Origin of the sequence: Glycomyces sp. YM15 (assembly GCF_016918015.1) — a bacterium.
GTDB lineage: Bacteria > Actinomycetota > Actinomycetes > Mycobacteriales > Micromonosporaceae > Glycomyces.
Genome location: NZ_JAERMK010000029.1, coordinates 1 through 48,537, shown reverse-complemented (window position 1 = coordinate 48,537; position 48,537 = coordinate 1). Strand labels below are relative to the sequence as shown.

Below are 48,537 nucleotides of genomic sequence, written 5' to 3'. Positions count from 1 at the left end.
GGCAATGGCATGTGGGCGCTGGAAGGGCACCTCTCGAATGCGACCGGGCGGATGCTCGACAAGTACCTGCAGACCGCCTGCCCGCCACCCCGCCAAGACGAGGGCGACCCTGAGGACGGCGGTCTGCTGCCCCCGCAGGCGAACCGGCATGCCGAGGCTCTCCATCAGCTCCTGGCCGGGTACGGGTCCTCCCCGCAGGCCGCGACCCGGCACGGGCACACCGCGACCCTGGATCTGACCGTCGACATCGAGACGTTGCAGGGCAAGGACACCGGCCGCCTCCCCCTCCTGGAAGGCCGGCCGATCTCCCTCGCCCGGGCCCGGCTGCTGGCCTGCGAAGGCCTCATCATCCCCTCAGTGTTCAACTACGCCAAGGGTGAAGCGGTCGAGCTGGGTCGGGCCCTGCGCCTGCCCAACGCCGCCCTGCGGCGCAAACTCGAGCTCGAGCAGCCAGGGGGTTGCGCTTGGCACGGTTGTGACCGGCCCATCGCCTGGACTGAGGCGCACCACATCACCCACTGGGCCGACGGCGGCCCCACGGTCGCGGAGAATCTGATCCTGCTGTGCCGGTTCCATCACGGCCGCATCCACACCCCTGGGTGGAGCGTGGAGAAGACCGGGCCCGGTCAGGCGATCATCACCCACCACGACGGCCACGCAGCAGCGGCCGGGACCGGTCAGAGCGGCCCCGCCGGCGCCTCGGCCGGGTGCGGGTGCGCGGACTGGCGTACCGATGCCGACATGGACGCCGAGCATGCAGGCTCGGACTGGGATGTGTTCCCCACCGGGCTCTACCGGACCGAATGGTCCGAGACGTTGAAGCCCGACCTCGACGGCATCGCCGAGGCCATCGACCGGGACCGGGCGATCAAAGCCATGCGAGCGGCGAAAGCGCGATGCCGAGCGACGTTCGGCATACGCGAAATACGCGAAGCCTCAAGCGCCGAAGCGGCAGCCGAGGCGCCCCCACCACCGGCATCGACAGCGACAGTTGCAAGGTCGGCGACCGACGACTACGGCGACCCGCCGTTCTTAGGCTGCCCCAGCAGGCGACTGCTGGGGGAAGCGCCGCACACACCACGCAGCGCCACCCGAACCCCAAGCGAGGGTTCGGGCCCTCGGCATGCCCAGACCAGGAAACCCACCCCAGCACACCCCACCATCGCCGCTCGCCCGAACCCCAAGCCCGACCGAGCCGGGAAGCCGGAGACGACCCGGCCCCTCCTCCACCTCTTTGTCGCCGCCCGTCTGAACCTCGGCCCGATCGAACCGGGGAGCCGGAGACGAGCCCAAACCCCGCACCCACCCAGTTGTCGCTGCCCGTCTGAACCTCGGCCGATCAGGGCCAGGGGGTCGGAAACGGACCCGAATCCCACCCCCACCCTGTAGTCGCTGCCCGTCTGGAGTCGCACCTGATCGCATCGGGAGGCCGCAATCCGGCCCGCCCCCGCTCCCACCTTGTCGCCGTTCCGCCCGGGCACTCGAGGGCAGACCACCCGGCGTCCGCAATCCCGACCAGAACAGGGGCGCTACAGCTGAGGCCGTTTCGGAGGCCGCCTCGGCAACACAACGCAAAACGGGCCGCACCCGAAGGCGCGACCCGTGCAAAACCTTGCGGCTCAAGCGGATTCGGCGCCGAAGTCCGTCGCCAGCAGCGCCTCGACCGCCGGGTCGTACAGTGCCGCACCGGACTCCGACACGCTCGCCACGCCGATGAACCCGTTCACGCCGTCCACGTCGACGACCAGCAGCGCCGTGTCCTCGTAGAGGTCCGTCGTGTCCGGCGACGCCGTCCACGAGTTGCGCCACTCCGCGAGCACGCCCGGGCGTCCGTCCACTTCGACCGGCGTGTAGGTGATCTCGCTCTGCTGGTAGTCCTCGACGGTCGAGAAGCCGTCGCCCAGCCACACCTCGGAGGCGCTGAGCGCGCTGGCGTTCAGGTCGGCCGGGTCGAACTCGGCGGCGGCCCCGGAGAAGAGGCCGACGGCGATGATCGAGACCCAGGTCTCGGTGTGGTTGACCTGGTAGATCTCGGCGTCCGCGAGCGGATCGCTGGAGACTCCGGGTCCGACGGCGTACTGCCATTCGGGGCCGGGGAGGGGCGTGACCGAGTCGAGCGAGGGCACCGCGAGGTGCGTCCCGGAGGGCACGGGCGGTGCTTCGGGCTCCTCGCCGCCCTCGTCCTCGCCTTCGCCGCCGCCAGGCGTGTTCTCGACGGTCGCGTCGTCGTCCCCGGCGGTCAGGGTGCCTTCGTCGTCGTTGCCGAGCAGGAAGTAGCCGCCGACCGCGCCGAGGACCATGAGCACGACGACGCCGATGACGAGCAGCGCGGTGCTCCCGCCGCCCTTGGTGTTGGGCTGCACCGGCGGCGGGCCGTACTGGCCGTAGGGGGACTGGTAGCCGGCGGCCGGGTCGTACTGTGGGTATTGGCCCGCGGGCTGGCTCGGGTACGGCGGCTGGCCGGGAAGGTGCTGGGTCGCGTAGGGCTCGCCGCCCACCTGCCCGGGGGCGTAGCCTCCCGCGGGCGGCTGCGCGCCGGGCTGGGACGGCCCGTACTGGCCGCCGGGCTGCCCGGCGGGGTCTTGCGGGGGGTACGTCATGGACCGATCGTATCCGGCACCTGCAGCGGCTGTCCCCCTCAGGTTTGCTCAGAAAACGCTAAACCGGGACGGGTGCCGCGCCCGCCCCGGTTTCAGGGATCCGAAACTAATCCCCAGTATTCCCGCCCTGTCAAGAGCGGTTTCGTTAGCGAATCATTACCATTCCTCAGCTGGTGAACACCGCCACGGTGCGGCCCGGGACGGTGAACGTCCCTGTCGCGTCGTCGAAGGCGGCACCGGCCATGGCCGGGTCGGCGGAGTCCTGGAGCACCGGGTGGAGCATCTGACCCGAACCGGCCGCCTCGGCCACGGTCTGCGTGACCGCGTCCGGGCTCGCGTTGAACACCACGGTCACCGACTCGAACGTGTCATCGAGTCCGTGGAGGTCGATGCGCATGGTGATGACACCGGGCGTTTCCGCCGATGTCCCCGACGGCGCGTTTCCCGACAGTGGGAACGAGACCCGCTCGGCCACGGCCTCGGCGTCCCCGAGGTTGAACGCGCAGGTCGATGACGAGATCTGCAGCAGCTCAAGGTATCGCTGGTTCGCCAGCTCGATGTCCTCGCAGCCGGGTTGCTCGACCGCGGCGATGGCGTCCTCGGCGTAGGGCCACTTGGCCTCCGAGGTCCACTGCGGCGGCAGTCCGGCTCCGAAGCCGTTGCTGGTGGTGCCGAAGCCTTCGGTGCCTTCGCAGTTCCAGCGGATGGCGTTGAACCAGTCGCCGGAGTCGTACGAGTCGCGGTCGAGGGACTTCGACCTGAGCATTTCCGAACCGGCCGTGGAGAACCCGGTGCCCTGGCTGAGCACTGCGGTCGCCATCGAGAGGACCTGCATCCGCGCGCGCTCGGTGCCGCTGACGTCGGCGAGTTTGTAGGCGAGCGCGTCGAACAGGATCTCGTTGTCGTGGGCGTCGACATAGTTCACGGCCTCGCCCGGCTGGGCGGTGTACCCGGCCGCGGTGCCGTTGTAGTCCAGCTCGGCACCGGTGGTGGCGGTGCCGTCCGAAGCGGTGAACTCGTAGTCGGCGAGGTTGCCGACGAGCCCGAGTTTCGTGAGGTCCTGGGCGTGCAGCAGGGCCGCCAGTTCCGCGTCCGTCGCTTCGCCGTCGTTGTCGTCGGTCCATGCGCCGGAGCCGAAGCCCTGCGTGGTCGGGTCCCCGTCGAACGGGCCGCCGCCGCGCACGGCGTCGCGCATCCGGTCGTTGAACGTCCCGATCCCGGTGCCCGCCATGTTGACCTGGGTGGCCTGCTCGAACAGGGCGTCGTTCGCGACCTCGCCGAAGTTCCAGCCCTCGCCGTACAGGAGGAGGTCCTCGTCGAGGGCCGCCTGCACCGCGAGGAGGTTCGACTTCGGGTGGTGGCCCATGAGGTCGAAGCGGAAGCCGTCCACGTGGTAGGCGTCCTGCCACAGCACCGCGGACTCGACGATGAACTTGTCGAACATCGGCCGCTCGGTGGCGGTGTTCGCGCAGCAGGTCGAGTTGTAGACCTCGCCGTCCGCGTCGAGCCGGTGGTAGTAGCCGGGCACGATCCGGTCGAGCACGGACGTGTCGGCGGTGCCCGAAGCGGCCGTGTGGTTGTAGACCACGTCGTTGACGACCCGCAGGCCCATTTCGTGCATGGCCTGCACCATCTGCCGGTACTCCAGGATGCGCTGCGCCCCGTCGGCTTCGGTGGCGTACGAGCCTTCAGGCGTGTTGAAGTGCAGCGGGTCGTAGCCCCAGTTGTAGGCGTCGTCGGCGCGCACGGCGCCGACGCAGGCCTGCTGCTCGGTCGAATTCGCCGCCATCAGGTCGAGGTCGCAGCCCACTGCGGCCTGGTTCGTCTCGGGGATCGAGGCGATGTCGAACGTGGGCAGCAGGTGCACGTGGGTGAGCCCGGCCTCGGCCAGCTCCGCCAAGTGCCGCACCGAGGTCGAGTCCTCTTGAGTGAATGCCGCGTAGGTGCCGCGCAGTGCCTCGTCCATCGACTCGTCGGCGATGGAGAAGTCCCTGACGTGCAGTTCCCACACCTGTGCCGCGGCCGGATCGACCTCGGCGGGCGCGTCCTCGCCGTCCCAGCCCTCCGGTTCGAGGTCGGCGGCGTCGAGGTCGACGATCTGGCTGTGGGTCGAGTCCGCCGCGAGCGACAGCGAGTACGGGTCGGTGACCGAGTACGACTCGACCGCCTGCGTCGCGGGGTGCCACACGTCGAGCGCGAACCGGTAGTACTTGCGGTCCCAGTCCTTGGCGCCCTTGACGGTCCAGATGCCGGTGCGCTCCGAGAAGTCCATCTCGTGCACGCTCGGCTCGGTGTCCTCGGGCGAGTCGAACAGCTCGAGCCGCACCGACTGCGCGGTGGGCGCCCAGAGCGCGATGCTCGGCTTCTTGCCCTTCCAGGTCACGCCCAGGTCGGCGTTCAGCGCCTCGCCGTAGACCGCGTCGATCACTCCGGCGGTCTGCACTCCCGTTGCGTACCAAGCTATCCCGGTGTGGTCGCGTTCGACGGCGACGAGCTGCCCGCGCAGGGCCTCTCGGATCGCGTCGCCGTCCGCGTTCACCTTGAACGCCCGGTAGTCCCAGTACTGCGGCCATGCCCGGCGCTGCGCCTCGGTGAGGCCGCCCGCGGCGGTCAGCCCGATCGTGTCGAAGTTCCCTTGGAGCGTCCCGTCCTGGACGGTGATCGACCCGTCGGCACTCGCCAAGAGCTCGAACACCTTCCCGTCGGTCGCGTCCACGTCGAGGGCGATGGTCTCGTGGTCGAGCCAGATCGCCTGCTCCGCAGCGAGGTCGAGCTCCGGCGAGCGACCGGTGGAGGCACCGGCCGGGTACACGTAGCCCGGGGTCGCGGCGGTGATCCACACTTCCTGCCCGTACTCGGCGAAGTCGAGGCGTTGGTCCTGGGGGAGGTCCTTCTCGTCGCCGCGGTGGATGATGTAGGAGAGCGCCTCCGCCCCTTCGGCGAGGTCCACTTCGTACACTGCGCCGTAGGCGTCGGTGCGCGCGGGCTGGAGCCCGGCGTTCCAGTCGGTCGGGTCGGCCGCGCCCTCCCAGGTGTGCAGTGCCCAGCCGTCGTAGTCGCCGTCGGGGCGCTGGTAGTGGATCACGGCCTTGCCGTCGGCGGCCGCCTGCGAGGCATGGGCCCCGGTCGACGTCACCCAGGTCTCGCCGAGCGAGGAGGGCTTGAGGGTGATGTCGGAGCCGTACAGCTTCGTGTCGCCGGAGTGGACGATGAGGCCCATGTCGGCGTCGAAGTCGTCCACGGGCACGTGCCAGTACCGACCCCAGGCGTCGGTCCCGTCGGCGGGGCGAGGCGCCTCCCATTGGGTCGCAGTGCCTTCGGCGAGCGCGTCGCCCCACAGGTGCAGGCCCCAGTCCGGCCCGGGTGTCGGCGAAGCTTGCGAGCCGTCGAGGTGCTCAGCGGGGGCGTGGACGGTGACGTACCCGTTGGCCTCGGCCAGCGAGTAGGCGACGTCCCCCGACCCGGCGCTCAACCAGATCTCGGGCGCGGCGCTCGGATCGAAGGTCCGGTCCGAGGCGTAGTCCTTGTTCCCGGCCGCGTCGATCACCAGGTAGCCCACCGAACTCGCGTTCTCGGCGAGCCGGAGCGAGGCGAACGACCCGTACGAGTCCTCGCCCGCGAAGGCGTTCGACTCGGGCCAATCGGTCTGCGAGGACTCGGCGATGTCGCCCCACGCGTACAGGCCCCATTTCGCGGCGTCCCCGTCGTAGTGCACGGTGGCCCAGTCGAGGGACGAGCCGGCCTGGTCGGGCGTGGCCACGGTCGTCACCGCGAGCGCGGCGGCCGTGCGGCCCTCGCGGTCGAGGACCACGGCCTTGAACTCGACGGACGTGCCGCCCGCGAGACCGGCGAGGTCGTAGGCGATGCGGTGGTCGGGGCCGGGCGAGGTGCCGACGTACGTCCAGTCGCCGCCGTCCACGGAGGCCGCGAACGCCACGCGCGCCAGCGGATCGCCGTCGACGTCGGCCGAGACGTAGGCGGTGGTCGCGGACTCCTCGTTCACGGTGAGGCTCAAAGCGGGCGCATCGGAGGTCCCGATCGCGTTGTCGGCCTTGAAGACCACGGCCGAGAGCGGCGGCACGGTGATCGAGGCGGCCCCGTCGGCGGCTTCGATCGCGCCGTTCCCGTACACGGAAGTGAACGTGTCGGCGTACGTCTCCACCGAGACCGTCTGCGCCTCGGTCGAGTTCGAAACGGCGACAAGGTATTCGACGCCCTCCGAAGACCCGATGCGCGAGAACGCGAAGACGCCGTCCTCGGACGCGCGGGTCACCTGGATCCCGTTCGCGAGGGCCGGGTGCTGTTCGCGCAGCTGCGAGAGCTCGGCGATGGCCTGGTAGATCGGGTGGGAGGTGTCGTAGTTGTCGGCGGCGTGGGTGGCGTCGGTGCCGATCAGCTCGTCGTCCAGGTAGTCGCCGACCTGGGAGGCGAACATGGTCTGGCGCGCGTAGTCGTCGCCGCCCGAGCCGGTGAAGCCCTGCTCGTCGCCGTAGTAGACCACCGGCTGGCCGCGGGTGAGGAACATGAGCTGCTGAGCGAGGATCGCCCTGGCGGTCCACGTCGAATCGTCGGTCGTCTCCGCGATGGTGCGGCCGACGCGGCCGATGTCGTGGTTCGAGACGAACGTGGGCATCGCGAGCGCGTCGGTCCCGTCAGCGGTGAACAGCGGGTCGGAGGCGTAGAGGTTCGCGAGGCCGTCGGCGCCGGCCGAGCCGGTCGCGAAGCCGCCCGCCGCGCCGTGGAAGCCGAAGTCGAGCACGGCGTCGAGGTCGCCCTGGCGCACATAGGCGCTCGTCACGTTCGGGTCGCCGGAGTAGACCTCGCCGAACGCGAAGAAGTCGATGCCCTTCGCGTCGGAGGCCTCGCGGATTCCTGCAAGAAATTGCGGCCAGAATTCCAGGTTCACGTGCTTCACGGTGTCTATGCGGAAACCGTCGACGCCGGACTCGGCGATCCAGTCCGCGTAGACGTCGATCCAGCCGTCCACGACCTCCGGACGCTCGGTCCACAGGTCGTCGAGCCCGGAGAAGTCGCCGTAGGTCGAGGATTCGCCGGTGTAGGTCGAGTCGCCGCGGTTGTGGTACATGGTCGGGTCGTTGAGCCACGCGGGGGACTTCAGGTCGGTCTCGTCGTCCTCGAGCACCGGCGTGTAAGCCGACGAATCGGCGTTGACCTCGGGGAACTCATCGGAGGATGCGTAGTTCGCGTCCTCGAACGGCCGCCCCTCGACGTCCGTGTAGGGCGAATCCGCTTTCTCCACATAGGCATTGGAGCCCTCGGCGTACTCCACCGCGTCGGCGGTGTGGTTCACGACGATGTCGAGGTAGATCTCGATGCCGCGGTCGTGCGCGGCGTCGATGAGGCTCTGGAGCTGCGCGTCGTCCCCGAGGTGCGGGTCGACGGCGGTGAAGTCGGTGCCCCAGTAGCCGTGGTAGCCCGCGCCGGTCCAGTGCTCGGTGACCTGCACCGGCTGGTTGACGACGACCGGGGTCAGCCAGATCGCGGTGGTGCCGAGGCCTTCGATGTAGTCGAGCCGCTGCTCGACCCCGGCGAGGTCCCCGCCCTGGTAGAACATGCGCTGCGTCGGGTCGTAGCCGGTGGTGAGCGAATCGCCTTCCAGCCCACCGGTGTTGTTCGAGACGTCGCCGTCGGCGAAGCGGTCGGTCATGACGAAGTAGAACTGCTCGGCGTCTTCGGCAGGGGCCTGGGCGAGTGCCGCCAGTTGGGAGTCCGACGGCTCGTCGCTCCAGGAGCCGTCGTCGCCTGGGGGCTGGTCAGGGGTGGTGCAGGCGGTCAGTACCAGGGCGGAGCCCAGCACTCCCGCCGCGATGCGGGCGGTACGCGGCATTGCGCTTCTTCCTCCGGGGTTGAACAGGGGGACGGGGCGCGCGCCGCGGCGTGACGAGTGCACGACGAGACGCACACCCCGTGTGCGCAAGAACATACCACCTATGAAATTTTCTTACAACGTCTCGGTAATTCGTTGCGAGGCGTCGCCTCAGTGGCGCTCGTCCTCCAGGATGCGCGTCGCGACCGGCCCGGTGTGCTCGAAGTAGATGCTGCCGGCGGGCAGCGGGAACGAAGCGGTGCCGAACGGTGAGGAGGCGCCGATGTGGCCGGAGGTGAATTCACCGACCTCCAGGTGTCCGGGCTTGACGGTGCGGCTGCGGGTCTTGACCGCCTTGTCGGACGGGCGGCCGGCGATGTTCGAGTCACTCATGCGCTGGATTTTAGCGGTCCCCTCACGCCCCGGGCACCGGATCATGCGTGCCTGGCGTCACCCCCGGGCGGCAGCGCAGCACCCTCCCGAGCGCGAGCCGCCCGCCCACCCACAAGCCGTACCGCGACACCGCCCGGTACCCGAAGCCCGAGCAGCTCGGCACGAACCGACACGCCACCTGCACGCGCGGCGAAAGCCACCGCCGATAGGCCGCGATGAGCCGCAGCCCGAACCGTCGGGGACCGGGCCGGTGCCCCTCCCGTGCGGCCGACAGCCGCTCCGGCGAGAGCCGCCCCAGCCCGAAGAGCGCCAAGGCAAGTGAATGGAACGGGCCGGGATCGGTCGCACCGCCGCAGGCCGCCGCGCAGGGGTTGCACGGACCGCCGGGCCCGCAGGACGCGCCCAGGGGCGCACCGCACCCGGCCGAGCACCCCGGTTGGTAAGCGCTGGCGCAGCCCGAAACCTCCACAGGACCGTTCTACACGGCGAACAGCTCCGGCCCTCACCGGACGAGGAGGAGTGTGTCGCGGAGGAGGGGGAGGCAGGCCGCCGCGAGCTGGTGTCGATTAGGGATGGTTAGCCGGTCTGCGACCGAAAAGAACGGACACCACACGTTATGAGGCGAACACCCCTGTATCAGGGAATTGCCAGTGATGGTTCAGGGCGTGCTCAGGCTCATGCCCCACGGTGGGGGCCTCGGGGAATGAGGGGTTCCCGAGGGGTTATGGACCCGGTGAGGCGGATCTTCGGACTCATCCTCCACTGACGATCGCCGCTGGCCCGTCTCACCGGGGCACTCTCATCCCAAGACCGAGGCCGCCGAGTCCGCCGCGCCTCCGCTCAGCGGTACCGCTCGGGGTTCGGCAGCAGCTCGTTCATCGCGCCCGACCGGAATCCCCGCTCGTCCAGCCGCACCTCGGCGAAGCCCTCGACCACTGCGAGCACTTCCGGCCGTTCGGCCACCCTTGCCACGAGCTCGGCGTCGATCTCGACCTTCGCGGTGTCGCCGCCCATGTCCCGCACCCGCAGGTTCCGCACCGGGATCGCGGCCTCGTCGAGCGCGCGCCGCAGCGCGTGCTCCGCGCCGGCGACGCGCTCGAGCCCGTCCGCGGTCACCTCGACCCCGTAGGCGATGCGGCTGGCGAGGCAGGCCGCGGCCGGCTTGTCCCAAGTGGGCAGACCCCACGACTGCGAGGCGGCGCGGATCTCGGACTTGGTGAGCCCGGCGTCGGCCAAAGGCGTGAGCGCCCCCGCGTTCGCAGCGGCGCGGATCCCGGGCCGGAACCCGGCGCGGACGTCGTCAGCGTTGGTGCCGGTGGCGACCGCGGCGATGCCGCGCGCCGCGGCGAGGGGTCCGACGACGCTCATCAGCTCGGTCTTGCAGAAGAAGCAGCGGTCCCCGGCGTTGGCGCGGTAGCCCTCGCGCGAGAGCTCGTCGGTGGACGGGGCGTGGTGGGCGATCCCGAGCCCGGCCGCGAACTCGCGGGCGCGTTCGAGTTCGACGCGCGGCAGCGAAGGCGAGACGGCGGTGGCGGCCTCGACGCGTTCCGGGCCGAGCGCCCGGACGGCGGCCGCGAGCAGGAACGCCGAATCGGCGCCGCCGGAGAACGCGACCATGAGCGACGGCAGCGAGGAGAGCCGGTCGAGGAGCGCGTCGACCCGGTCGCCGGGTGCGTCTTCGGGAGCGGTGGACGCGACGACGTGCGCGGCGCCGGTCGTGGGGGGAGTCGCCTGAGCCTGGGAGGTCACCTCACAGAGCCTAGCCCGCGGCTCGGGACGACGGCCTTACTCGAGGTCGCCCGCCACGGCTCTGAGCATCTCGGCGATCTTCGCGCCGGTCTTGCGGTCGGGGCGCCGACCGCGCGCGAGCGGCGGCATGACCTGCTGCTCGAGTACGCCGATCATGTCCTGCAGGAGGCTGTTGAGCTCTTCGGGCGAACGCTTCGGCGACTCGGCGGCCGGGGCCGCGCCGGCCTGCGGGGCGGCCACGACGTGGAGGCCCATCGCCTGGACCCCGCGGCGCGTGTCGATGATGCTGTACTCGACCTTGGTGCCCTTGGCGAGTTCCTCGACGCCTTCGGGCAGCGCGTCGCGGTGCACGAACACGTCCTTGCCGCCGTCATCGCGGGAGACGAATCCGAATCCCTTCTCGGCGTCGAACCATTTCACTCGACCACTGGGCACCGCTGAACCTCGAACTTCTCGTCTGCAGGAACTGATGAGTCAGTCAAGCCTAGCGTGGCATGAACCGACCGGAATGGAACGCTCGGGTCACGGGGCCGCTACGCCGATGTCCTTACGGGATCGCCATCGTGAGCTTCGGGACCAGCCCCAGCTCGGCCGCGCCGCCCAGCAGCCGCTCGACCGCCATGCGGCCTTCGGCGCCCAGGTCCCGCGAGAACTCGTTCACGTACAGGTCGATGTGCATGCGGCACACGTCGTCCGACATCTCCTGCGCGTGCTCGGCGACGTACGCGCGGCTCGCCTCGGGGTGCGCCCACGCGTAGTCCAGTGACGCCCGGATCGCGGCGGTGACCGCGTCGGTGTCGAGGTGGGACTTCGCGACGACCGCGCCGAGCGGGATCGGGCAGCCGGTGCTCTCCTCCCACCATTCGCCGAGGTCGACAATGGACCGGAGCCCGTACTCGCCGTAGGTGAACCGGGCCTCGTGGATCACGAGCCCGGCGTCGAAGCGGCCGTCGCGCACCGCGGGCATGATCTGGTCGAACGGCACGACCTCCCACGTCACCTCCGGTGAACCGAGATCGCGCAGCCACAGGTTGAACAGCATGAACGCGGTGCTGCGGTCCGAGGGCACCGCCACACGCTTCCCGGCGAGGTCCCCGACAGTGCCCCCTCCGGCAGTGGACCCGTCGGCGGTGAGCACGAGCGGACCGCACCCGCGGCCGAGCGCGCCGCCCGCGGGCAGCAGCCGCCACTCGTCGCCGAGGTACGGCAGGGCCGCGTACGAGACCTTGGCGACGTCGAACTCGCCTCGCGCGCAGGCGGTGTTGGTGACGTCGATGTCCGCGAACGTCAGACGGGTCGCCGGGGCGCCGTCGATGAGGCCCGAGGTCCACGCGTGATAGATGAAGGTGTCGTTCGGGCAGGGCGAGTGCGCCAGATGCAGTGCGCCCGCCGGATCGAGCTCGAACGGGATCCCGAGTGCCGCCATGTCTACAGCTCCCTGATGCCGGTGGTCAGCGTCTTCAGGGCGGCGTTCCAGTCCCAGTTCTCGACGTCGCGGTCGCCGATGTAGTTCGAGACGGCGCGGATCTCGGCGAACGGCAGCCCCGCCTGCTGCGCGGCCGTGGCGACGCCGAAGCCCTCCATCGCCTCCCCGATCGCGTCGGGGTAGCGGTGGGCGAGGTTCGCGGCGAGCCCGTCGGAGCCGGTGATCGAGGCGAGCGTGAGGATCTCGCCGCGCACGCCCTCGACCGCGACCGTCAGCACGGTGTTGCAGCCGATCCGGTTGGTGCCGAACCCGATCTCGTCGATCGGCTGGAACCGCCAGGGAAGCGCGACGCCGAGCTCGGCGGCGACCGAGTCGGTGGCGATGAGGAGGTCGCCGATCCGGGCCTTGCCGGGGAACGCGCCGCAGATGCCGGCGTTCACGACGACGTCGTAGGCACGGCCCATGTGGCTGTTCTCGGCGATGGTCCGGGCGGTGGCGGCCGCCGCGGCGGCCGGTCCGACGCCGCAGACGAGGACGTCCAGCTCGTGGCGGAGTGAGCGCCCGGCCTCGACGGCCTGGGCTTCCTCGGGGACCGCGCACACGACGAGTATTCGCATGGGCTCAAAGCTACCGGGCGCTCGGCGGCGGCGGATGCCGCCGCAGCCGTGGCGAACGCCTCGCGGCGCACCGCCGTTCCGCCTCCGCCCCTCCGATCGCGGAATGTGGTGTATTCCGCTTCCCACCGGACGCACCGTCCGCCAGGTGGAGCCGCGAGCTGACCTATGCTTGAAAGCGTGCCTGACACCTCTACCGCCGCCGCCAAGACCCGCAGCCGCAAACCGCGCCTGGACCGGGTCCTCGCCGACGCCCTCGACCTGGCCCGCGAGGCCGCCGAAGAGGCCGGCGACGGAGTCGGTGAGCACCTCGGCGTGGAAGCCGAGACCGAACGGGTCGTCACCCACTACTTCGATTGCACGCTGCCGGGCTACCGCGGCTGGCGCTGGGCCGTCGTGCTCACGCGCGCGCCCCGCGCCCGCGTCGCCACCGTCTCCGAGTCCGCGCTCCTGCCCGGCCCGGAAGCGCTCCGCTCCCCGGCGTGGGTCCCGTGGGCCGAGCGGCTCCAGGGCGGCGAGGTCGGTACCGGCGAAGTCCTCCCGACCGAGGACGACGACGACCGGCTCATGCCCGCCTACCAGCTCTCCGACGACGAGGCCGTCGAGGACATCGCCCAAGAGCTCGGACTCGGCCGCGAGCGCGTGATGAACCGCGAAGGCCGCGCCGAGGCCGCGCAGCGCTGGTACGACGGCGACCGCGGCCCGACCGCGCCGATCGCCGAGGCCGCCCCGGCGGCCGCCCGGTGCGGGACCTGCGGATTCTTCCTGCCGCTGGCCGGTTCGATGCGCCTGGCCTTCGGCGCCTGCGCGAACCTGTACTCCTCCGAGGACGCCCGCGTCGTCTCGGCCGACCACGGCTGCGGCGCGCACTCCCAGATCAGCGAGTTCGTCGACACGACCCCGCAGGGCGTCGAGAAGTCCGAGGTCATCTACGACGACGAGGGCTCCGAGATCCTCTGACGGCGCGGTCGGAACGACGGCGCGCTTCAACCGCTGTCATGGTTTCCTCGCTGCGCCTCAGCTTGGGCGCCGCTGCGCTGGCTTCGGCTGTTGAGTCCCTCTGCCGCCGGCGCCGGTTCCCGTTGCACCGCTCCGCGGCTCGCTTCGGCTCCGCTTGCTGCGCCGCTCGTCCTCTAGTTTCGGTTCCGCTTCGCTCCACTGAAGTGCTTCCTGTCGGCCAGCGCCATGCCGGCGGTGCCGAGGATGCCGATGACCACGCCGGTGAGGGCACAGGCGGCCCACCACTCGCGGCCCGCGTCGGCCAGCTCCTCGCGGAAGATCTGCGTCAGCACCAGGGCGACCGCCCACAGTAGAGTGCCGATCGCGGCGATCGGGGCCATCCGCATCTTCACCGCTTCAGGGGCGGGCAGCTCCGGGGCGCGCTTGACGCGCTGGTACGCCTCGCGCGGGGAGGCCGACGAGCCGGGCGAGGCCGGTGGCTGGGAAGTTCCGTCGGTGGACACGCTGCCAATGTACGCTGCGTCAGTGCCTGCGACAATCGGTCACGATGACATGAAACGGCGTCGCGTCGAAGCGAGCGGGCCGGGGCGCCGCGGGATTCCTTGGAGGTAAGGCGATCCGTTATCGGCACCCCGCCGGTTGTGGTCCGCCGGTAGGGTTGGGCGTACGCTCGGATGAGCTGGCGATGCGGCGCTGACAGACGACACGCGAGGGGTGGAAAGGCATGAGGCCGGTACGGTTCGTAGCCCTCTCAGAGGACGGTCATGCGCTGGTGCTCGCCGACGAACTCGGGAGGCTGCTCGCGCTGCCGATCGACGAGCGTGTCGCGGCCGTGGTCGACGTCCCCGAGGGCGGCAGCGCGCTCCGGGCCAAAGTAGAGGGTGCGCCCAGTCGGCCCGAGGCCTCGCGCCGCCCTGTGCCGCAGCGCCCCGCCGCAGTCAGTCTTTCCCCTCGCGACATCCAGACCCGCATCCGAGCCGGTGAGAGCGCCGAGGACATCGCCGCGTCCGCGCAGGTCGCGGTCGATCGGGTCCTGCGCTACGCCGGGCCGGTGCTGCAGGAGCGCGCGATGCTCGCCCAGGCCGCCCGCCGTTCGCGGCTGGCGACCTCGGAACGCGGCGAACGCATGTCCAATGTGGTCGACGTGAAGCTCGGGACGCACGGGGTGGACCCCGAGGCGGTCTCGTGGGACGCGTGGCGCACCGAGGACGGCTCGTGGCTCGTGCAGGCTTCGTGGTCGTCGGGCAAGACGACCGCGAGGGCGCGCTGGAAGCTCGACCGGGTCCGCCAGACCGTGACGCCGGACGACGAGATGGCGCAGTTCCTCTCGACGCCGCTGCCGCAGCAGATGCCCGGCCATCAGGAGTCGGTCTCGGAGCTCGGGGTGCGCCCGGGTGATCCGGTGCGGCCTTCGCGCGACCCGATGCACGGGCTGCGCGAGCGCGAGGACGACGGTTCGCACTCGGACCCGCTGCGGCGCGACCGCCTGCGGGAGGTGCTGGAGCGTCCCCTCGACGACATGGCGGGTCGCGGGAAGCGGACTTCGCAGCTGGGTCTGCCGGGCACGTCTTCGCAGGAGCAGCGCGAGACGCCGGAGGTGCCTTCGCTCGCGGTGCTGCGTCCGGGCAAGCGCTCGGTCGCCGAGGACGACATGAACACGCCGCCGCTCGCCGCGGCCGGCTCGAAGCCCCGCAACCAGCTCCCGGGCTGGGACGACGTCCTGTTCGGCTCGGCTGACAAGAAGTAGAGCGGCTCCGCCGACAAGCAGTAGTGCGGCCCGGCCGACAAGCAGTAGAGCGGCTCCGCCGGCAGGCTTCCGAGCGGCTTCCCCGACAAGCGGCAAAACGCGAAGAAGGCCCGTGATCTGTTCGATCGCGGGCCTTTGTCGTACCCGTATGAGACCGTGTCCTTTTCACTGGTAGTGGTGAAGGTGGGAACGGGCGGGTACCCGGGGCCACCCGCATGGCGCGGCAGGACTTCGGGCCCGGCGCGCCTTCTTGCGCGCCGCAGAGCGGCCCGCCGGATTGCGAGAAGTCGATCACGGTTACTGGCTAGCCGACCGGTAAGTAGATATCCTTGCATGCAATGTCTCCGGTCATCCTCAGTCAGCTGCATCGCACCTTCCGTGCGCTGTCCTACCCCGGCTTCCGCATCTACGCCGCCGGGCAGCTGCTGGGCACCCTCGGGTTCTGGCTCCAGACCACCGCCATCAGCTGGCTCGTGCTCGAGCTCTCCGGCAACTCCGGCACCGCCCTCGGCTGGACCCTCGCCCTCCAGTTCGGCCCCTACCTCCTCTTCGGCCTCCAAGGCGGCAAGATCGCCGACAGCTTCGACAAGCGCCGCGTCCTGCTGCTCTGCTCGCTCGCATCGGCGACGGTCACCGCCGGACTCGCCGGCGTCGTGCTCACCGGGCACATCGAACTGTGGATGGTCTACGTCGGCATGGCCGCCTTCGGCTCGGTCGCCGTCATCGAAGGCCCCGCCCGCCAGGCCTTCTACTCCGAACTCGTCGACCGCGAGGCCCTCCCGAACGCCGTCGGCCTCGGCAGCGCCATCTTCAACATGAGCCGCATCGCCGGCCCCGCGCTCGCCGGAGTGCTCATCGCGCTCACCTCCACCGGCACCGTCATCGTCATGTGCGCGTGCATCTTCCTCGGCCCCGCCCTGGCCTGCGCGGTCCTCCTGCGCCGCAGCGTCTCCAACCCGGTCCGTCGCGACGCCGCCGCCGGCGGCATCCGCGACGCCCTGCGCTACACCGCCGCCCGGCCCGACATCATCGCCGTCCTCATCGTCTCCCTGCTCGTCTCGGGCTTCACGTTCAACTTCGCGCTCACCCTCTCGATGCTCGCCCGCACCGAGTTCGAGACCGGCGCCGACTCCTACGGCCTGCTGCTCACCGCGCTCGCGGTCGGCGCGCTCGCCGGGTCGCTCGCCTCCGGACGCCGCTCGACCCGCCCGAGCCTGAACACGATGCTCGCCTCCTCGGCCCTGCTCGGCGTCGGGACCCTGCTCGTGGGATTCGCACCCTCACTGTGGTCGGCGATGGGCCTGCTGGCGCCCACCGGTTTCGCGATGGTCTACTACGCGCAGGCCGCCAACCAACGCGTCCAGATGGGCGTCCGCGCCGACTTCCGCGGCCGCGTCCTGAGTCTGTACATGCTGGTCTTCCTGGGCTCGACCGCCGTGTTCGCGCCCATCGTCGGCGTCTTCATGGAGGTCTACGGGGCCCGCGCGGGCCTGTGGCTCGGGGGTGTCGTCGGAATCGCGACGCCCGCCGCGCTGGCCCTCGCCAAGCGGGTACAGGTCAAGCGCCGTGCGGCCCTGGGCGAGACCGCCGAACCGCCGGTCGCCGCGCTCGCGGGCGAGGCCGCATCGGTGTGAGACGGGCCGTGCCGATCGGGTCATCCGACAATTCATTCACTGTTATCCGGCGATTCCCACTCCCTGAACGAGGCGCATCGCCGCATTTCCGCGAGTTGTCCGAGTGCTCCCGCCCTACCCGGAACCTCCTGCGCCTCCACTGCCTCAGCCGTGCACAGGAGTGTTACTTCGACGAAATTACTGTCCCGTCCCGTGGGATTTCACTGAATTAACCGCTCGTGATACTGCGAGGATAGGTCACATCGTGACAGCCCCGACCGCGCCGCGACGACACACCTCTCGCCGCAGCTCGTGTCACTGACCCCGAGTAGAGCCCCTGGAGGGAATCCAGTGAGTGCCTCCGCCACCGCGGTCCCGCAGGCCGCGACCCAAGTGCGCACCGAGCGCCTTTTCGCCGCGCTCCCGCTGCCGGACAACGCCCTCGCCGATCTCGCCGAAGTCGTCGCCGACCTCAACATCGCCCGCCGCGGCGCTCCCAGCCGCCCCGGTGCGACCGGCCGCCGCACGCCCTCCACGCGGCTCGTCCGCTCAGAGAACTGGCACCTGACCCTCTCCTTCCTCGGCGACGTCCCCTCCGACCGGTGCGCCGAGACCGCCGAGGTCATCGCCACCGCGGCACGCGAGTCCGAGCCGATGCGCCTCTGCGTCTCCGGCGGCGGCCGCTTCGGCCGCGGCCGCTACTCGGTCGTCTACGCCGGGCTCGACGGCGACGTCGCCGCGCTCGTGGACCTGGTCCACCGCATCCGCGCCGGACTCATCGCCGGCGGCCTGCCCGTCGACCAGAAGCAGTACCGCCCGCACGTGACCCTCGCCCGCCCGGGCGACCGCGTCACCAACCAGCAGGCCGCCCAAGACCTGCTGACCCTCCGCCGCTACTACGGTCCCAGCTGGACCGCGAACGAGATCGTGCTCTACCGCTCCGACTTCGGCAAGGGACCCGTAGGCGCGCAACCGCTCTACACCCCGATCGCCACCGCGCCCCTCGGCTGACACCGGGCCCGACGCGAGCCCCCTGGGGGCGCACTGCCGCCGCCCGGTGCCACCATGGTCCGGCCCACCGGCCCCAAGGGAGAAACCGCCTCGCGATCTGCGCGAAAGCACCGCTCCGGGCAACGGTGACCGGTAGAAAGAGGGCATGTCCCACAGCGCCACCGGCACCGGCCGTTCCAGCACCGCCGCGCCCCGCGCGGACCACAGCGGCCAACCGTCCCGGTCCGGGCGCCCGCTCGCGCGCGTGTTCCTGCGCGCCGCCGGGATCACCGCCCTCCTCTGCTGGGCGGCGCTTCTCGTCTGGGCCTCCTTCGGCACCGGCGCGAGCTCCGGCTCCTCCGGCGTCTACATGATCATCGGCACGGTCGGGTCCGTCCTGATCGTCGCCGTCGTCATCGCCACCGCCGCCAGCCACGCCGGGCTGCGCACCATCATCACCGCGCTTGTCGCCGCCGTCTCCGCCGCCGCGGCCGGCTGGGCCGTCTACTCCTCGATGCCCGAAGCCGGACCCGGCCAGTTCATCACCCACCGCGCGGGCGTCGCCGCCCTCGCCTACGTCTTCGGCGTCGTCGGCGGCGGCCTCCTGGCCCTCTCCGAATTCGTCGTCGAAGGCTACTCGGGCGGCCGCGCCCCCGCCCCGAAGCAGCTGCGCCGCAAGGTCGCCGTGCTCGCCACCGCGATCGTCGTCATGCTCGCCGCCGCCCTCACGCCCGCGATGCAGCGCTGGGCCGAACTCGCCAACCAGGACGTGCTCGTCGGCGACACCGCCGCCACCGGCAGCATCACCGACCCCGGACTCGACGGCCTCGCCGACCTCGCGGGCGTCGGGCGCTTCACCGACACCCCGTACGGCCTCCTGCGCACCGACCACCCCGCCGCCCCGACCCCGCAGGCCGTGACCATGCTCGACCCCGCGACCGGCGCCGCCATCTGGTACCACCGCCGCTGGAACTGGTTCGCCTCCCAGCCGCCCGTGCTCTCCCAGGCCCAGGACCTCGTCGCGCTCACCGGCCCCCGCGCCGACAACAACGGCGACTTCCAGACCCGCGTCCTGAACGCCCGCGACGGCGGCGAAGTCGCCACCGCCGACTTCGACGGCGCGCCGGGGGTCCTCCTCGCCCTCGCCGACGACCGCCTCCTGTTCACCAAGGACCGCAGCGAGACCTTCACCGTCTACGACTTCGGCGGCCACGCGGTGTGGGAGGCCGTCATGCCCGACGGGTGCGAGGGCACCGCCGCCCAGGTCGCCGCCGCCCGCGCACTCGTGCTCGCCGACTGCGTCCCCGCCCCCGACCGGTCCATCGCCCGCGACATCGTGCTCGCCTTCGACCTCGACGACGGCACCGCCGCCTGGCACCAGGAGATCGACCGGAGCGCCGTGGTCGTCCCCGAATCCTTCCTTGTCACCGAGGACACGATCGTGCTCGACAGCCGCATCGAGCACCGCGTGACCGACGGCCCGTTCTCCGCGCGCCGCTTCGAGCACCAGCTCATCGCCTACGCGATCGCGGACGGGACCGAGCGCTGGCGGGTGGCCGACCAGACGTTCGGCGCCACGAACTCCTCGGCCTGCGGCGGGACGCTGCACCTGTCGCAGCCGACCGCGGCGCCCGCGCCGGGCGTGGCCGCGGGCGGGGAGGCGAAGGCACGGGCCGCGGCGACCGAACGCCGCACCGTGCAGATCATCGAATGCTTCAGCGCGAAGGACCGCGAGGGGTCGTGGCTCGGGGTGATGGCGTACGACGCGGCGTCGGGCGAGCGCCTGTACCGCAGGGCGGTGCGGCTGGGCTTCACGCCGCTGGACCCGGAGGTCGCGCGCGGCTGGGCGACGGTGCTGCCCGACAACCGGGCGATGCTCGCGGCCGACCTCTCACTCGACCCGAACCGCCCGGACTGCCGCCTCTACCAGGTCGAGCAGGGGCAGGCGAGCGAGGTCGCGTTCCCGGCCGAACAGCGTGACGACGCGGCGATCCCGGCGAACTGGTGCCACGACGCGCAGCTCAGCCCGGTCGGCACCGGCGCGGCCGTCAGCTACGTGGACGAGGACGGCACCCGCGGGATCGCCGTCGTCGAGTGAATACCTCCGAGTGAATACCTCCGAGTGAACACCGTCGAGTGAACACCGCCGAGTGAACGCCGTGGCATGAGCGGCGTGGAGTGGGCGCCGTCGCGCGTCGAGCGCCGCGGGGTGCGCGCCGTCCCGGCGCGAGTGCGCTCGGGATCTCGGGAAACGCGTGATGTCCTGGCGGTGAACGGGTCTCGAAGCACCTGAATGATCAAACGATGTGATCAGTTCTAGGTCATCCGAGCACGAGTGATGCGCGAAACTGCTGTAGGGTTCTCGGCATGTGTGGAATCGTTGGATACGTCGGGGCGCGCAGCGTCGTCGACGTCGTGATCGACGGCCTTCGCCGTCTCGAATACCGCGGCTACGACTCGGCGGGCGTCGCCCTCGTCTACGCCCCCGAAACGGGCGAGCCGTACCTGGAGTTCGACAAGAAGGCCGGCAAGCTCGCCAATCTCGAGGCGGTCCTCGACGGGCAGGACCGCTCGCTCGAGGCCGCCTGCGGCATCGGGCACACCCGCTGGGCCACCCACGGCGTCCCCTCCGACCGCAACGCCCACCCCCACCTCTCCGCCGACGGGCGCATCTCGCTCATCCACAACGGCATCATCGAGAACTTCGGGCAGCTCCGCGTCGAGCTCGAGGCCTCCGGGATCGAGTTCCTCTCCGACACCGACACCGAGGTCGCCGCCCACCTCCTCGGCCGCGAGTACGCCGTCGACGGGGACCTCACCGAGGCCATGACCCGCGTCTGCGCGCGCCTCGAAGGCGCGTTCACGCTCCTGGCCGTGGCCGCCGACGACCCCGACACCGTGGTCGGCGCGCGCCGCAACTCCCCGCTCGTGGTCGGCCTCGGCGACGGCGAGTACTTCCTCGCCTCCGACGTCGCGGCGTTCATCGCCTACACGACCGAGGCCATCGAACTCGGCCAGGACCAGATCGTCACCATCAACCGCGAGAACGGCATCACCGTGCGCGGCTTCGACGGGCAGCCGTCCGAAGGCAAGCCGTTCTCCGTGGACTGGGACATCGCCGCCGCCGAGAAGGGCGGCTTCGAGACCTTCATGGCCAAGGAGATCCACGAGCAGCCGCAGGCGGTCGCCGACACCCTGCGTGGGCGCATCGACGAGACCGGGCAGATCGTCCTCGACGAGGTCCGCATGTCCGACCAGGACTTCCGCGACATCGACAAGGTCTTCATCGTCGCGTGCGGCACCTCGTACCACGCCGGGCTCGTCACCAAGTACGCCATCGAGCACTGGACGCGCATCCCGTGCGAGGTCGAGCTCGCCAGCGAGTTCCGCTACCGCGACCCGGTGCTCGACCGGTCCACGCTGGTCGTCGTCATCTCCCAGTCCGGCGAGACCATGGACACCCTCATGGCCCTGCGCCACGCCAAGGACCAGAAGGCCCGCGTCCTCGCCATCTCCAACACCGTCGGGTCGACGATCCCGCGCGAGTCCGACGCGGTGCTCTACACCCGCGCCGGGATCGAGGTCGCGGTCGCGTCCACGAAGGCGTTCCTCACCCAGCTCGCCGCCTGCTACCTGGTGGGCCTGCACCTCGCGCAGGTGCGCGGCATCAAGTACGCCGACGAGGTCTCGGCGATCCTCGACGAGCTGGTGGCCGCGCCCGGCAAGATCGCGAAGGTCATCGAGAACCTGGAGCCGATCCGCCAGATGGCCCGCGACCTCGCCGCGGCCGAGGACGGCGCGGCCCGCGTCCTGTTCATCGGCCGCCACGTCGGCTACCCGGTGGCACTCGAAGGCGCCTTGAAACTCAAGGAGCTCGCGTACCTGCACGCCGAGGGCTTCGCCGCGGGCGAGCTCAAGCACGGCCCGATCTCGCTCATCGAGGACGGGACCCCCGTGGTCGCGATCGTGCCCAGCCCGCGCGGGCGCTCGCTGCTGCACGACAAGATCATCTCCAACATCCAGGAGGTGAAGGCCCGCGGCGCGAAGGTCATCGCGATCTGCGAGGAGGGCGACGCGATCACCGCCTCCCACGCGGACTTCACGGTCGAGACGCCCGCGTCGCCGACCCTGCTGGCCCCGCTGCTGACCACGGTGCCGCTGCAGGAGTTCGCGATCGAGCTCGCCATGGCCCTGGGCCGCGACATCGACCAGCCGCGCAACCTCGCCAAATCGGTGACCGTGGAATAGACGCCCCCATATGGCGTGCGCGGATCCCGCGCACGCCATACGTGTACCCGCGCCACTTCGGTTGTCCTGCGTCCCTGCAAGATCGAGCACTCACCGCCCGTATCGGGATTGGTTGCGCAATCGACGCGCCTATGCTCGTGTCGTGAGAAAACGCACCCTGATCTCGAGCGCCGTGGCGGTCACCGCCGTCGGCGCCATCACCATCGCCGGGACGATGGTCGCCCAAGCCCAGGAGACCGGCGACGAGGCGCTCGCCGCCGCGATCGACGCCATCCTGACCGACAAGCGCCTCACCGACTCACAGATCGGCGTCACCGTCGCCGACGCGAACACCGGCGAGGTCCTGTACGAGCGAGGCGGCGCCAAGCGCGCCGTCCCCGGCTCGAACGACAAGCTGACCACCACCGCCGCCGCGCTCGAGAACCTCGGCGGCGACTTCACCTACACCACCGAGGTCCTGGGCGACCGCCCCGTCGACGGCGTCATCGCCGGCGACCTCTACCTGCGCGGCAGCGGCGACCCCACCCTCCTCGAAGCCGACTACGACCAGCTGGCCGCGGACCTCGCCGCACGCGACGTGTCGATGATCGAAGGCGACCTCGTCGCCGACGACACCGCGTTCGACACGGTCCGCTCCGGCACCGAATGGGGCTGGTCCGACCTCCAGTTCACCTACGCCGCAGAGGTCTCCGCGCTGACCGTCGCCTCGGGCGACGACTACAACGCCGGCTCCGTGCGCGTCTTCATCAAGCCCGGCGCCGCCGAAGGCGACCCCGCCCAGCTGAGCATGAGCCCCGCCAACGACTACGTGGAGATCGTCAACACCGCCACGACCGGCACCACCACCAGCGTCTCCGTCAACCGCGACCCGCACGACAACGTGATCCGCGTCAGCGGCACCGTGAAGGCCGGCACCAGCGGCACCTACGCCACCCGCTCCGTCATCGAACCGACCCAGCTCGCCGCCGACGTCTTCGCCGACTCCCTCGAGGACGCCGGCATCACCGTCAACGGCGACGTGCGCTTCGGCGAATCCACGCCGCAGGGCCCCGAGACCCTCGCGTCCCACCAGTCGATGACCCTCACCGAACTGACCGGCGAGATCCTCAAGCCCTCCAACGCCTCCGTCGCCGAGGCCCTGTTCAAGACCCTCGGCTACGACGCGACCGGCAAGGGCACCTTCAGCAGCGGCAAGGCCGCCACCTACGCCGGGATCGAGCCCTACGGCGTCGACACCGGACCCATCCGCCAGGTCGACGGCTCCGGCATCTCCCGCCACAACCTGATGACCTCCAACATGCTCGCCGACCTCCTCGTCGGCGCCAAGAAAGCCGACTGGTTCGGCACCTGGTACGACGCCCTGCCGATCGCCTGCGAGGACGGCACCCTCGCGGGCCGCATGTGCGACACCCCCGCCGCCGGCAATGTGCGCGCCAAGACCGGCTCGATGACCAGCGTCTCGGCCCTTTCCGGCTACGTCACCGACGCCGACGGCCGCGAACTCGTCTTCTCCATCCTCACCAACGACTACCTGTACTCCACGGTCAAGGACATCGAGGACAAGATCGCCGCCGCCCTCGCCGCGCACACCACCACCGCCACCCAGACCGAGACGCTCCGCTCCGCGAACGTCGAGGACATCGAGATGCCCGCCGAGGACCCGAACCACAACCTCGAATGCACCTGGATCGAACCGGCCGTCTGCTGACCGGCTGAGCCGCAACCGAACACGACACGAGGGGCCCGGACGCCGCACAGCGTCCGGGCCCCTCGGCGTCCGGGCCCCTCGGCGTCCGGCGCCGCCGCGCGAGACCCGGCTCCGCTGGACGCCGCCCAGTATCGTTCGACGCATCATGACCACCAGGCAGTCCAAACCGATGAGCCCAGCCGGGCGCGTGTTCGCCTGGGTGCTGATCGCCTTCCTCGTGCTGCTGTCGCTCGGGGTCGGCCTGGCGCTGATCACCGAAGGGCTCGGCGGCCGCCGAGCACTCGACCACGGCCCGGTGGGGGCGTTCACTCCGACCGCCACCGACTCGTGCGAACGGACCTGCGCTCTCATCGGCGACTTCACCAGCATCGACGGCACCGTCGTCGAGCACGGCGTCACCCTGCAAGGCCGGCGGATCAAACCCTTCGATCCGATGCCGTCCGCCGTCGACGACGTGCGGCTCGACACCGACGCGCAGCGCCCGACCGCCTACACCGCCGACTACGCATGGCACGGGCCCGTGATCAAAGGCAGCGCCTTCATGGTCGGCGGCCTGGCGGTCGCGGCCGTGCTGGTCACGGTCCTGAAACGACACGACCAGGCCCGAGACCGTCCCGCCGCTTGAAGCCGAGGAGCCGACCGGCACCCACCGCGGCCACGAGGGCGTATCCAGCAGCGGGACAAGGCCTTCGACCCGGACTCCGAAGACCGCGCCCGGGCGGATCAGCCCGCCGGACGGCGCCAAGGCGTCACCCTGGGCGGTGGAACCGTCCTGAAAGAAGGCGGTCTGCCCGATCCCGTGGCACTCTTGGGGGGTGATCGTCGCCGTGGGCATAGACGTAGTGGCAGTGGACCGATTCGAGAGGGTGCTCGAACGGACCCCGCACGTCGCCGACAAACTCTTCACCGAGGCCGAACGCCGCACCCCCGACGGGCACGCGCGCCGCACCGAATCCCTCGCGGCCCGCTTCGCCGCCAAAGAAGCCGTGGCCAAAGCACTCGGCGCCCCCGGCGGCATGCACTGGGCCGACTGCCAAGTACTCTCCCTCCCCGACGGACGCCCCACATTGACCATCACCGGAACGGTGGCGGCGGCGGCACAGCAGCGTGGCGTCTCACGCTGGCACGTGTCGCTGTCGCATGATGGCGGTATCGCTACAGCGGTGGTGATCGCCGAAACGGCATGACGGCCGAACAGGCCTGAGAGGGAACACCATGGACGGTGCCTGGTCAGCAGCGGCAGTCCGCCGCGCCGAAGCCCAGCTGATGGCCCAGCTCCCGCCGGGCACTCTCATGCAGCGCGCCGCCGCCGGGCTCGCCACCGAATGCGCGCTGATATTGAAGCAGCGCAGCCCTAAAGGGCAAAGCCTGAAACAAGGCAGCCTGAAACGGCACGGCCACGACCACCGCCGCAGCGGCGTCTACGGCTCCACCGTGATCGTCCTCGCCGGACCCGGCGACAACGGCGGCGACGCACTCTTCGCCGCCGCCCGACTCGCCCGCCGCGGCGCACGGGTCTTCGCCGTCCCGGTCATGGGCGAACGCGTCCACCCCGTCGCCGCCGCCGCACTCACCAAAGCCGGAGGGCGACTCGTCGCCGCGCCGCCCCGCCACTGCGACCTCCTCCTCGACGGCGTCCTCGGCATCGGCGGACGCCCCGGCCTCCCCGGCCGCGCCATCGACCAGCTCGCCGCCATCGACGCCGACACCATCGTCGCCGTCGACGTCCCCTCCGGAGTGGACGTCGACACCGGCGCCGTCCCCGCCAGCGCCGTCGACGCCGACGTCACCGTCGCCTTCGGATCGCGCAAACCCTGCCACGTGCTCGGCCGCGCCGCGCTCCTCGTCGGCCGGCTCGTCCTGGTCGACATCGGACTCGGCCCGTACCTCGACCCCCACCCGGCGGTGCGCGTCGCCGACGAAGGCGACCTCGCCGCATGGTGGCACGAACCCGGCCCCGACGACGACAAGTACACACGCGGCGTCGTCGGCGTCGCCGCCGGCTCCGAGCAGTACCCGGGCGCGGCCGTCCTCGCCACCTCCGGCGCGCTCGCCGGACCCGCGGGGTACGTGCGCTACGCCGGGACCGCCGCCGAACACGTGCGCCGCCGCCACCCCGAAGTGGTGTGCACGAAGGAGGTGAAGGAGGCCGGACGCGTCCAGGCCTGGCTCGCCGGACCCGGCTTCGGGACCGACGAGGCCGCGCTCACCGAACTGCGGCACGTGCTCGAATCGCCGGCGCCCGTGGTGCTCGACGCGGACGCCCTGACCCTCATCGGCGAGTACCCGTCCGTGCTCTCGCAGCGGGAGGCGCCGGTGATCCTCACCCCGCACGACCGCGAATACGAGCGGCTCTACGGCTCCCTGCCGGCCGAGGACCGCGGTGCCGCGGCCGCGGCCCTGGCGAAGCGGTTGAACTGCACGGTGCTGCTGAAGGGGCACCACACGGTGGTCGCCTCGAGCGACGGCGAAGTGTGGGCGAACCCGACCGGGCGGCCCCAGTTGGCGACGGCCGGTTCGGGAGACGTGCTCGCGGGGTTCATGGCCTCGCTGCTCGCCTCGGGCATGGCGGGCGCGAAGGCGGCGGTCGCCGCCGCCTACATGCACGGCCGGGCGGGCGGCATCGCCGGAGCGGACCACCGCACGGTGACGGCCTCAGACGTAGCGAGGGCCCTCCCGCGAGCGGTGGGTGAAACCCTCTCGGCGGTGGAGAGGCCGGGGCGCCGTCGCTGACCGGAAACGGTGTCGTACCCGTGGGTCAGGGTTGGTACCGGGGATCCAATGATGTCCGATTTGCGGTGGACGCTCCGCTCGCGTTTCACGTTCGCCGCGTCACCAGTCCTCGCCCGCGCGCAGGATCTTCGACGGGGCCAGGCCGGTCTCGTCCAGCAGGTACGTCCGCATCGCCTCCAGGCCCGGCGAGTACACGTGGAGGCTCACCGCCGGCGCGTCCGAGAGGTTCCGCATCCCGTGGACCGTGCGATCGTCGACCACCGAGACCTCGCCCGCTTCGAGCCGCTGCCGTCGCAGGCCGGGGAAATCGCCCGGCCGCACCGTGAACTCCGTCAGCTCGCCCGACACCACCGCGACCGCCGCCGCGGCGGGGCGGTCGACGCCGCCGTGGTCGTGCAGGTCGGTGCCCTGCCCCGGCAGCCAGGCGAGCAGCCACGCCTCATGGCCCGGCCCGGAGAGCACCCGGCGGGCCCACCGGCTGCCCTTCGTGAAGCGCGGGCGCAGCGTGAGGTTGGCGGCGTAGAACGCGGCGAGCGCCTCAAGGCGCTCAGCGGCAAGGGAAGCGGGCGGCAGCAGCAGGCTGGAGCTCATCTGGGTGATTCGACTTTCGATGCGTCGGAACGGTTGTCAGCGGGGAAGCGCGGAGCCGCACGGGGAGGCTCAGCGCTGGTGACAGCGGCGACAGCGACACATCGGGAAGGTCATGCGCGCAATGGTACCAATTCCCAGGCAACTCACAGGAGCGGCACACCATCGGTGGAATGCCGGTTACCCTGCGAATTTGTCACTCCCGGGACTACCAGCGCGGAAAGCCGCGCGCTACGCTCATGTTCGGCCTCCCGGCGGCGCCCAGTGCATCCCGCGGGCGGCCCTGTGCGTGTCTTGTATGCACCCCGTCTTTCCCATCCCGAAGGAGCACTCTCCTCGTGAAGCAGCCGTCTGTTCGACGCAAGTGGATGTCCGCCGCCGTGGTAGGCGGCCTTCTGGTCTCCGTCGGTTCGGCTCCCGCCTGGGCACAGGACTCGCCCGAGGACATCAACGACCAGATCGACGCGGTCGACGAAGACCTCGCTGCGGCCGTTGAGGAGTACAACCAGCTCGCCTCAGAAGTCGACGAGAACCGCGAGCTGATCGAGGAGACCGAGGCCAACCTCAAGACCGCCGAAGCCGAGCTCGACGTGCTCCGCGACCAGCTCGCCGACTTCATCGGCGAGACTTATGTGGATCAGGGCATCGGGGACGTGGCGCTGCTGCTCGAATCGGGCACCCCGGACGCGTTCGTCGAGCGCCTCGACCGCCTGAATTCGGCGAACCTCTACAACTTCGACCTCATGGGCGAACTGCGCACCGCCTCCGAGGAGTACGCGGTCCAGTCCGAACTGCTTCACGACCTGCAGGAGGACCTCGAATCCGAGCAGGCGGAGCTGCAGAAGGCCGCGGACGAGCTCACCGAGCGGATGACCGACCTCGAGGAGGAGTGGAAGACCGCCGCGGGCGAAGAGGTCCTCGAATACGACCTGCCCCACATGACGAACCAGCAGTGGACCATCGTCGACTTCGCGCTCGACCAGATCGGCGAGCCTTACGTGTGGGGATCGGCCGGACCGAACTCGTGGGACTGCTCGGGCCTCATGCTCGGCGCCTACGCCCAGGCCGGGATCTCCCTGCCGCACAACGCGGCCGCGCAGTGGAACATGGTCGCGCACATCAGCGAGGACGAGCTGCAGCCCGGCGACTTCGTGTTCTACAACGGCCTCGCGCACGTGGGCATGTACATCGGCAACGGCCTGATCGTGCACGCCCCGAACTCGACCACCGTCGTGAAGGTCGTCGAAGTGCACCACGGCAACAGCTACTACGGTGCGGGCACGCTCCTGCACTAGCGCCGCAATGGGAAGGGCCCCGCGAACTCGCGGGGCCCTCGCTCATGTCCTGGCCGTGCCGCGAGCCGTAACTCGGGCCCCTCGGCGAGGCTCATGTATGGCTCGCAAGCTTCGCCAAGGCCGCTTGCGAGCCGCATCTTGGGCTCCTAGGCGTATCTCGCGAGCCGTAACTCGGGCCCCTCGGCGAAGCTTGCGAGCCGTAAATTCGGATCGCAGCGGACCACGAGGATCGCGATGTCGTCGCGCGGCGACTCGGGGGAGAACGCCTCGACGGCCTCCAGCAGCGCCGTCGCGATCTGCCTGGCGCCCTTGCCCGCCGCGTCCCGTACGGCCCTCTCGATGCGCTCGTGCCCGAACATGGCGGCGCCGTCGCGGCGCTCGGTCACGCCGTCGGTGAAGAACACGAGGGTGTCGCCGGGGTCGAGGCGCACCTCCTCGGGGTTGACCTTGACGTCGGGGAAGAGCCCGACCGCGGTCCCTTCGCGACCGACCCAGGCGATCTCGCCGTCGGCGCGCAGCAGCAGCGGCTTCTCGTGGCCCGAGAGGCACAGGGTCGCGTTGAGCGAGCCGTCCGGGTCCCGGTCGAGGAGCGCGGAGGCGATGGTCGCGTAGCGCATGTCGCCGGGCTGCTCGAGGAGCGTGGCGTTGAGCAGTTCGAGAGCGCGCGGCAGCGGGCGGCCGTCGCGGGCCATGACCCGCAGGACGTCGCGCACGACGCCGGTGACGGCCGCGGCCTGCGCGCCCTTGCCGCACACGTCGCCGATCGCCACCCACAGGCGGTGGTCGGCCAGCTCGGTCGCGTCGTAGAAGTCGCCGCCGACCTCGGTGCCGGACACCGGGCCCGGACCGGACCCGGGGAGGCGCCGCGCCGTGGCGGGCAGGTACTCGGCGGCGAAGGACACGCCGGCGACGTCGGGGAGCGAACCCGGCATGAGCGCGGCCTGGAGCTCGTTGGCGACGGCCTGGCGTTCCGCGTGGATCCGCGCGTTGTCGAGGGCGAGCGCACTGCGCTTGGCGAGGTCGGCGACGACCGCGCGCTCCTCTGAGGAGTGCTGGCGTTCGACGTGCTTGCCCACGGTGAGGACCCCGATGGTCGCGCCGCGCGCCGAGAGCGGCACGGCGATGCCGTCGAGGCCGCGCGGCACCGGCAGCTCCATGCCGGTCCAGCCGTCGGTGGCGAGCGCGGAGGCGAGCGCCGGGGCGGCGGTGTCGAGCTTGGTCCGCAGGTGCTCGAGCTCGGCTTCCTCAGCGTGCGTGAGGGAAGCGAGCCGCAGGTCGGGGCCGTCGCCGGTGAGGTGCACGGCTGCCCAGCGGCCGAGCTGCGGGACCACGAGCTGCGGGATGAGCGCCACGGTGAGGTGCTCTTCGAGCGAGTGCGCGAGGAGCTCCCCGGCTTCGGCGAGGTACGTGAGCCAACCGGAGCGGCGCTGCTCGTCGGTGCGCATCCGGTCGATCTGGACGGCGAGCGCGATGCGTTCGGCGACGAGCTCGGCGAGCGGCCGCCAGCTCGGCTCGGCCTCCCCGGCGAGCATCAGCTTGCCGCAGGCGGGGGCGGTGAGCGGGAGCGGGACGGCGACCGAGACGCTGCCGACGTCGCCGAACTTCGCGAGGATCTGCGCACCGGCGCCGTCCCCGGCGTCGTACTCGATCGCGCCGCCCGCGGCGGCCGTGGTGTCGTGGCAGCGGGCGAGCAGCTCGGTGACGATCTGGTCGACCGGCAGCCGCGACTGGATCGCGGGCGCGACGGTGAGGAGCGCGGCGAGCTGGCTCAGGTCGGGCAGGTTCGTCTCGGCGGCGGCGTCCGGGTCGGGGCGGGTGGCCGGGCGGGCGTCGGGGTCGCGGTCGATGCGGAACCAGATCGACTTGCCGGTCTGGTCGTGCGTGGTGCCCCACGAGGACGCGAACCGGTCCACGAGCAGCAGGCCGCGCCCGCCTTCGGCGGTGACCTCGGGCATCGCCGTGTCGAGCGGGTCGATGCCGCCGGAGCGGTAGTCGGTGACGGTGACGCGCACGCCGATCGGGTCGGCCGCGACCGTGAGGTTGATGTCGGTGCCGGCGTGGACGACGCCGTTGGTCGCCAGTTCGGTCGTCAGCAGCAGGGTCTCGTCGAGCAGCTCGGTGAGGCCGGCCTCGGTGAGCACCGCGCGCACGGCGGCGCGGGCGGCGGCGGGGGAGCGGTCGTCGGCCGGGAGCCGGAGGCGCCGGGCGAACCTCTCGGGGTACGTCACGGGCCCCAGTCTATGCCCGTCGGGCCGCGTGCCGCGGTACCGAGTCGCCGCTCCGGGCGTCCGAAGGGGCCGCGCCGAAGGCCGTTCGCAGTGTCCTTGGGCCGCATGCGGAAAGCGAAGCGGCGGCCGCCCGGTGGGGCGGCCGCCGCTCAAGCGTCGATCCGTGCGCTCTCGTACGTCACCGGATCAGGGTGCGTCTACTCCCAGGTGGTCGCGGCCTTGCGGCGGCGCAGCATGAAGAAGACGACGGCGCCGGCGAGCAGTGCGGCGGCGGCCGAGCTGACCAGGATGATCGAGGAGTTGCCGGTGGTCGGCAGCGGGTCCTCGCTGCCGGGGACCTGGCCCCAGCCGCGGTCGTCGCCCTCGAAGAAGACCCAGCCGAAGTAGTCGGAGAAGTACTCGTCCTCGATGTCCCACTCGGTCTCGACCAGGGTCAGGTTGTTGTCGCTCTCGGGGTCTAGGCCGGCCTCGATCTCGATCGCCAGCTCGTCCTTGGTGATGTCGTAGGCGCCGTAAGCGGCGCCGTCGGCCTCGGTGACGGCCTTGAGGACCTCGTAGAGGACCGGGGTGTCCTCGCTGGGGGTGTAGGTGGTGCCGACCTGCGGGTCGAAGTCGGTCAGCACGCAGTAGACCGTCTCTTCGAAGCGGTCGCAGTTGTCGTAGTCGGCGATCACGTCGACGGCGTCGGTGAACACGAGCTCGCCCTCGTTGAACCACGCGTCGACGTCCGAGGAGTCCTCGAACCACAGGACGGTCGCGCCGCGCTCGTCACCGAGGCCGGACTCGCCGTTGACGCGCAGGTGCGGGAAGGCGGTGAGGGTCTCGCCCGGGTTCGCGCCGGTCAGGATGTGGTTGAGGAACGCGAACTCGTACTCGAACCCTTCCTCGGCGATCTCGGGGAGCTCCTCGTCGACCGGGGGCTCGGTGACCTCGGGGCCCTCTTCCTCGGTCTCGGCCTCCGTCGTCGCGGCTTCCGTGCCCGCCTCGGGTTCGGTGGTCGCGTCGGTCTCAGGTTCGGTGGTCGCGTCCGCGGCGGGGGTGGTGGGGTCCGCGGGGGCCGTGGTCTCGTCCTGAGCGAAGGCGGGAGCGCCGACCGCGAGCGTGAGGGCCGCCGCGGCTCCGGCCGCGGCGACGCGCAGACCGGTCTTGTTGAGGGTGGACATGTATCTCCTATTGGTGTTTCGAATTGTGGTGCGGCGCTCTCGCGGTCTCCACTGACTGACTCGCCCGCGGGAGCGCTGCAACTATCCACACGCACTGCAGGAGATACCGGTTGCGAGGTTCTGTCAGTTTTCTTTCGATAACGTGCCGTGACCGAACACAATGCCCTGAGTAACCTGCCTTCACGTTTGCCCGGTTCGTGTGACAACCTGGTACCCAAGCCTGTCTCCGCAGCTGAGGAACTACGCCATGACGGACACCGTTTCCCGTACAGCGAGCCCGACCGACGAGTCGGACCTGCTCCGAAGCCTGGCCGACGCGCTGGGCGCCGTCGAGCGGGGCGACTTCTCGGTGCGGCTCCCCCGCGGCGAGGGCCTGGCCGGGGAGGTCGTCGACCGGTTCAACGCCGTGGTCGAGCAGGCCGACCGGCAGGCCCGCGACCTCGCGCTCATCGCCCGCGTCGTCGGTGAGGAGGGCTCCTGGAACCACCGCCTCATCGTCGAGCACCTCGACGGCGGCTGGTCCGAGGGCGCGGCCAGCGTCAACCGGCTCGTCGAGGACCTGGTCAGGCCGACGACCGAGCTGGGGCGCGTCCTCGAAGCGGTCGCCGCGGGCGACCTCTCCCAGGAGGCGGCGCTCGACATCGAGGGCAAGCAGCTGCGCGGCGAGTTCCGCCGTCTCGGCGAGACCGTCAACCGGATGGTCGGGCTCCTGCGCTCGTTCGCGGGCGAGGTCACGCGCGTGGCCCGCGAGGTCGGGACCGAAGGCCGGCTCGGCGGGCAGGCCGACGTCCAGGACGTCTCCGGCACCTGGCGGTCACTGACCGACGCGGTGAACACCATGGCCTCGAACCTGACCGAGCAGGTGCGGTCCATCTCCACGGTGACCCAGGCGATCGCGGCGGGCGACCTGGGCCAGAAGATCACCGTCAAGGCCTCCGGCGAGGTCGCCGAGCTCGCCGACACCATCAACTCCCTCACCGCGACCCTCCAGGTGTTCGCGGGCGAGGTCACCCGCGTGGCCCGCGAGGTCGGCACCGAGGGCCGCCTCGGCGGCCAGGCGGACGTGCCGGGGGTCTCGGGCACCTGGAAGGACCTCACCGACAATGTGAACTCGATGGCCTCGTCCCTGACCGACCAGGTGCGCGACATCGCGAAGGTCACCACCGCAGTCGCCCGCGGCGACCTCAACCAGAAGATCGCCGTGCCCGCGCAGGGCGAGATCCTCGAGCTCAAGACCACCGTCAACACCATGGTCGACCAGCTCTCGTCCTTCGCCGACGAGGTCACGCGCGTGGCCCGCGAGGTCGGCACCGACGGCCGCCTCGGCGGCCAGGCGAACGTCCAAGGCGTCTCGGGCACCTGGCGCGACCTCACCCAGAACGTGAACCAGTTGGCCGCGAACCTCACCGAGCAGGTGCGGAACATCGCGAAGGTCACCAGCGCGGTCGCGGCGGGCGACCTCGGCCAGAAGATCACCGTGGACGCCCAGGGCGAGGTCGCGGAGGTCAAGACCACCGTGAACACGATGGTCGACCAGCTGGGCCGCTTCGCAGCCGAAGTCACCCGTGTGGCCCGGGAAGTGGGTTCACAGGGCCGCCTCGGCGGCCAGGCGGACGTGCCGGGCGTCTCGGGCACCTGGAAGGACCTCACCGAGAACGTCAACCTGATGGCCTCGAACCTGACCAGCCAGGTCCGCAACATCTCCTCCGTCGCCAGCGCCGTCGCCAAGGGCGACCTGGGTCGCCAGATCACCGTCGACGCGCAGGGCGAGATGCTCGAGCTGAAGTCGACGATGAACTCGATGGTGAACCAGCTGTCGCAGTTCGCCGACGAGGTGACCCGGGTGGCCCGCGAAGTGGGCACCGACGGCAAGCTCGGCGGCCAGGCGAACGTGCAGGGCGTCTCCGGCATCTGGGAGGCGCTCACGGACAACGTGAACTCGATGGCCTCGAACCTGACCAGCCAGGTCCGCAACATCTCCTCCGTCGCCACCGCGGTCGCCCGAGGCGACCTCAACCGGCAGATCACCGTCGACGCGCAGGGCGAGATGCTCGAGCTGAAGTCGACGATGAACGCCATGGTCGACCGGCTCTCGTCCTTCGCCGACGAGGTGACGCGCGTGGCCCGCGAGGTCGGCACCGAGGGCATCCTGGGCGGTCAGGCGAACGTGCAGGGCGTCTCCGGGACGTGGAAGGACCTCACCGACAACGTCAACTCGATGGCCACGAACCTGACGCTCCAGGTCCGCAACATCGCGGAGGTCACGACCGCGGTCGCCCGAGGCGACCTCAGCCGACAGATCACGGTGGACGCGCAGGGCGAGTTCCTCGAGATGAAGAACACCGTGAACACCATGGTCAACCAGCTCTCCAGTTTCGCCACGGAGGTCACCCGCGTCGCCCGCGAGGTCGGCGTCGAAGGCAACCTCGGCGGCCAGGCGGAGGTCGCCGGCGTCTCCGGCACCTGGCTCGCGCTGACCCGCAACGTGAACTCGCTCGCCGCCACGCTGACCCTCCAGCTGCGCGCCATCGCGAACGTCGCCCACGCCGTGGCCCGAGGCGACCTCACCCAGTCCGTCGACTTCGAGGCCGCGGGCGAGATCGCCGACCTCACCGAGTCGATCAACCAGATGATCACCGCTCTGCGCGACAAGACCCGCCAGAACACCGACGCGGACTGGCTCAACTCGAACCTGGCGCGCATCTCCTCGCTCCTCCAGGGCCGCAGGGGCGTCGAAGAGGTCACCCGCATGGTCCTGGACGAGGTCACGCCGCTCATCGACGCGCAGACCTCCACGTTCTACGTCAGGCACGAGGACGTCTCCGGGCACGTCACCTACCGGCTCAACGCCGTGTACGGGCACCCGAACCCGGGCGAGAAGAAGCTCATCGAGGACAACGAGGGCATGGTCGGGCAGGCCGCCGCCTCGAAGCGCACCATCCACCTGCACGACATCCCCGAGGGCTACCTCGAGATCTCCTCGGGCCTCGGCCAGGCCACCCCGACCGATCTCATCATCCTGCCCGTCCAGTTCGGCGACAAGGTGCGCGGCGTCATCGAGTTCGCGTCGTTCAACACCTACTCCGGGCTTCACAAGCGCTTCCTCGACGCGCTCGCCCCGAACGTCGGCGTCACCCTCGCCACGATCGAGGGGAACGCCCGCACCGAGGTGCTGCTGCGCGAATCGCAGCGCATGGCGCAGGAGCTGCGGGCCCAGTCGAACCGGCTGCAGGAGACCAACGTCGAGCTCGAGGAGAAGGCGCAGCTGCTCTCGGCCCAGAACAAGGCGATCGAGCTGAAGAACGAAGAGGTCGAGACCGCCCGCAAGGACATCGAGGAGAAGGCCGAGCAGCTCGCGCAGGCCTCGAAGTACAAGTCGGAGTTCCTCGCGAACGTCTCGCACGAGCTGCGCACGCCATTGAACTCGCTGCTGCTGCTCGCGCGGCTCCTCTCCGAGAATTCGGACGGGAACCTCTCCGAGCGCCAGATCGAGTTCGCGCGCACCATCTACAACGCGGGCACCGACCTGCTCACCCTCATCGACGACATCCTCGACCTCTCGAAGATCGAGGCCGGGCGCATGGACGTCTCCGTCCACCCGGTCGACCTCGCCGAGATCCTCGGCGACATCGAGGCCGCGTTCCGGCCGCAGGCCGAGGACAAGGGCCTGGAGTTCAACGTCGACGTCGGCGCGGGCGTGCCGCAGCTGATGCAGACCGACGGGCAGAAGTTCCAGCAGGTCCTGCGCAACCTCCTGTCGAACGCGGTCAAGTTCACGCGGACCGGGTCGGTGACCCTCGCCGTGCGGCGCGTCCCGGCCGACCTGCGCTTCGACGCGCCGCATCTGAACGCGGCGGGCGAGCGGCTCGCGTTCAGCGTCATCGACACCGGCATCGGGGTGGCCGAAGGCAAGAAAGGCATCATCTTCGAGCCGTTCCAGCAGGCCGACGGCACGACGCGGCGCACGTTCGGCGGCACCGGCCTCGGCCTCTCGATCTCGAAGTCCCTGTCGCTCATGCTCGGCGGCGACGTGTACATCGAGCACACCGGTGACGCCGGCTCGAAGTTCACCTTCGCCGTCCCGGTCGAGATCGACGCGGACGGCGACTACACGCCGATGCGCTCCGAGATCCCGGCCGTGCGCGAGCCCTCCCCGGGGATCCTCACGGGGGCACCGGAGACGCCCTCGTCGTCGGCCGCCGCGCAGCACCTCGAAGGCGCGACCGTGCTCATCGTCGACGACGACATCCGCAACGTCTTCGCGCTGACCGCCGCGCTCGAGCTGCACGGCATCGACGTGCATTACGCCGAGAACGGCGCGGACGGCATCGACGCGCTGCAGCACCACCCGGGCATCGACATCGTCCTCATGGACTCGATGATGCCGGGCATGGACGGCAACGAGACCACGCGCGTCATCCGCCGCATGCCGCAGTTCGCGGACCTGCCGATCGTGTTCCTCACCGCGCAGGCGCTCGCCGAGCAGCGCGAGAAGTCCGTCGAGGCGGGCGCGAGCGCGTACCTGACGAAGCCGGTGGACCTCGACCTGCTGCTCGACACCATGTCGCAGTGGATCGTGACCGGGCCGGGCGGGGACGGGCGCCACGCTGCGCGAGGCGGCGCACACGAAGCCGCCCCCGGGGGAGGCGGGGCGGCGTCCGAACGCGACAATGGCGAACCGACCGTTGGAGGCACCGCATGAGCACCGCCCGCGTCCTGCTCGTTGACGACCGTTCTGAGAACCTCCTCGCACTGGAAGCCATTCTTCAAGGGCTGCCGGTGAACACGATCGCGGTCACGTCCGGTGAGGAGGCGCTGAAGCGGCTCCTGTCGGAGGACTACGCGGCGATCCTGCTCGACGCGCAGATGCCCGGGATGGACGGGTTCGAGACGGCGCGGCACATCAAGCAGCGCGAGAAGACCCGGCACACGCCGATCATCTTCCTCACCGCCGCCGACCGGGACGCGCATCTGGCGATGCGCGGGTACTCGGTGGGCGCGGTCGACTACATCACGAAGCCGTTCGACCCGTGGATGCTGCGCACCAAGGTGAAGGTCTTCATCGACCTGTGGGCGCAGGGGCAGGCGCTGCGGCAGACCTCCGAGCGGACGCGGGACCTGCGCGAGCGCGAAGGCCTCCTGACGCGGCGGCTCGACCAGGCGCGGGACGCCCTCGCCGCCTGGCAGGAGGGCCGCGACGCGGACCCGGAGATCGACCGGATCCTGGGCCTGCTGGAGCCGGGGACCGCATAGCGGCGCCGCCGTTCGGCCGGCCGAGGCCGCGACCCCGGTCCATCTTCTCGAGGGGCCGGCAACCTTATCCGCCTCCGGGACTCCTCCTTCAGGGGTAAACCGGCTAGGGTTGAGCGCGTGACGCACCAAAAGCTCGACATCTCGGTATACCGGGAGGCGAACGAGACGATCGTGGTGCTGACCGGCGAAATCGACCTGCACACCGCGCCCCGGCTCTCCGCGGCCGTGGACGCCGCCCTCGTGGAGGACCCCGTACGGGTCGTCCTCGACATGCGGGGCGTGACCTTCTGCGACTCCCGCGGACTGGGCACGCTCGTCATCCTCGCGCGCGCGGCGGCCCGATCCCGGGCCGTGCTCGTCCTCGCGAACCTCGGCGACTTCCTCAAGCGGCTCCTCGCCGTCTCCGGCATCGGCGAGCACTTCGTCATCCGCGAGCCCGCCACGGACCCCGCCGACAGCCCCTCCCTGGGCCTCAGCGACGTCGAGGAGACCGGCACCGACAGCGGACAGACCCTCGGCAGGCCCGACCCCGGCCAGGAGCCCCGTCGATGAACCTCACCACCACGGCGCAGGCGATCCTCGGCGCCGCCGCCATCCTCGCGCTCGGCGGCATCGCGCTCGCCCGGATCGGCCTGGCCCGCAAGGTCAGGGGCATCCTCATCACCGGCGTCGCCCTGCTCTTCGCGGGCGGCGGCACGGTCCTCGCCTGGGCCATCGTCGAAGGCGCGGGCGCCCAGGCCTTCGCGGTCGGCCTCGCCGCCGCGATCCTGCCCGCGCCGATCCTCGTCGGCACGTTCCTGTGGCTCGGCCGCTACCGGCGCCGACCCTGGCTCGTGCTCGCGTTCTGCTTCGGCTGGGGCGCGTGCGTCGCGACCGCGATCTCCCTGATCGTCAACACCGGCGCCTCGATCCTCCTCGAGCGGAACGACTTCGACCCGAACCTCGCGGCCGTCGTCTCCGCCCCCGTCATCGAGGAGATCGCCAAGCTCCTCGGCCCGCTGCTCGTGTACTGGACGGCCCGCCGCCACCTCACCGGCACCCTCGACGCCCTCGTCTACTGCGGACTCGCCGGGGCCGGGTTCGCCGTCGCCGAGAACGTCCTCTACGCCTCCGGCGCGTACCTGTACGGCGCCCAGTCGCTCGACGCGGCCGCCGGGATCGCGCAGGTCACGATCCTCGTCGCCGTGCGCGGCCTCGCGACCATGTTCGCGCACCCGCTCATGACCGGCCTCTCCGCGATCGGCCTCGGCAAGGCCGCCCGCAGGCCCGGCCGCAAGGGGATCCAGACGGTCTGGATCATCGGCATGCTCCTGTGCGGCATGGGGCTCCACGCCCTGTGGAACGGCTCCTCGGTGCTCGGCGTCAACTTGGACATGCCCGCCCTGTGGTTCGCGCTCTACCCGGCGTTCCTCGCGCCCCTGTTCTTCACCATGGTCGGTGCGGCCCTGTGGCTCCGCGCCGCCGACGCCCGCCGCACCCAGACCGTGCTCGCCCCGCTGTGCGCGGCCGGTCAGGTCTCGCCGCCCGAGCTGGCGTCGCTCGCGACGTTCTCGCGCCGCGCCGCCGCCCGCACCTGGGCGTACCGCCACGCCGGGAAGCCCGGCGAGAACGCCATGAGGGACTTCCAAAGGGCCGCCTCCGATCTCGCCGAGCAGTACGACCAGGCCTCGATCGGGCGTCCCTGGGACGGACGGCAGATCGAGCACGCCGTCTACCGCATGAACGCCGCCCGCGCCGTCTACGCCGGAGCCGACCGCTACATGCCCCCCGCCCTCTGGGACGGCCGCCAGTACCACATCACGTTCCCCGACGGCCAGGTCCGGGCCGTCGAGGCGCCCTCGCAGCCGGTGATGCCACTACCGGTGGCGCCCCCGCCTGCGTACCCTGTGACGTATGCATGAGGGACCCATCGGGCCCACCTCCTGGACGAGTCCCGAAGCGCACCCGCCGCGCCCCGGGAGGCCCCACTGGAGGGAGCCCCATCCAGTCCGCGTCGGCCCGGTGGCGGCCGGCTCGGTCCTGTCCGGTCTGTGGGTGCTCCTGTGGCTCCTGGCGTACGCCAGGAGCACCGGCGATGCACTGCCCACCGGGGCGGGCTTCGCCTGGGTGACTTTGGCCGCGAGTACGATCGGAGCGGTCGCCGCCGCGCTGCTGGCGCGCTACGGTGACCGCGGGGCGGCGGTCGGCGTAGCGGCGGTCGCAGGGACGGCCGCTGGCGTCACGGGGCTCTCATGCGAGCTGTATCTTTTGCTGACCGGCGACTGGATCCTGTGGTTACATCAACCGCGGGTCGCCACATCCTTCAGTAGGTCGTATCGAACGGCTGCCCAATCGGGCCGCAGGTTCCATTGAATGAGAAGACGGGGACGGATCGTGTCGTATTTCGCTGTGGCTGTGGGCCGCGAGGGCGACGAGTGGGAGGCCGCGGAGGTCGACCTCGACGCTGTTGCCGATGTCGAGGACGCGGCCGAGGTCATGCGTGAGGCATTCCCTGACGCCGACCTGACGCTGCTGTTCGTCGATGCCGACGACGAGTACTTGACGGTGATGCGCCTCGACAATGGCGACGACTTGCGCACCTTCGGGTCCGACGCCGAGTACGCGTCGCAGTCGCGCTTGGGCGAGGCCCTCCTCGGCGACCTCGAGCCCGAGGACACCGAGGAGATCGACACCGAGGACGAGGAGTCGATCTCGGCCCGCCCGACCGAGCTTGACGCCGAGCCCGTCGGCGAGGCGGACGTGCTGGGCGACCTGGGCGTGCCCGGTTCGACCCTGCTGGCACTGTGCGCCAAGGAGGGCATGATGCCCTCCGACGTGGTCTCCGAGGTCGCCAAGGCCATCGGTTTCACCGAGGCCCTGGAAGACGCCACCGGCTCCTAGAGCCGAAGCCCCATGCAGTCCCGCCGCGATCGCCATGAGCGCTGGATGCGCCGCGCGCTCGAGATCGCGCGCACCGGAGGCCTCCCGGCGGACCCTGAACCCCACCTGAGGCCGGGCGGCCCGGCGCACCCGGCCGACGCCGCCCCGTCCGACATGACTCCCGCTGCCGCGCAGCGGCTCGCCGCACCCGACGCGAACGCCGCGCAGTTCGCCGCACCCGCCGGGCTCCGCGGAGACCTGCCGGTCGGCGCCCTCGTCATCGGGCCTGACGGGCGCGAGCTCGCCGCGGCAGCCAATGCCCGTGAGGCCCTGGGCGACCCGACCGCGCACGCCGAGGTGCTCGCGCTGCGCGCGGCGGCGGCCGCGCACGGCGACGGGTGGCGGCTCGAACGCTGCACGCTCGTGGTCACCTTGGAGCCGTGCACGATGTGCGCCGGTGCGGCGGTGCTCGCACGAGTGGGTGAAATCGTGTTCGGTGCTTGGGAACCGAAGACCGGCGCGGTCGGCTCGCTGTGGGACGTGGTGCGCGACCCGCGCCTCAACCACAACCCCGACGTTTACGGCGGCGTCCTCGAAGCCGAATCGGCGGCGATGCTCCGCGCCTATTTCGGCAGGTAAGCCGAAGGGCGGCATGGGAATCCCATACCGCCCTTCGTAGGCGCCGCGTCGGCGGCCCCGAATCCTCAGGGCTTCAACTCGATGCAGTCGACTCCGAGGAGTTCACCGAATCTGGCCGCGGTGTCGGTGGTCAAGAGCCGGCCACCGATCGTCACCGAGATACGTTGGCGCGTTGCGGCGTTCATTCGGCGGCGACGGCCTTCTCCGCTCGCTTCTCCTGCGTCCTCGCGAGGAGCTGCGCGATGTCGATGACCTCGACGTCTTCCCGGCCCGCGTCGGCGACGCCGTCCCGCAGCATCGTGGAGCAGAACGGGCAGCCCACGGCCACCGTCTTGGCGCCGGTCGCGACCGCCTCGTCGGCCCGCTCGCGGTTGACGCGCTTGCCGAGCGGCTCCTCGAGCCACATGCGGGCGCCGCCGGCGCCGCAGCAGAACGAGCGCTCCTCGGTGCGCGGCATCTCGGTGACCTCCGCGAACGACCCGAGCAGTTCCCTTGGCGGCGTGAAGATCCGGTTGTGCCGACCCAGGTAGCAGGGGTCGTGGTAGGTCAGCTTGCCCTCGTGCTCCTCCACAGGCGTGATCTTCCCGGCGTTCACCAGGTCGTTCAGCAGCTCGGTGTGGTGCACGACCTCGTACTTGCCGCCGATGTCCTCGTACTCGTTGCCGATGGTGTTGAGGCAGTGCGGGCAGGTCGCGACGATCTTCACCGCGCCGACCTCGTTCAGCGTCTCCACGTTCTGCTCGGCGAGCATCTGGTACATGAACTCGTGCCCGATGCGCCGCGCCGAATCGCCCGTGCAGGTCTCGGCCTCGCCGAGGACCGCGAACTTCACGCCCGCATCGTGCAGCAGGGTCGCGACCGCGCGGGAGGTCTTCTGCGCCTTCGGGTCGTACGCACCGGCGCAGCCGACCCAGTACAGGTACTCGAAGTCGCCGCCGGCCTCGGCGATCGGCACCTCGAAGTCGAGCGGCTCGGCCCATTTGAGGCGGTGGGCCGGGTTCTCGCCCCAAGGGTTGCCCTTGTTCTCGAGGTTCCGCAGCATGGTCTGCGCCTCCTCGGGGAAGTCCGACTCGATCATCACCATGTTCCGGCGCAGGTCCAGGATGTGGTCGACGTGCTCGATGTCGACCGGGCACTGCTCGACGCACGCGCCGCAGGTCGTGCAGGACCACAGCACGTCGGGGTCGATCACGTTGCCGATGATGTTGATCTTCTCGTGCGGGTCCGCCTCACCGCCGCGCTCGGCCGCGATCGCCGCGGCCTTCAGGTACGGCGCCTGCTCGTACAGGTGGTCGCGCAGGTCCGTGATGAGCGTCTTCGGCGAGAGCGGCTTCCCGGTGTTCCACGCGGGGCACTGCGACTGGCAGCGTCCGCATTCGGTGCAGGTCGAGAAGTCGAGCAGGCCCTTCCACGTGAAGTCGCCGATGGTGGCGACGCCGAAGGGCTGCGTCTCGGGGTCGGCGGTCTCGAAGTCGGCGGGCTCGCCGTCGATGAGCATCGGCTTGGCCGGGCCGAGCGAGACCGCGCCGTCCGCGTTGCGCTTGAAGTAGAGGTTGAAGAACGCCGTCACCCGGTGCCAGCCGATGCCCATCGACGGGATGAGCGCGAGCATGAGGAAGAACGTCCACGACACGAGGATGTCGAGGCCGGCCGCGAGCGTGACCGCGGTCAGCAGGGCGTCGTGGGACGCATCGCTGAGGGCGCCCGCGAAGAGCGACGAGACCGGCGAGGACCACTCCGGGACCTCGTCGAGCGCGACCTTGAAGACGCGGACCGCCATGTGCGAGAGGACGATCGTGAAGATCGTGGCCTCGATGTAGAAGGCCATCCACTGCCGGGAGTTCTCGAACCTGGACGACGAGCTCCGCTGCCCTGCCTCCGAGGCGGTGCCCTGCGGCGGCACCCGCATCGCCCGCGGCTGCCGGAACATCCGGATGGCGAAGAGGCCGACGATGGCCACGCCCGTGAGCACGGTGAGGATCTCCGAGGCCAGCAGCCACGGCCCCCAGTGCCCGACGAGCGGCAGGCCCCACTCGGGGTTGAGGACCTCGAAGTACGACGCGGCCAGGGCCGGGGCCAGCAGGAAGAACCCGAAGAACACCGCCCAGTGCGCGAGCCCGACCCACGTCCACTGCAGCATCCTGGTGTGCCCCAGGGACTCCCGCAGCATGGTCCTGATGCGCGCCTCGCGGTCGCCCTTGCGGGTCTTGTCGGGCGCGCCGAGCTTGATGAGCTCGAGCATCCCGAGCCCGGCTCGGACGAACAGCCCGATGGCGACCGCGGTGTACGCGAACGCGACCGTGGCCGTGACGATTTGGACGACTCCCATGGCGACCTCTCGGCAGTGGCGGTGTTCCCGATCACGATACATGTTACTGCCCGGTAGCTATCCTGTCGACAGCGCTGTCGGCGTAGCCACGGACGACCGCACGCGAGGAACGGGCCGCAATGGGCGGGTCTCGTCCTTCGCCGCACCGTGCCGCACTGCAACCGTCCTTTCGCGAAGCGCGTGTAGCTTCTGCCAGACCATCGGCACCATAACCCGACTCCCCTCGGAACCGCAGGACACCTGAATGAACCGAATCTCGACCCGGCAGCGGCGTCGCAGGCGGATCGCCGCGGCCACGGCCGCGGCCCTGGGTGCCGCCCTGATCGCCCATCCGGGCGCGGCCCAGTCCCAGGCGACACTGATCGACTGCGCCGCCCTCGGCACCGTCCCGACCACATCTCCCTGATGTTCTCTGCGGGCAAAGGGGGCGGCACCTTCGAAGCGGGTGTCGTGGTCGGCACCGGCTGGGGCAAGATGGACATCGCGATGGCCGGCGACATCACCGGCGACGGCATCCCCGACCTGCTCGCCCGGGACACCAAGTACGGCAACCTCTGGACGTATCCCGGAAACGGACTGAACGTCCTAGCCGATCCCGTCAAGATCGGGACGGGCTGGAACGCGATGAGCGCCATCGTGTCCGGGCACGACTTCAACGGCGACGGGCACGCTGACTGGCTGGCCCGCCGGAAGTCCGACGGGGCCCTGTACTTGTACAGGGGCGACGGCGCCGGCGGCTATGGCTCGCGCGTGCAGAACGGGACCGGCTGGAACTCGATGAACATCATCGCCTGACGGCGCAAGCGGAAGGGCCCGGCTTCGATCGAAGCCGGGCCCTTCCGCTTGCGCGCTATGCGGATTCGCGGACGACGATTCTCGTGCCGAGGATCGTCACCAGTGGTCCGGCCTCCTCGCCGCGGATGCGGCCGCAGAGGAGGCGGGCCATTTCGCGGCCCATGGTCTCGGTCGGCTGGTGGACGGTGGTGAGGGGCGGTTCGGCGACCTCCGCGAGCGGGGAGTCGTCGAAGCCGACCAGGGCGAGGTCCTCGGGCACTCGGATGCCCCTTTCGCGGGCGACGCGGAGCGTCGCGATCGCGAGCGGGTCGGAGTGGCAGAAGACCGCGTCGAGCTCGCCGGCGGTGTCGAAGAGGTTGCGGGCGGCCTTGATGCCGCTGGCCTCGTCGAAGCCCTCGGCGACCGACACGAGCGTCTCCTCGACCGGGAGCCGATGGCCGCGGAGGCCGTCACGGTAGCCGTTGAGGCGGTCGACGCCGACGGCCATGTCCTGCGGGCCGGCGATGAGGCCGATCCGCTGGTGGCCCTTCTCGGCCAGGTAGTCGACGGCCTGCCGGGCCCCCGAGCGGTTGTCGCAGTCGACGTACGCGATCGGGCGGAAACCGGCGGGCGTGCCGCAGAGGACGATGGGGATGCCGGCGTCCTCGAGCCGCTCCGGCAGCGGGTCGCCGGAGTGGCTCGAGACCATCATGACGCCGTCGACGTGCTGTCCCAGCAGGTACGACTCGAGGTCGGACCGGCTGCCGTCGCGCGGGGCGAACGTGAGCATGAGCCGCATGTTCTCCTCGGCGAGCTGCTCGGTGATCCCGCGCAGCACCCCCGCGAAGAACGGCTCCGACCACAGCCACTCCTGCGACTCCGTCACCACCAACGCCACGGTGTCCGTGCGCTGGGTGACGAGCGTCCTGGCCGCCTGGTTGGGGACGTACCCCAGTTCCTTGATCGCGGCCAGGACCGCCGCGCGGGTGTCCTCGGCGACCTTCGGGGAGCCGTTGATGACGCGCGACACCGTGCCCCGCCCGACGCCCGCGTGGCGGGCGACGGTGTCGAGGGTCGGCCGTCCGCCGGAACGGCGTCGGCGTTCGCTCTTCAAAGGCTCGCCGGGGGCCTCAAGCCGGGTCTCGGTCATCGTGCATCTCACCTCTGGGCGACGTTGGTGTGGATCTATTCTGCCTCACGGTTCGAACGGGCACGTCGCACCAGGTCGCCGTACCAGCGACCGGAGTCCTTGACCGTGCGCTCACCGGTCTCGAAGTCGACGTACACCAGTCCGAACCGCTTCGTGTAGCCCCAGGCCCATTCGAAGTTGTCGGCGAGCGACCAGGCGAAATACCCGACGAGCGGCACGCCGGCCTCGAGGGCGTCGGCGCACGCGGCCAGGTGGTCGTGCGCGTACTCGAGCCGCTCCGGGTCGTGGATCTGCCCGTCCTCGATCTTGTCGGGGAAGGCCGAGCCGTTCTCGGTGACCGCGAGCCGCACGTCCGGGTAGCCGGCGTGAAGGCGCGTCAGCGTCTCGGTGAGCCCGCCCGGGTCGATCTCCCAGCCCATGTCCGTGACGGGGAGCCCGGCGGAGACGAAGCCGATGTGCTCGTTGGCCGGCCACGCCGATCCGGCGCCCGTGGGCGCCGCGGAAGCCGAGGCCGCGCCCCCGTTACCGGTAACGGTGAAGCGGCTGTAGTAGTTCACCGAGAGCACGTCCACGGGCGCGTTGATGAGCGCCATGTCGCCGTCCTCGACGAACGAGAAGTCGGTGACCGCCTTGAAGTCCTCGACGATGTCCTCGGGGTAGGCCCCGCGCAGGGCCGCTTCGGTGAACCAGCGGTTCTGGACGCCGTCGACGCGGCGCGCGGCGTCGATGTCGACGGGCGTCTCGGTGGCGGCGTGCACCGGGTAGAAGTTCAGCCCGACGCTCACGACGGCTTCGGGGTCAGCGGCCTTGATGGCGCGGGCGGCGAGGCCGTGGCCGAGCATGAGGTGGTGCGCGGCGGCGATGGACGCGGCCGGCTCGCGGCGCCCGGGGGCGTGCTCGCCCGAGGCGTAGCCGAGGAACGCGGCGCACCAGGGCTCGTTCACCGTGATCCAGTGCTTGACGCGGTCGCCGAGGGCCGCGTGCGCGATGGACGCGAACTGGCCGAAGCGCTCGGCGGTGGCCCGCACGGGCCACCCGCCGGCGTCTTCGAGGGCTTGCGGGAGGTCCCAGTGGTAGAGGGTGATCCACGGGGTGATGCCCTCGGCGAGGAGGGCGTCCACGAGGTCGGAGTAGTAGACGAGTCCCGCTTCGTTGACGCGGCCGTCGCCGTCGGGGCAGATCCGGGGCCACGACAGCGAGAAGCGGTAGGCGCTCAGTCCGAGGGCCTTGATGGTGGCGACGTCCTCGGGGATGCTGCGGTAGGAGTCGATCGCGGTGTCGCCGTTGGAGCCGTCGACCACCCGGCCCGGCTCGTTCACGAACGCGTCCCAGATGGACGGTCCGCGGCCGTCGGCGCCGGTCGACCCCTCGACTTGGTAGGAGGAGGTCGCCGCGCCCCAGGTGAACCCTGTCGGGAACCGCGCCGCGAGCGCGTCGGTTTCGATTTCGTTGGTCATTACTTGCCAGAACCTTCCATGATGCCGTGCACGATCTGCCGTCCGAAGATGACGAACAGGATCGCGATAGGGATGATCGAGATCAGCGTCCCGGTGAAGACCATTGAGAGGTCCGCCGACCACGTGGCGGTGGAGATCTGGCGGATGGCGAGCTGGACGGTGGGGTTCTCGTCGCTCAGCACCATGAAGGGCCAGAGGAACTCGTTCCAGTTGAGCATGAAGGTCAGCAGGCCCAGGACGACCATCGCCGGGCGGAGCGCGGGGAGCACGATGCGCCACCAGATGCCGAGGGTGGAGGCGCCGTCGATGCGGGCGGCCTCGATGATCTCGTCGGGCACGGACTGTTCCACGTACTGGCGCATGAGGAAGACCCCGAACCCGTTGATGAGGAACGGCAGGATCGCGGCCTGGAGGGTGTCGAGCCATCCGAGTTCGACCATGACCATGTACAGCGGCACGATGCCGAGCTGCTGGAGCGGCACCATCATCGAGAACAGCACGGTGCCCATGAGCACCTTGGAACCGCGGAACCGGAGTTTGGCGAACGCGAACCCGACGAGGGTGGAGAGCAGCACCACCGAGATCGTGACGGTGCCGGTGATGATGAGCGAGTTCCGCAGGCCCAGCAGGAGGTTGGCCTCGGGGTTGGTGAGGGCCTCTTGGATATGCTCGCCGAGGTTGCCGCCGGGAAGGAGCGCGGGCGGGAATCCGGAGGCGTCCGTTGTGGTGCGGGAGGCGATGACGATCATCCAGTACAGCGGGAAGATCGAGAGGATCGCGACGCCGGCGAGGCCCAGGCGGGTGAGCATCGTCGGGGCGAGGATGCCGCCGGCAGGGGAGGAGGACGGTTTCCGGCGCTTCGGCTTGGGTGCCTTCGGCGGGGGCGCGGCGGCGGTCGCTTGGTCGCGGGGCGCGGTGGCGGTGCTCATTTGTTCCCCTGGATGCGGTTGACGACGAGGAAGTTGATGGCGGCGACGATGCCGATGACGATGAAGAGCAGCCACCCGGCTGCCGAGGAGATGCCGTAGTTGCCGTGGGTGCGCAGGATGTCGACCAGGACCATCGCGGTGGTCTGGAACTGGCCGTCCGCGCCGCCGTTGAGCTGCCCGCCGCCGAACATCATGGGTTCGACGAACATGGTCATGCCGCCGACGGAGGAGACGAAGACGGTGAAGATGAGGATCGGCTTGAGCTGGGGGATGGTGATCTTCCAGAACTGCTGCCGGGGCGAGGCGCCGTCGACCGTGGCGGCCTCGTAGAGGTTGCGCGGGATGGTCTGCATGGCGGCCAGGAAGATCAGGGCGTTGTATCCCATCCAGCGCCAGTCCACCATGGATGAGATGGCGAACCAGGAGGAGAAGCGCCCCACCTGCCAGTCGACGCGATCGAGGCCGATGAGTTCGAGCCCGCCGTTCACCATGCCGTACTCGTTGCCCCAGATGCGGGCGAAGATGACGCCGACGGCGACCACCGAGGTCACGATGGGGGCGAGGATGAGCATTCGCCACAGCATCGCCCGCTTGATCATCTTGTTGAGCGCGTTGGCGACCATGAGGGCGCACACGATCTGCGGGACGGTGGCCATGACGAACATCCCGAGCGTGTTGACGACCGACCAGTTGAAGCGGTCGTACGTCGTCAGCAGGAACTCGTAGTTGTCGAGTCCCACGAACTCCCTTTCGGGGTTCCCCAGCTTCCAGGAGTGGAGTGAGGCGTACAGCGTGTACGCCATGGGGAAGACACCGAAGACGGCGAAGAAGATGAAGTACGGGGACACCAGCGCGTAGGGCATGGCCTTGGCGTCGACTCTGGTGAGCTTCTCCCGCCAGGTGAGGCGCGGTGCGGCGTTGCGGGTGGTCATGGGGCCTTCCTTGCTCATTTACGGCTCGCAAGCTTCGCCGAGACTGCTCATTCACGGCTCGCAAGCTTCGCCGAGACTGCTCATTCACGGCTCGCAGGCTTCGCCGAGACTGCTCATTCACGGCTCGCAGGCTTCGCCGAGACTGCTCATCTACGGCACGCGAGCTTCGCCGAGACTGCTCGTTTTCGGCTCGCAGGCTTCGAGACCGGAACGGTCGCGGCGTGGCCCGCCGGGCCGACCGCCTGTGGTGCTCTCCCGCTGCGGGCCTGATGTGCCGGGACGATCCTGCGGTGCCGGTACCGCGGGGGCGGGATGGACGTTGGGGGGAGCCGG

At 70.5% G+C, this 48,537-nt stretch carries 37 protein-coding genes; 20 read left to right on the top strand and 17 right to left on the bottom strand.

What is annotated here, in order from left to right:
* On the top strand, positions 1 to 1,389 hold a 1,389-nt coding region (locus JHY01_RS23530), incomplete at its 5' end, for an HNH endonuclease signature motif containing protein (RefSeq protein ID WP_205328148.1).
* A gap of 230 nt (positions 1,390 to 1,619) precedes the next feature.
* Here JHY01_RS23530 and JHY01_RS23525 read toward each other — a convergent pair.
* The 8 genes from JHY01_RS23525 to mqnB form a co-directional block, all read right to left on the bottom strand.
* Positions 1,620 to 2,600 carry a hypothetical protein gene (locus JHY01_RS23525; protein ID WP_205328147.1) on the bottom strand — a complete coding sequence of 327 codons (981 nt, stop codon included), beginning with the start codon at positions 2,598 to 2,600 and terminating at the stop codon, positions 1,620 to 1,622.
* A 166-nt stretch (positions 2,601 to 2,766) separates the two neighbouring features.
* Positions 2,767 to 8,448, bottom strand: coding sequence for a pullulanase-type alpha-1,6-glucosidase (pulA, locus tag JHY01_RS23520; protein ID WP_205328146.1), 5,682 nt, complete (start codon positions 8,446 to 8,448; stop codon positions 2,767 to 2,769).
* Positions 8,449 to 8,598: 150 nt separating this feature from the next.
* Positions 8,599 to 8,820 (bottom strand): hypothetical protein, encoded by a 222-nt coding sequence (locus JHY01_RS23515; RefSeq protein ID WP_205328145.1) that lies wholly within the window; start codon positions 8,818 to 8,820, stop codon positions 8,599 to 8,601.
* 22 nt (positions 8,821 to 8,842) lie between these two features.
* Entirely contained in the window at positions 8,843 to 9,289 is a 447-nt protein-coding gene (gene yidD, locus JHY01_RS23510; RefSeq protein ID WP_307814552.1) for a membrane protein insertion efficiency factor YidD, read from the bottom strand.
* Positions 9,290 to 9,660: 371 nt separating this feature from the next.
* Positions 9,661 to 10,569 carry an ATP-dependent sacrificial sulfur transferase LarE gene (larE, locus tag JHY01_RS23505; protein WP_307814551.1) on the bottom strand — a complete coding sequence of 303 codons (909 nt, stop codon included), beginning with the start codon at positions 10,567 to 10,569 and terminating at the stop codon, positions 9,661 to 9,663.
* Between the two features lie 36 nt (positions 10,570 to 10,605).
* Positions 10,606 to 11,004: a cold shock domain-containing protein gene (locus tag JHY01_RS28235; protein WP_205328144.1), complete on the bottom strand. Its 399-nt coding sequence runs from the start codon at positions 11,002 to 11,004 to the stop codon at positions 10,606 to 10,608.
* Positions 11,005 to 11,116: 112 nt separating this feature from the next.
* On the bottom strand, positions 11,117 to 11,950 hold the full coding sequence (locus JHY01_RS23495; RefSeq protein WP_205328152.1) for a 1,4-dihydroxy-6-naphthoate synthase: 834 nt from the start codon (positions 11,948 to 11,950) through the stop codon (positions 11,117 to 11,119).
* Positions 11,951 to 11,997: 47 nt separating this feature from the next.
* Positions 11,998 to 12,612 (bottom strand): futalosine hydrolase, encoded by a 615-nt coding sequence (gene mqnB, locus JHY01_RS23490; RefSeq protein WP_205328143.1) that lies wholly within the window; start codon positions 12,610 to 12,612, stop codon positions 11,998 to 12,000.
* A gap of 177 nt (positions 12,613 to 12,789) precedes the next feature.
* Here mqnB and JHY01_RS23485 point away from each other — a divergent pair, with 177 nt between their 5' ends.
* Positions 12,790 to 13,569 (top strand): DUF3027 domain-containing protein, encoded by a 780-nt coding sequence (locus JHY01_RS23485; protein WP_205328142.1) that lies wholly within the window; start codon positions 12,790 to 12,792, stop codon positions 13,567 to 13,569.
* A 173-nt stretch (positions 13,570 to 13,742) separates the two neighbouring features.
* On the opposite strand, the gene JHY01_RS27025 is transcribed toward JHY01_RS23485, so the two are convergent.
* On the bottom strand, positions 13,743 to 14,072 hold the full coding sequence (locus tag JHY01_RS27025) for a DUF2530 domain-containing protein (RefSeq protein ID WP_205328141.1): 330 nt from the start codon (positions 14,070 to 14,072) through the stop codon (positions 13,743 to 13,745).
* A 221-nt stretch (positions 14,073 to 14,293) separates the two neighbouring features.
* On the opposite strand from JHY01_RS27025, the gene sepH reads away from it, so the two are divergent.
* The 9 genes from sepH (at position 14,294) to JHY01_RS23435 (ending at position 26,608) form a co-directional block, all read left to right on the top strand.
* Positions 14,294 to 15,316 carry a septation protein SepH gene (gene sepH, locus JHY01_RS23475; protein WP_205328140.1) on the top strand — a complete coding sequence of 341 codons (1,023 nt, stop codon included), beginning with the start codon at positions 14,294 to 14,296 and terminating at the stop codon, positions 15,314 to 15,316.
* A gap of 338 nt (positions 15,317 to 15,654) precedes the next feature.
* Positions 15,655 to 16,950, top strand: a complete 1,296-nt coding sequence (locus JHY01_RS23470) for an MFS transporter (RefSeq protein WP_240193171.1) — start codon at positions 15,655 to 15,657, stop codon at positions 16,948 to 16,950.
* Between the two features lie 330 nt (positions 16,951 to 17,280).
* Positions 17,281 to 17,940, top strand: coding sequence for an RNA 2',3'-cyclic phosphodiesterase (gene thpR / locus JHY01_RS23465; RefSeq protein ID WP_205328139.1), 660 nt, complete (start codon positions 17,281 to 17,283; stop codon positions 17,938 to 17,940).
* Between the two features lie 145 nt (positions 17,941 to 18,085).
* On the top strand, positions 18,086 to 20,017 hold the full coding sequence (locus JHY01_RS23460; RefSeq protein WP_205328138.1) for a PQQ-binding-like beta-propeller repeat protein: 1,932 nt from the start codon (positions 18,086 to 18,088) through the stop codon (positions 20,015 to 20,017).
* Between the two features lie 269 nt (positions 20,018 to 20,286).
* Positions 20,287 to 22,167 (top strand): glutamine--fructose-6-phosphate transaminase (isomerizing), encoded by a 1,881-nt coding sequence (gene glmS / locus JHY01_RS23455; RefSeq protein WP_205328137.1) that lies wholly within the window; start codon positions 20,287 to 20,289, stop codon positions 22,165 to 22,167.
* A 142-nt stretch (positions 22,168 to 22,309) separates the two neighbouring features.
* Complete coding sequence (gene dacB / locus JHY01_RS23450) at positions 22,310 to 23,875, top strand: D-alanyl-D-alanine carboxypeptidase/D-alanyl-D-alanine-endopeptidase (RefSeq protein WP_205328136.1); 1,566 nt, start codon at positions 22,310 to 22,312, stop codon at positions 23,873 to 23,875.
* Positions 23,876 to 24,020: 145 nt separating this feature from the next.
* Positions 24,021 to 24,500 carry a hypothetical protein gene (locus JHY01_RS23445; RefSeq protein WP_205328135.1) on the top strand — a complete coding sequence of 160 codons (480 nt, stop codon included), beginning with the start codon at positions 24,021 to 24,023 and terminating at the stop codon, positions 24,498 to 24,500.
* 190 nt (positions 24,501 to 24,690) lie between these two features.
* Positions 24,691 to 25,062, top strand: a complete 372-nt coding sequence (locus tag JHY01_RS23440) for a holo-ACP synthase (RefSeq protein WP_205328134.1) — start codon at positions 24,691 to 24,693, stop codon at positions 25,060 to 25,062.
* A 28-nt stretch (positions 25,063 to 25,090) separates the two neighbouring features.
* On the top strand, positions 25,091 to 26,608 hold the full coding sequence (locus JHY01_RS23435; protein ID WP_205328133.1) for an NAD(P)H-hydrate dehydratase: 1,518 nt from the start codon (positions 25,091 to 25,093) through the stop codon (positions 26,606 to 26,608).
* Positions 26,609 to 26,707: 99 nt separating this feature from the next.
* On the opposite strand, the gene JHY01_RS23430 is transcribed toward JHY01_RS23435, so the two are convergent.
* A complete protein-coding gene (locus tag JHY01_RS23430) occupies positions 26,708 to 27,199 on the bottom strand; it encodes a cysteine dioxygenase family protein (RefSeq protein WP_205328132.1) in 492 nt (163 codons plus the stop codon).
* Between the two features lie 335 nt (positions 27,200 to 27,534).
* On the opposite strand from JHY01_RS23430, the gene JHY01_RS27920 reads away from it, so the two are divergent.
* The gene (locus JHY01_RS27920; RefSeq protein ID WP_205328131.1) at positions 27,535 to 28,491 is read left to right on the top strand and encodes an NlpC/P60 family protein; all 957 of its coding nucleotides are present in this window, start codon (positions 27,535 to 27,537) and stop codon (positions 28,489 to 28,491) included.
* Positions 28,492 to 28,637: 146 nt separating this feature from the next.
* On the opposite strand, the gene JHY01_RS23420 is transcribed toward JHY01_RS27920, so the two are convergent.
* Positions 28,638 to 30,719, bottom strand: coding sequence for a SpoIIE family protein phosphatase (locus tag JHY01_RS23420; protein ID WP_205328130.1), 2,082 nt, complete (start codon positions 30,717 to 30,719; stop codon positions 28,638 to 28,640).
* Between the two features lie 197 nt (positions 30,720 to 30,916).
* Entirely contained in the window at positions 30,917 to 31,882 is a 966-nt protein-coding gene (locus tag JHY01_RS23415) for an LPXTG cell wall anchor domain-containing protein (RefSeq protein ID WP_205328129.1), read from the bottom strand.
* Between the two features lie 247 nt (positions 31,883 to 32,129).
* On the opposite strand from JHY01_RS23415, the gene JHY01_RS23410 reads away from it, so the two are divergent.
* The 6 genes from JHY01_RS23410 (at position 32,130) to JHY01_RS23385 (ending at position 40,633) form a co-directional block, all read left to right on the top strand.
* Complete coding sequence (locus JHY01_RS23410; RefSeq protein WP_205328128.1) at positions 32,130 to 36,584, top strand: HAMP domain-containing protein; 4,455 nt, start codon at positions 32,130 to 32,132, stop codon at positions 36,582 to 36,584.
* Positions 36,581 to 37,135, top strand: coding sequence for a two-component system response regulator (locus tag JHY01_RS23405; protein ID WP_205328127.1), 555 nt, complete (start codon positions 36,581 to 36,583; stop codon positions 37,133 to 37,135). The genes JHY01_RS23410 and JHY01_RS23405 overlap by 4 nt, the downstream gene beginning before the upstream one ends.
* A 117-nt stretch (positions 37,136 to 37,252) precedes the next feature.
* The gene (locus tag JHY01_RS23400; RefSeq protein ID WP_307814550.1) at positions 37,253 to 37,687 is read left to right on the top strand and encodes an STAS domain-containing protein; all 435 of its coding nucleotides are present in this window, start codon (positions 37,253 to 37,255) and stop codon (positions 37,685 to 37,687) included.
* Entirely contained in the window at positions 37,684 to 39,036 is a 1,353-nt protein-coding gene (locus JHY01_RS23395) for a PrsW family intramembrane metalloprotease (RefSeq protein WP_205328126.1), read from the top strand. The genes JHY01_RS23400 and JHY01_RS23395 overlap by 4 nt, the downstream gene beginning before the upstream one ends.
* A 472-nt stretch (positions 39,037 to 39,508) precedes the next feature.
* On the top strand, positions 39,509 to 40,015 hold the full coding sequence (locus tag JHY01_RS23390; RefSeq protein WP_205328125.1) for a tRNA adenosine deaminase-associated protein: 507 nt from the start codon (positions 39,509 to 39,511) through the stop codon (positions 40,013 to 40,015).
* A gap of 153 nt (positions 40,016 to 40,168) precedes the next feature.
* Complete coding sequence (locus JHY01_RS23385; protein ID WP_205328149.1) at positions 40,169 to 40,633, top strand: nucleoside deaminase; 465 nt, start codon at positions 40,169 to 40,171, stop codon at positions 40,631 to 40,633.
* A gap of 181 nt (positions 40,634 to 40,814) precedes the next feature.
* Here JHY01_RS23385 and JHY01_RS23380 read toward each other — a convergent pair whose 3' ends face one another.
* Positions 40,815 to 42,962, bottom strand: a complete 2,148-nt coding sequence (locus tag JHY01_RS23380) for a (Fe-S)-binding protein (protein WP_205328124.1) — start codon at positions 42,960 to 42,962, stop codon at positions 40,815 to 40,817.
* Between the two features lie 244 nt (positions 42,963 to 43,206).
* On the opposite strand from JHY01_RS23380, the gene JHY01_RS23375 reads away from it, so the two are divergent.
* Together JHY01_RS23375 and JHY01_RS23370 are read left to right on the top strand one after the other, a co-directional pair.
* On the top strand, positions 43,207 to 43,368 hold the full coding sequence (locus JHY01_RS23375; protein ID WP_205328123.1) for a hypothetical protein: 162 nt from the start codon (positions 43,207 to 43,209) through the stop codon (positions 43,366 to 43,368).
* Positions 43,368 to 43,757 carry a VCBS repeat-containing protein gene (locus JHY01_RS23370; protein WP_205328122.1) on the top strand — a complete coding sequence of 130 codons (390 nt, stop codon included), beginning with the start codon at positions 43,368 to 43,370 and terminating at the stop codon, positions 43,755 to 43,757. Before JHY01_RS23375 ends, JHY01_RS23370 begins: the two co-directional genes overlap by 1 nt.
* A 55-nt stretch (positions 43,758 to 43,812) precedes the next feature.
* On the opposite strand, the gene JHY01_RS23365 is transcribed toward JHY01_RS23370, so the two are convergent.
* From JHY01_RS23365 to JHY01_RS23350, 4 genes are read right to left on the bottom strand one after another with little or no spacing between them, the layout of a single operon-like run.
* The gene (locus JHY01_RS23365) at positions 43,813 to 44,886 is read right to left on the bottom strand and encodes a LacI family DNA-binding transcriptional regulator (RefSeq protein ID WP_205328121.1); all 1,074 of its coding nucleotides are present in this window, start codon (positions 44,884 to 44,886) and stop codon (positions 43,813 to 43,815) included.
* A gap of 35 nt (positions 44,887 to 44,921) precedes the next feature.
* Complete coding sequence (locus JHY01_RS23360) at positions 44,922 to 46,343, bottom strand: GH1 family beta-glucosidase (protein ID WP_205328120.1); 1,422 nt, start codon at positions 46,341 to 46,343, stop codon at positions 44,922 to 44,924.
* Entirely contained in the window at positions 46,343 to 47,272 is a 930-nt protein-coding gene (locus JHY01_RS23355) for a carbohydrate ABC transporter permease (protein ID WP_205328119.1), read from the bottom strand. Before JHY01_RS23355 ends, JHY01_RS23360 begins: the two co-directional genes overlap by 1 nt.
* On the bottom strand, positions 47,269 to 48,204 hold the full coding sequence (locus JHY01_RS23350; RefSeq protein WP_205328118.1) for a carbohydrate ABC transporter permease: 936 nt from the start codon (positions 48,202 to 48,204) through the stop codon (positions 47,269 to 47,271). Before JHY01_RS23350 ends, JHY01_RS23355 begins: the two co-directional genes overlap by 4 nt.
* Positions 48,205 to 48,537: the final 333 nt, after the last annotated feature.

What these genes read in the sequence shown, in the direction of transcription:
- JHY01_RS23460 (WP_205328138.1), top strand. Translation starts at nt 18,086, where the DNA reads ATGTCCCACAGCGCCACCGGCACCGGCCGTTCCAGCACCGCCGCGCCC.
- JHY01_RS23410 (WP_205328128.1), top strand. Translation starts at nt 32,130, where the DNA reads ATGACGGACACCGTTTCCCGTACAGCGAGCCCGACCGACGAGTCGGAC.
- JHY01_RS23470 (WP_240193171.1), top strand. Translation starts at nt 15,655, where the DNA reads ATGTCTCCGGTCATCCTCAGTCAGCTGCATCGCACCTTCCGTGCGCTG.
- pulA (WP_205328146.1), bottom strand. Translation starts at nt 8,448, where the DNA reads ATGCCGCGTACCGCCCGCATCGCGGCGGGAGTGCTGGGCTCCGCCCTG.
- JHY01_RS23350 (WP_205328118.1), bottom strand. Translation starts at nt 48,204, where the DNA reads ATGACCACCCGCAACGCCGCACCGCGCCTCACCTGGCGGGAGAAGCTC.
- glmS (WP_205328137.1), top strand. Translation starts at nt 20,287, where the DNA reads ATGTGTGGAATCGTTGGATACGTCGGGGCGCGCAGCGTCGTCGACGTC.
- JHY01_RS23385 (WP_205328149.1), top strand. Translation starts at nt 40,169, where the DNA reads ATGACTCCCGCTGCCGCGCAGCGGCTCGCCGCACCCGACGCGAACGCC.
- JHY01_RS23355 (WP_205328119.1), bottom strand. Translation starts at nt 47,272, where the DNA reads ATGAGCACCGCCACCGCGCCCCGCGACCAAGCGACCGCCGCCGCGCCC.
- JHY01_RS23515 (WP_205328145.1), bottom strand. Translation starts at nt 8,820, where the DNA reads ATGAGTGACTCGAACATCGCCGGCCGCCCGTCCGACAAGGCGGTCAAG.
- JHY01_RS23395 (WP_205328126.1), top strand. Translation starts at nt 37,684, where the DNA reads ATGAACCTCACCACCACGGCGCAGGCGATCCTCGGCGCCGCCGCCATC.
- JHY01_RS23360 (WP_205328120.1), bottom strand. Translation starts at nt 46,343, where the DNA reads ATGACCAACGAAATCGAAACCGACGCGCTCGCGGCGCGGTTCCCGACA.
- JHY01_RS23430 (WP_205328132.1), bottom strand. Translation starts at nt 27,199, where the DNA reads ATGAGCTCCAGCCTGCTGCTGCCGCCCGCTTCCCTTGCCGCTGAGCGC.
- JHY01_RS23370 (WP_205328122.1), top strand. Translation starts at nt 43,368, where the DNA reads ATGTTCTCTGCGGGCAAAGGGGGCGGCACCTTCGAAGCGGGTGTCGTG.
- JHY01_RS23405 (WP_205328127.1), top strand. Translation starts at nt 36,581, where the DNA reads ATGAGCACCGCCCGCGTCCTGCTCGTTGACGACCGTTCTGAGAACCTC.
- JHY01_RS23415 (WP_205328129.1), bottom strand. Translation starts at nt 31,882, where the DNA reads ATGTCCACCCTCAACAAGACCGGTCTGCGCGTCGCCGCGGCCGGAGCC.
- JHY01_RS23435 (WP_205328133.1), top strand. Translation starts at nt 25,091, where the DNA reads ATGGACGGTGCCTGGTCAGCAGCGGCAGTCCGCCGCGCCGAAGCCCAG.
- mqnB (WP_205328143.1), bottom strand. Translation starts at nt 12,612, where the DNA reads ATGCGAATACTCGTCGTGTGCGCGGTCCCCGAGGAAGCCCAGGCCGTC.
- JHY01_RS23375 (WP_205328123.1), top strand. Translation starts at nt 43,207, where the DNA reads ATGAACCGAATCTCGACCCGGCAGCGGCGTCGCAGGCGGATCGCCGCG.
- JHY01_RS23380 (WP_205328124.1), bottom strand. Translation starts at nt 42,962, where the DNA reads ATGGGAGTCGTCCAAATCGTCACGGCCACGGTCGCGTTCGCGTACACC.
- sepH (WP_205328140.1), top strand. Translation starts at nt 14,294, where the DNA reads ATGAGGCCGGTACGGTTCGTAGCCCTCTCAGAGGACGGTCATGCGCTG.
- JHY01_RS23365 (WP_205328121.1), bottom strand. Translation starts at nt 44,886, where the DNA reads ATGACCGAGACCCGGCTTGAGGCCCCCGGCGAGCCTTTGAAGAGCGAA.
- JHY01_RS23445 (WP_205328135.1), top strand. Translation starts at nt 24,021, where the DNA reads ATGACCACCAGGCAGTCCAAACCGATGAGCCCAGCCGGGCGCGTGTTC.
- JHY01_RS23525 (WP_205328147.1), bottom strand. Translation starts at nt 2,600, where the DNA reads ATGACGTACCCCCCGCAAGACCCCGCCGGGCAGCCCGGCGGCCAGTAC.